Source organism: Salinibacter pepae (genome assembly GCF_947077775.1).
GTDB classification, from domain to species: domain Bacteria; phylum Bacteroidota; class Rhodothermia; order Rhodothermales; family Salinibacteraceae; genus Salinibacter; species Salinibacter pepae.
On sequence record NZ_CAMTTE010000001.1, the window covers coordinates 230319 to 287000 of the forward strand.

The window sequence follows — 56682 nt, forward strand, 5'->3', positions numbered from 1 at the left end:
GACCCACCGCCTGCAGGAGGCCACGGCGGTCGCCTACGACCACCAACAGGACGACTTTCACGAGTACCTCGACGGCGTCATCGAGGATGCCGTGCAACGGAACCGCGAGATTGGCACCCTCGCCGCCCTGCCCGGGGTCGGGCGGCCTGTGGCCTCCCTCCTCGAAAATGCCATTAGCGACATCGTGTTCAACGTGGTGGACCGGATGGTGACCGACGTGTGCTCGTTCGACAACGACCAGGCCATCACGCAGGTCACCTCCATCTCGGCGGACGCGCTGATGAGCCCGAAGTACGACCGCCGCCTGAACCAACTCGCCCAGTCCGTCGTGCTTCAGTCCCTGGACGTCATCAAGGACCACGTGCAAATCCGACGCTGGAAAGACGTGGAGCCGCTCGCCAACTCCCCCGAATGACCCGTCCGCCGTGGCTGGCCTCTACGTTCACGTGCCGTTCCGGGCAGCCCCCCGGCCCTACGACGACGCGTACACCGTCGTCAACCCGACACCCGACGCTTCTGTCCTGGCAGCTGCGCTCGCCCGCGAGATCGACCGGCGCGCCAACCCGGTCCTGGAAGACGTGCCGATCCGGAGTCTTTACGTGGGCGGGGGCCGCCCCTCGCTCTGCCCCCTCGGGGCCCTACGCCCCCTTGTTCGTGCACTCGGTCGAGTCGTGGAGCCGACAACGCTCGACGAGGTGACCGTGGAGCTGCACCCGGCCGACGCCTCCCCGGGGTATCTGTCTCACCTTCGCCGCCTGGGCGTTACGCGGCTGAGCATCGAAGGGCTGTCGTTCGTCGAGAAGGACTTGACCGCCGTTGGGGCCCCGCATGGCCCGGACGACCTCGTCCGCAGCATTCGGCAGGTGCGTCGGGCCGGATTCCCGCAGTTTTCCGTGGATCTCGTATTTGGCGGCGCGGGCCAGTCCCGAGCCGGCTGGAAGGCAAGCCTGCACCGGGCCGTCTCGCTGGGGGTCCCGCACCTCACGCTCCATGAGCTGGACACGGGCAACGCGGAGAAGCGCGCCGACCAGTTGGCCTTCGCCCTTACCTTTCTCCGGGCCAAGGGCTACGTCCCGTACGAACTGACCCACTTCGCCCGGCCGGGTCACCGGTCCCTCCATCAGGAGCACGTCTACGCCCACGGGTCCATCCTGGGGCTCGGCCCCGGCGCGGAGAGCTTCTGGGCGCCCGATCTCCCCCCGTCTCCGTCAGCACGGCGGTGGTCGAACGTCGCGGACCTGACGGCGTACGTGGAGGGACTTCAGGCCGACGCCCTCCCTGTGGCCCCTGACGAGACGCCGTCGGCATCGGCCCTCGCCCGCGAGTACATGCTCCTCCGTCTCCGCACCCAGGCGGGGCTGGACCTGGACGTCCTGGCCGACCGGTACGACCTTCGGCTCCGGGACCGGAAGGCCGATGCGCTTCGCCGCCTCCGGCGACGCGGGCTCATCCACGAGGATCCGGACCGCGTGGCCCTGACGGACCGCGGCCGCCTTCTCACCGACGCCATCACGCGCCGGCTGCTTCGCGACCTGGGGCGGGCGTAGTGTGACATACACACGGCCGACAGGCCAAGGATGCCCCAAGGACGCCCCCCTGTAACGCCGTCGCACAATTGTAGAATTCCCCTTTCAAGAATTCCCCTTTCAGTCGTCCCAATGCCCGAAGTTCGCCCCGCGAGGACGGACGCCGATCTGGACGCCGCCCGTCGCTTGTTTCGGGCATACGTCGACGGGCTGGACTTCGCCCTCGACTTTCAGGATTTTGAGGCGGAGATGAAGGCCCTTCCCGGGCCGTACGCCCCGCCGGACGGCGCCATTCTGCTGGCGGACGGGGGCGGGGAGCCCGTGGGGGTTGTGGCCGTCCGGCCGCTGGGTGAGGAGGACGTCTGCGAGATGAAACGCCTGTACGTGACGCCGGCACACCGGGGGCGGGGACTCGGGCGGGCGCTGGCGTCGGCAGTCATTGAAAAGGCCCGGACACTGGGCTACGACGCGATGCGACTCGACACGGTGGCCTCAATGACCGCCGCACGGCGCCTCTACCGGTCCCTTGCGTTCGAGGAACGAGACGCGTACTATCACAACCCGCTCCCGAATGCCGTCTACATGGAACGCGCCCTCTGATTCCCATTTTGCCGCTTCTGGACATGCGACCCGCGCCCCTCTTCGTTCTCCTCGCCCTCGGTCCATTTGTTCTCGCCGGTTGTGCGAGCGACAGTGCCACCCCCTCCACGGAAGAGGGGTTCGAGGTGGAGGGGGCCCTGGCCTTTCTCACCCCCGGCGGCGACACCCTTCGGACCATCGACGTGGACATTGCCGACACCGACGCCGAACGCAGGCGCGGGCTGATGCGACAGCGCTCGCTCGGGTACGACCGGGGCATGCTGTTCATCTTCGACTCGGTGGACGAGGGGGGAATGTGGATGAAGAACACCCCCCTTCCCCTCGACATCGTCTTCGTGGCCCCCGACTCGCAGGTCATCAACATCGCCCGCCGCACCACGCCCTTCTCGGAGAAATCCATCGAGCCGGCCGCCCCTCGGAACTTCGTGGTGGAGGTCCGCGCCGGCTTTGCCGACCGCTTCGACCTCACCGACAGCACCCGCGTCCGGTGGACCCGATCCGAATGACCGTTCAGTTCTCGTCCCACGCGCTACTTCCCGCCTCCATGACCCGCGCACTCGGATGCACCCTTCTGGTTCTCCCCCTACTCCTGGTTGGGCTCGCCTGCCAGAGCCCCGACGATGCCGGCTCGGCGGCGAGCGACACGACCGACACCATCCCCTTCACGAAAGAAGGTCGTCTCACTTTTCTGCAGGACGGGGACTCGACGGTGACGATCGACCTCGAGATTGCCGACACGGACTCGGCGCGGGAGCGGGGCATGATGCAGCGCACGGGCTTTCCCAACGACCGGAGTGGGATGCTCTTCCCCTTCGACGAGGAGCAGCCCCAAAGCTTCTGGATGGCGAACACGCCCGTCGCGCTCGACATTGTCTTCGCCGACGCGGACTCGCAGATCGTCAGCATCGCCAAATACACCACGCCGTTCTCCAACGAGCGCTACGGGTCCGACGCCCCGGCCCAGTACGTCGTGGAGGTTCCGGCCGGGTTTGCCGACTCCCACGGCCTGTTGGAAGGGGACCGAATTCGGTGGCGACGAGTGGAGTAGGGCCGGACGACGTGCTGCCCGGATCGGTGAGAGCGTCACAGGCCTTCTGGACGTGGTGAATCAATCCGGACGCACGTACAGCGATTCGGCCCCGTCCCGGTACACGCGGCTGATCGCGAAGGTGTCTGCCCTGACGCCCCACTGCGCACCGTTCAGGTACTCGCCGTAGGTCGCCTCCCGCTTGAGCCTCCCATTGCGGTACACCTCTACGGTGTCGCGGGCCGTGAAGATGACCGTCTCGGTCTCCCCCGTCGAACTCGGGGTCGATACGCTACGGTCCCCGTAACAGCAGACCGTGCGCCTCCACGCCCATTCCCCGCGTAGGGCCGTGGTGTCCGGCGTAAACCGGGAGAAGTCTACCCACTCGGGGCCTTGTGCCGACCCGTCAGTCCCAGTGACCGAACAGCTCAGCGCTAGGAGACATGCACACACCACCACGCAGAAAACAGGAACGCGTCGCATATCAATCAGGGCACCTTCGACTCGAAGACACGGGCGTTGGGCGCGGATTCTCCGCACATCCGCACACTGCACGTACACGTGCGCTACGCCGTACAACCACCCCGACTCGTTCAGCTACAGTCCGGCCGTTCCCGCTACACCCCGAAGGACTCGCCACACGCGCACTCCCGGGAGGCCTGAGGGTTGGAGAAGTGGAAGCCATCCCCGTTCAGTCCATGCGTAAAGTCGAGCTCCGACCCGTCAAGATAGAGCCGGGTTTTTTTGTCGAAGACCACCGGCACCCCGTCGTGCTCTTCCACCTCGTCGTCGTCTTTCACGGTCGTCTCCCACCCGAGGTCGTACGTTAGCCCGGAACAGCCGCCCGGCACGACCGCCACGCGAAGAAGCGTCTCGCCCAAATCCACCTCCTCGTTCGACGCGACCGACTCAATCTGATCGAGCGCCCGATCCGTAATCGAAATGGTCATATTGAGAGCAAAACGAGTCCAAAAACAGCGGGATCGTGCGTACTGCGGGCCCAAATTGAAAGTTTCTCTCGCCCCGGTTCCCCTCCAGGCCGCCCGTCGCATCGTGCCCGTGCTGCGGCCCGTCCCCGCCCCCAACGCCCGCCGAGCCAACTTCTCATAAAGATGTAACGGCCTACACGCCCGGAGGAACGACCCGGCAGCCCCCTTGTTGTAATCGCACGTTGACACGGTGATGACAGCGTAAACATCGGTTTACACTCGGGTCCGGCGCCCCGCCCGAGGGACCGGTGCCACCACCCGCATCGGATTATGCACGACACGCCAAGGGACAGCTTATGAGCACGTCTGAGACTGAGTATCTAGAGGGAAAGGCCAGTGAGGATTACAAGCACGGCTTCTACACCGACATCGACGCCGAGACGGCACCTGAGGGCTTCACGGAGGATGTCGTCCGCTACATTTCGCAGCGCAAGGACGAGCCGCAATGGCTTCGGGACTGGCGGCTGAAGGCCTTCCGCCACGCCCGTGATCGTCTCGACAGCGGCGAAACCATCGATTGGGCGCACCTCGACTACGAGGCGCCCAAGTTCGATGAGATCAGCTACTTCTCCGCCCCGAAGGAGACAGCCAGCTACGATAGCATCGACGAGGTGCCGGACGAGATCCTGGAGACGTTCGAGCGGCTCGGCATCCCGCTGGAGGAGCAGAAAGCCCTCACCGGCGTGGCCGTCGACGCCGTGATGGATAGCGTCTCCGTAGCCACCACCTTTAAGGAGAAGCTGGAGGAGAAGGGCGTCATCTTCAAGTCCTTCGGCGAGGCCGCGAAGGAGCACCCCGAGATCGTGCGGGAGTACATGGGCACGGTCATTCCGTACACCGACAATCTGTACGCCGCGATCAACTCGGCGGTCTTCAGCGACGGCTCGTTCGTGTACGTCCCGGAGGGCGTCACCTGCCCCATGGAGCTGTCCACCTACTTCCGCATCAACGAGGCCGGCACCGGCCAGTTCGAGCGCACGCTGATTGTCGCCGAGCCCGGTGCGTACGTGAGCTACCTGGAGGGGTGCACTGCCCCGATGCGCAAGGAGAATCAGCTCCACGCGGCGGTCGTCGAACTCGTCGCCCACGAGGACGCCGAGATCAAGTACTCCACGATCCAGAACTGGTACCCGGGCGACCCGGACACCGGGGAGGGCGGCGTCTACAACCTGGTCACGAAGCGAGGCCTCTGCAAGGGCGACAACTCCAAGATCAGCTGGACGCAGCTGGAGACCGGTTCGGCCGTGACACAGAAGTACCCGTCCGTCATCCTGGCCGGGGACGACTCGGTCGGCGAATTTTACTCGGTCGCCTTTACCAAGGGGCACCAGCAGGCCGACACGGGCACGAAGATGCAGCACATCGGCAAGGACACCAAGAGCACCATCATCTCGAAGGGCATCTCGGCCGACGTGGCGGACAACAGCTACCGCGGACAGGTGAAGGTGAGCAAGAACGCCGATAACGCCCGCAACTTCTCGCAGTGCGACTCGATGCTGCTCGGGCCGGACTGCGGTGCGCACACCTACCCGTACATCGAGAGCAACAACCCCTCGGCGCAGATTGAGCACGAGGCGACCACCTCGAAGGTCGGGGAGGACCAGATGTTCTACTGCCACCAGCGCGGCCTCGGCGAAGAGGAGGCGTTGAAGCTGATCGTCAACGGCTTCTGTCAGGAGGTCCTTCAGGAGCTTCCCATGGAGTTCGCCGTGGAGGCGAAGGAGCTTCTCGATATTGAACTGGAAGGCAGCGTCGGATAGCACATTGAGCAGAGGCCCACGGGGGCGTGCGACGGACAATTCCGTCCACGCTCCCGTTTGTCTTCTGCCCCGGCCTCGGGGATGAGGCCCTCCGCCCTGAAAACGATTCTCGTTTCGCACTACACCACTCACGTACGGATACGATATGGCACTTCTAGAAATTGAAAACCTGCACGTCAGCGTCGAAGACGAAGACATTGACATTCTAAAAGGCGTCGACTTGACCCTCGACACGGGCGACATGCACGCCATCATGGGCCCCAACGGCTCCGGCAAGAGCACGCTCGCCTCGGTTCTCGCCGGGCGCGAGGAGTACGAGGTGCTGGAGGGGAGCATTCGCTACGACGGCGACGACCTTCTGGAGCTGGAGCCCGAAGAGCGGGCCGAGGAGGGCATCTTCCTCGCCTTTCAGTACCCGGTGGAGCTCCCCGGCGTGAGCATGACCAACTTCTTGAAGGAGTCCGTCAATTCGGTCCGTGAAGCGCGCGGCGAAGACGAGCTTTCCTCCACCGAGTTTCTTCAGCAGATGCGCGAGCGGGCCGACATGCTCGGCCTCGACGCCGACCTCACGAAGCGCTCGGTCAACGAGGGCTTCTCGGGGGGCGAGAAGAAGCGAAACGAGATCTTCCAGCTCGCGATGCTGGAGCCGCGCCTCGCCATTCTCGACGAGACGGACTCGGGGCTCGACATTGACGCGCTTCAAAGCGTGGCCAACGGCGTCAACAAGCTCCGCGACGGGGACCGCGGCTTCCTGGTGATTACCCACTATGAGCGCATCCTGCAGTACATCGTGCCCGACCGCGTGCACGTCATGATGGACGGTCAGATTGCACGCTCCGGCGACAAAGACCTCGCCGAGACGCTGGAGGAGCACGGCTACGAGTGGATCCGCGAAGAGGTTGCCGCTGCCGCGTAGCGGCCCCGGCGCCCCGAGTGCAGCGACGCCCTCGGGGTTCCCCGGCCACTTGCCCCTCCCCAATTTTGCTCTCCAACCGACCGCTCCACCATGACCACTGCCCTTGACACCGACGTTCGTCCCGAAGACCGGTTCATCTCGGCCTTCGAGGTAAATCACGGCCAGGCCCTCAACGGAACGAACGCCTCGATCGCCCAGCAGCGCGAAGACGCCATCGAGCGCTTCGCCCAGCTCGGCATCCCGACCAACGACCTGGAGGCCTGGAAGTACACGAACATCTCCAAGACCATTGACCGGCCCTACACCCTCTCGCTGTCGCCGGAGGGCCCGTCGCTCGCCCCGAGCGACATCGCGCCGTTTACGATTGACGAGATGGACGCCCACCGCGTCGTACTCGTGAACGGCCACGTCGACGAGTCGCTCTCCGACATCGGCGACCTGCCGTCGGGCGTCGTGCTCAGCAGTCTCGCCCAGGCCGGCGAGGAGCACCCCGATCTCGTAGAGGAGCACTACGGCCAGTACGCCGACTTCGAAGACGAGGCGCTCACGGCCCTCAACACCGCGTTCGTCCAGGATGGGGCGTTCATCTACGTTCCCTCCGGCACGATCGTGGAGAAGCCCATCTTCTTCCTCCACGTCACGGCCGGCTCGGAGCCCCTCTTTTTGCAGCCCCGCCACCTGTTCGTAGTGGAGGACGGGGCCGTCGCCAAGGTCGTCGAGGCCCAACACTCCGTCACCGAGGCCCAGACGTTCACCAACACGGTGAGTGAGGCCTTCGTCGGCGAACGGGCCAACCTGGAGCACTACCTTGTGCAGGACGAAGGGGCGAACGCCTCACAGGTCCACACCCGCGCCGGACAGCAAGAGGACGACAGCGTGTATTCGACCAACACGATCACCTTCAGTGGTGAGGTGGTCCGCAACAACGCCACGATCGAGGTCGACGGCTCCTTCTGCGAATCCAACCTCTACGGCCTCTGCATCGGCAAGGACGAGATGCACGTGGACAACCACACGCAGATGAACCACGTGCAGCCGGACTGCAGCAGCAACGAGCTGTACAAGCACGTGCTCAACGACGAGTCCACCGCCGTCTTCAACGGCAAGGTGCTGGTAACCCGCGGCTCGCAGCGCATCGACGCCTACCAGCAGAACGACACGATCGTCCTGACCACCGACGCGAACATTTACACGAAGCCGGAGCTTGAAATCTACGCGGACGATGTGGTGTGCAGCCACGGCGCGACCACCGGCCAGGTCGACGAAGAGGGCGTCTTTTACCTCCGTTCGCGCGGCCTCTCCGAGCGCCGGGCCCACATCTTGATGCTGCAGGCCTTCACCGACGAGGTGCTGAGCGAATACAGGATCGACGGCCTGCGCAACTACATCACGGACAAGATCCGTCGCCGCTTCGGCAGCTACTTCGAGTAGCCCTGCAGAGGGAAAACGTGTGAGGGCATCCTTCATCACACGCCCACACGTTACTCCTACACCTTCCCCCAACCCATCATGCCCGCCACGACGCATCCGACTTCCAAGACGGCCTCGTTCGACGTAGAGGCGCTCCGTGCGGATTTCCCCGCGCTTGAGCAGGACGTGTACGAGGACACGCCCCTTGCCTACCTCGACAACGCGGCCTCCTCGCAGAAGCCGACCCCGGTCATCGAGCGGCTGGATACGTTCTACCGCGAGGAGAACAGCAACGTGCACCGGGGCGTCCATCGGCTCAGCCAGGACGCCACCGAGTCGTACGAGGCGGCCCGCACGTCGGTGGCGCGCTTCCTCAACGCGCCGGACCCCGACCAGATCGTCTTCACGCGGGGCACGACGGAGGGGCTCAATCTCGTCTCCTCCACCTTCGGCCGCATGGTCGCCGAGGAGGGCGACGAGATTCTGCTCACGGAGATGGAGCACCACTCCAACATTGTCCCCTGGCAGATGCTGGCCGAGCAGGTGGGGGCCTCGATCGAGGTGCTGCCCGTCACGGACCGCGGCGAACTCCGAATGGACTTGCTCCCGGAGATGCTCACCGACGACACGGCGCTCGTCGCCATCAGCCACGTCTCCAATACCCTCGGCACCATCAACCCGATGGAGGACGTCATCGACGTGGCCCACGCCGACGGGGTGCCCGTCGTCGTGGACGGGGCGCAGTCGGCCCCGCACATGCCGGTCGACGTGCAGGCGCTCGACGCCGACTTCTTCGTGTTCTCGGGGCACAAGGTGTTCGGCCCCACGGGCATCGGCGTTCTGTACGGGAAGCGGGAGCTCCTCGACGCGATGCCGCCCTACCAGGGCGGCGGGGACATGATCGATCAGGTTTCGTTTGAGGAGTCGACCTACGACGGACTGCCCCACAAGTTTGAGGCGGGCACCCCCAACATCGCCGACGCAGTGGGGCTGGGCACCGCCGTCGAGTACATCATGGACCTGGACTGGAACGCGGTGCGGGCCCACGAGGACGATGTGCTCCGCTACGCCACCGAGCAGGTGAGCGGCATCGAAGGCACACAGATTGTAGGCACTGCGCCCGACAAGACGAGCGTCCTCTCGTTCGTCTTCGACGACATCCACCCGTACGACGCCGGAACGGTCCTCGACCGTGAGGGGGTCGCCGTCCGTACGGGCCACCACTGTACCCAACCGCTCCTCAAGCGGTACGGCCTCCCCGGCACCATCCGCGCCTCGTTCGCGGCCTACAACACCCACGAGGACGTGGATCGGCTGGTCGACGGCCTCCACAAGGTGCGCCACATGTTCGGGTAGGCCGCCCGGCAACTCCATTGCCGGACCCAACGTACGCACACACGACGCAGCACGTCTTCCACCAACCCTGCTCGCCCTCATGCCCGCTACCGACACAGTTTCGGACCGCGCGCAGCAGATCGTCGACGAGTTTTCGCTTTTCGACGACTGGATGAGCCGGTACGAGTACCTCATCGAGCTTGGCGACGACATTCCGCTGCTCGAAGAGGAAAAAAAGACCGACGAGAACTACGTGCACGGCTGCCAGTCGGACGTCTGGATCGAGACGGATCTCGACGAGGAGGAACGGGCCCTGTGCGTGCAGGGGGACAGCAACGCGAAGATCACCAAGGGGTTGGCCGCGCTCATCATCCGCGTGATTGACGAACAGCCCCCTGAGGCCGTCGCGAACGCCGACTTCGACTTTCTCGACGACATTGGTCTCCACGAGCACTTGAGCTCGCAGCGCAATAACGGCCTCAAGGCCATGATAGAGACCGTGCAGGAGCGCGCCCGTGAGACGTAGTTCCGGCACCGGAGCCGCTCACGTTCTCGCTCTCTGTCCTGTGCTTTGCGAACGTAGACACGTCACCGACTCTTTCCAACATCCCATAGAACCATGAGTCCTTCAGGTGCAATGCCCGGCGGGATGGGCGGCATGGGCGGTGTGCCCGGCGGCGGGGGCGGCGGGGCCGCCGACATTCCCGAGGAAAAAGAGCAGTCCGAAATCGAACTTCCGGAAACCATCCCGGATCACGTCCAGGACACCCCCGACGACGACCTGTACCAGCGGGTCGTGGAATCACTCCGTGAGATTTACGACCCAGAGATTCCGGTGAACATCTACGACCTTGGGCTCATCTACCACCTGGATGTGGGTGAGGACAGCCACGTGGACGTGCTGATGACCCTTACGGCGCCGAACTGCCCGGCCGCGGGCGTTCTGCCCGGCCAGGCCGAGGACGCCGTGCGCGAGACGGAAGGCGTCGAGAGCGTCAACCTCGAGATGACCTTCGAACCCCCCTTCTCTCCGCAGATGATGTCCGAAGAGGCCCGCCTCGAACTCGGCTTCATGTAATTCCTGCTGAGCGTCGGCCGTCCATCCCCGGATCCAAACCGGTCTTCGACTCGACGCTCCCAACTCGCCCCGACCGATGAATCACGCACGCACCATTGCAATGGCCACCACCCTCCTCGCCGACGGGCGGGTGGAAGACGTGGCCGCGATGGTGGAGCCGCTGCTCGATCCGGTCACGGCCCCGGCCGCCAGCACGGGTCAGATTCTGCTCCGCGGGCTGTTGGCCCGTGTCGAGGTGACCCACCGTGACCGCTCGGGCCGCGCCCTTGATCTGTTGCCGACGGCCGAAGCCGTGTCGGACTCATGCACGTGTGTGCGGGCCGATGTGGCGCTCTGGCGCGGCTGGGCCCATGTGCGCCGCTCCGAATCGGTGAACGAGGTCACCCGGGGCCTGCACCTGCTGAAGGAGGGCCGCGAGCTGTTCGCATCGATCTGTGACCCTGTCGGTCGGTGCTGGGCGCTTCTGGGGCAGGCCACGGCCTACAGTGCCCTCGACGAGCACGGCCTCCGACACCGCGTGCTCGATGACGCCTCGGGCCTCCTGGACCGCCTGCAGGATGCCCAGGCGGAGCGGTGGCTCCAGAAGCTTCGTCGCCGGTCTCCGTCGGCGAGCCCCGGGCACGGCGAGCCGCCGTCGGGGCCGTCGGCAGACCCGACCACGACGGTGGACGGGTTCGTCGCGGAAAGCCGCGAGATGCAGGCCGTGGCCGCAACGATCCGAAAAATCCAACCAAGCCGGAGTCCGGTCCTCATTACGGGAGAGGGCGGCGCCGGGAAGCGCCTCGTGGCGCGCACGATCCACGCCACGAGCCCCCGAGCCGACGGGCCCCTGAAGCACGTCTCGTGTGCCCCGACGCAGGCCGGTGCGTCCCTTGAGGCGCAGCTGTTCGGGGCCCAGACGGACGAGTCGTCCCACACCGGCGCCGTGCAGGCCGCCGACGGAGGGACGCTCGTCCTTGAGGACGTCGATGCCCTCCCCCCTCCCGTGCAGTCGTCACTGCTCGATCTCCTCAACGGGGCGGCCCCTCCCGCGACGAAGGCCGCGGACGACGCGTCGTTGGACGTTCGCGTCCTCGCCACGACGACTGCCGACCTCGACGCCCGTGTGGAGGAGGGGCGCTTCCGGCCGGCGCTGCGGAATCGGCTGCGCGTGATCTCACTCCACGTCCCGCCCCTCCGTGAGCGACGCCCCGACATCCCCCTGCTCGCCCGTCACTTCCTAGACCGGATGCGCCCGGAGGGCTCGGCCCTCGTCTCCATTACGCAACCGGCGATGGAAGCCCTGCTCCGCTACAACTGGCCGGGCAACGTCCGGCAGCTCCGCAACGAGATCGAGCGCGCGCTGGTGCACGTGCAGAGCGAACCGGCCCCCACGATTACGCTCGACATGCTCCTCGATGCCATCGTCGAAAACGCGCGGGAGCGAACGTCGCCGGACACGTCGCCGGATGCCTCAGACGCAATTCTAGAGCCCGATCAGACCCTCAACGACGTGCTCTCCCGCACCGAGAAATCCGTTATCGAACGGGTGCTCCAGGCCTGTGATGGGCAGGTGACCGCCTCGGCGGACGTGCTGGGCCTAACCCGGCAGGGGCTCTACAAGAAGATGAAGCGGCTCGGCATCGACGCCTCCGCCTTCCAGCCGACCTCGGAGCCAACCCCCGCGTCCTGATCGCCTCCTCCCTCTCGCAACTTCCCTCGCGCCATGCCTGCCGACTCTCCTTCTTCCGACATGGACGCCCCGACCGCAGTGGACGTCCAGCTCGATCACGCTTCGGTCATGACGACGGACCTCGACGCGGCCGTCTCGTTCTACGTCGACCTGATCGGGCTCTCGCTGCGAACCGTAGAGGACGACCCCGTGCGGGACGGCCGGCGCCGTGCCCTGCTCACCGACGACCACGGACAAGACGTTGTGGAGCTGATCGAGATGGAAGAGATGAAGCACCCATCGGTGCCGGGCCGGGGCGGCATTCACCACCTCGGCTTCTCCCTCCCATCCCGCGAGTGGCACTCGCTTCGCTCGCGCCTCGACGCGGCCGACCATGCCTACGAGGAAGTAAAGGGCCGGCTCTTCGTGCGGGACGCCGACGGATTGGTGCTCGAAGTCGAGGAGGCATAACGCAGCCCTCAGGGCCTTTGCTTCACTCGTCTGCTTCACTCGTCGTCCGCCTCTCGTCCCGGCGTCCGGACGCTGTCTGTAAGTTCATTCTCGTCGTCCGGCCGGACGTCCACGCCCTTTCGTTCCAGGAGGCCTCCGCACATCTCTACGGCCTCCACGAGCCCGTCTGTTAGGTTGTTGTTCTGAATCCCACGCTGGATGCGGGCGACCACATTCGCCCAGTCGTCGGGCTCCACCTGACGGTTGATGCCCGCGTCGCCGAGCACCTCGATCCGGTGTTCCCGGAGGGAGACGAAGAGCAAAATGCCGGTTCGGTCCCGCGTATCGAACACCTCTTCCTCCACGAAGGCCTGCAGGGCCCGACGATGCACGATCTCGTCGAGGCGGTCGCTCCCCACCAACAGTCGCTGCAGGGGATAGACGTATCGCGAGAGGACGCCTCCCACCGTTCCGGCCACGAGGACCGACAACGCCACGCCCCACGGGGCGAAAAGCCACCCCAGGCCCCACCCGTCGTAGAACTGAAGCGTAAGCAGCACCCCCGTGAGGACGACCAGCGTGGCCGCGCCAATCCCCCGCCACACGGCCACTTCGTAATCGTCACTCCGGGGCACCACCACCGGCACGATCTCACCGGCCGTCCGCTCCTCCGCGCGCCCCACGGCGTCCCGAATGCGGTCCTGATCGAGGCCGTCAATCATCGTGTCCATGGTCCACCACGAAGCTTAGAAAGGGCTAAACGGAAGTCAGGGCGCGGGACGCGAAGGGCAGGCCCTTCAGCCCCCATCGCGTTCCGGAGCCTCCCCATCCTACGGCCCGGCGTCCGAACCGGACGCCCCCCCAGACGAAGACTGTCGCCGCTGTTTCTCGATGATCTTGAGGGCCTGATCGGCCTGACGCGTGAAGGGGGACCCCTCCTCGGCAAACTCTTGGACCTGCTCGAACTCCGTCGTCGCCTGGTCCAGGCGGTTGATCTGCAGGAGCGCGAGTCCCTTCTGGAACCGGGCCGGAACGAACGTCGAGTCGTCGTCGAGCACCGCGTTGATGGCTTTGATGCCCCGCATCGGGCGGTTCGTCAGCAGGTACGCCTCCCCCATTCGTGTTCGGGCGTCGAGGTCGTCGGGCCGCTGGTCCACGACCGTCCGGTAGGCCCGCGCCGCGTGCCGGGCCACTTTCAGGACCTGCTGCCGCTGCCCCTCTCCCTGGAGCTGCTGCATCCAGCGGTACAGGAGATCGGCGGCGCGGCGCTGGGCATCGGCGGCCCCGGTGGCGTCCGCGATGTCGTTCTGAACCACGGCCGCCCGGCCCGGCTGCCCCACCCCGATCAGGAGATTGACCAGCTCCGCCTGGGCCGCTCGCCTGTCCGACCCGGAAGCCTGTTCGATCGCGGTCTCCAGTGAGTCGATCTGTCCCGCCATCGCCCCCCCGACCGACGACGCGCCCGCCTCTTCGAGAAGGGTCTGGAGGTCCGTCAGCTCGTCTCCCCCAGTCGTCCCGCCGGACTGCATGGGCCGGGTCCCGCCGGTCGCGCCGGACGCAGCCGCCTCGTTCCCGGCGGAGCTCGACGGTGCCCCGCCGGCCTCTCCCCCGCCGCCCCACTCGTACTGCGCGCTCCACTGCGTCGCAAAGAAAAGCCCAACCACGAGCACGAGGGCCCCCCCGACGAGCATCGCAATTTGCCGCCCCATCGCCCGCTCTTCCTCATCCGGAGAGGAGGACGCGTCCGGCTCGGAAGGTTCGTCGCTCGTCTCGGCGGAGGCGCTGGTGGGGAGGTCCGCCGTGACCGGCCGCGTTCCGTCAGGGGCGGAGGCCCCGGAAAGGTCTTGAAGCGCCTCGCCACACTGGCTGCAGTACCGGGCCCCCGGTGGATTTTCCCACCCGCACTGGTTGCAGAAAACAGACGGTTCGTCTTGCCCATCGGCCGCTTGGGGCCCCGACGGGGCCTCTTCGGGGGGACTGGCCTCGGGCTCAGACGACTCTGCCTCCGTGTCTTCCGCGGTGCCCGCCGGGTCCGGGCCGTCGTCGACGACAGTCCCGCACAGGTCGCAGCGATCGGACGAGGCCGGCACGCGCGCACCGCACGACGGACAGGGTCGAGTGGATTCGGACATAATCGACAAAAGCAATGGAACAGGACAAGCGGTGTCGCAACTACTCCTCGTCGGCCTTGTGCGCCGCGTCCACCGCCTCGCTCAACTTGTCCGACGGGCGAAACACCGGCTTGTACCGGTCTTCGATCTCGACCGGCTCATTGGTTTGGGGATTGCGCCCGGTCCGGGGCGCTCGATGCTGCACCTCAAACACCCCAAACTCACGGAGTTCGATGCGCCGGAGCTCCTTCATCGCCCCGCGCACCGCCGTCATGAATCCCTCCACGACCGCCCGCGTCTCGATTTTTGTGAGGCCGGTCCCGTCGGCGATCTGGTCGATGAGGTCTGCTTTGGTCATGGACATGGGAAAGCCAAAGGCGGATTAACAGAGGACGTGCGTGTGGGCCCACCCGAACGCCCCCGCCGAATTCGTGATTCGGAAAGCCCCGAGAATCTCAAGGGCCTGGAGGGGTTCCATCTCGCCCCGAGAAACATTCAGCAGGTTGGGGCGAACGATAGTGCCGACGCCCAAAGTCTTCATCTTCTTCGGACCGACGTCCTCCCCCGATGCGCGCCCGCCTCTCTGCTCTGCTCCTGCTTCTTCTGTGCAGCCCCGCCCTGGCCGTCGCCCAGTCCCCGAGCCAGTGGCAGCAGCACGTCGACTACGAGATGGACATTCGTTTAAATCCCGAGACCCATCAGGTCGACGGCCACCAACGGCTGACCTATACCAACAACTCGCCGGACACACTCCGCACGGTCTACTACCACCTATACTTCAATGCCTTTCAGCCGCAGTCGATGATGGCGGAGCGCAACCGCCACCTCCCCGACCCGGACGGGCGTACGGTGCCGCGCATTTTCAACCTGACACCGGGCGAGCAGGGCCGGCAGACGGTGACCTCGCTCACACAGGACGGCACACCCGTCTCCTATGAGGTATACGATACGGTTCTGCGGGTGGATCTTGCCGAGCCCATACCGCCCGGCACCTCCACCACCTTCGTCATGGACTACCGCTCACAGGTGCCCCTCCAGACCCGCCGCAGCGGGCGGGACAGCCGCGGGGACGACATCGACTACACCATGACCCAGTGGTACCCCAAGATGGCGGAGTACGACGAGCGGGGCTGGCACGCCAACTACTACGTCAACCGCGAATACTACGCGCCGTACGGCGAGTTCGACGTGGAGATCACCCTTCCCGCCGAATACACAATTGGCGCCACCGGCGTTTTACAGAACCCCGACGAGGTGGGGCACGGCTACGACATTGACGGCAGCGGCACGTGGCGCCCGTCGGACGGCCTGCCAGACGCGGACACGCTCACCTGGCACTTTCGGGCCGAGGACGTGCACAACTTCGCCTGGTCGGCCGACCCCGACTACATTCACGACAAGGTGACCGCAGACGGCACCGCCCACCACATCCTCTACAAGCCCGCGGTCGCCGAGCAGTGGCGCCCGCTGCGAAACAACATGCCCGACCTCACGGCGTACTTCAGCGACGAGTACGGCGACTACCCGTACCCACAGATGACCGTGGCGCAGGGCGGAGATGGCGGCATGGAGTACCCGATGTTCACGGTCGTGAGCAGCTACGACGGCCCCGAATTTGAAGAGAAAAGCAGCTACCGGTCGGTCCTCGGCACCACGGTCCACGAGTTTGCACACATGTGGTTCTACTCCGCCCTCGGCAGCAACGAGGCCGACTACGCCTGGATGGACGAGGGCTTTACGAGCTACGCCACGACGGAGGGGATGGCCCACCTTGCCGGGCAGCCCGCGAACCACACCGGCGCCCGCCAGAGCGTCGTGACGATGCACAAGCTCGGAATTGCCGAGCCGTTTAGCACCCCGGCCGACTGGTTCTCTACCAATGCCGCCTACGGCATCACCTCGTACCCGGGGGGGCAAATGCTCGTGGACATGCTGGGCTACGTCATGGGCGACGCGCAGCGCGACCAGTGGCTGCAGCGCTACTTCCGCGAGCGGGCAGGCATGCACCCCGACCCGTTCGACCTGGAGCTGTTCGCGGAGCAGGAGAGCGGGCTCATGCTCGACTGGTATTTCCAGCAGGTGACCGAGTCGGCCCGCACCGTTGACGACGCGATCGCGGACCTCGACCAGGAGCGAACGGGCGACGGCGTGGCGGTGGACCTCACCCTGAAGCGAAAGGGCACCCTGCGCCTGCCGCAAGACGTGAGGCTCACGCTGGCCGACGGCTCCACGCAGTGGCTCAACGTGCCCCTCGCGTCGATGCACGGGCACAAGCCGGTCCCCGACGACTGGATCGTCACCGAGCCGTGGCCCTGGGTCGCGCCGGAGAAAACGGTATCGGTGACGGTGGACCGGCGGGTCGAGAAGGCGGTGATCGACCCGAACGGCGAGACGCCGGACGTGAACCGCCTCAACAACTCCACGACCCTGCCGCTGCGCACGCGCGTGCTCCGCGCCCCGCAGCCGAGCTGGTCGCACTACGAACTGGGCGTACGGCCGCTGGCCGGGTACGCCGACGACTTCGGGTTTGGGGGCGGCCTGCAGGTCCGCGGGCAGTACTTTCGGGGCGAGCGGCAACTCCGCGGCACGGTCACCCTCTGGCCCGAGGTGCTGGTTTCCGGGGGCGACGACCCGACGCTGCTGGATGCCTCCAGCCCCGGACGCGGTTTCGATACGGGATCGTGGTTTAGCGGGCTTGACTACGAGCTTCGCTACGAGCACCCATTCCCTCCGTTCGGGGCTCGCGCCACAGTTGAGCTCTCGGCCGCGAAACGCCTCGGTGTGCTCGAAAATCAACTGTCTCTCCAACTCCCTCTGTCCTCCCCCCTTGCCGACCGGTCAGAACGGCTCCGACTCTCGGCAGTGCATCAACTGAATTCGAGCGACCGGGCCTTCGGGGCAACCCGCCCGACACGGAACCGGACCAATCCCTGGGGCCAATCGCATGCCGTCTCCGCCCGGCTCAACTACACAAAAGCACGTGGAGGGGATCGGGTGTCGGCCGTTGCAGAGCTCGGGGGCACCCTTCGCTCCTTCGATAGCGCCGCGTTTCCAGGGGAATCCTTCGACCAGGCCTCCCGCGTTTCGCTGACGGCCCAGCAGACGGCGGACCTCGGTGCCCTGACGGGCCGGGCGAACCTTCAGTTCGGCCTCGGGGCCGACGGCCTGCTTCCCCACAAGCGCTTCGTCCTGGGCGGACGCTCGCTGGAGGCACAATGGCACAACGACACGTACCGGCAGGCGAGTGCGGCCTTTGAGCAGCCTGTGTCGGACGCCCATCTCGTCGGCTTCGGGCCAGCGGGGCCGGTTGCGTACCTTCGGGCCGCCAACGGGCGTCTCGGGCGCAGTGGCGAAAACATTACGGCCGGTCGCCTCTCGCTCGGCGGCGCCCCGTTCCCCAGCGTGAACGCCCTCTCGCCCCTGCGCCTGTCCGCCTTCTCGGGCATCGGCACGACATGGAGCGAGGGCGCGTTTCTCTCCGGGTTTGCCGCGGAAAATCTGAAGGCCGACGCCGGCATCGGCGTCCGCTACAGCATCTCCGAGATTCCGCACCTCGAGCGCTGGACGGCCCAGTCAGATTTCCTGCAGGGGCTCGACGTGGTGGCCAAGTTTCCGCTCTGGGCCAGCGACCCGGGCCGCATTGAGGACAGCACCGACGAATTCGACTTCCGCTGGCGGATTGGAATCGAGCTGTAGGCGCTACTCGCCCCCGCCGTCCTGCTCCCGCATCTCGCGCTGGCGCATCGGCATCGCGTCGATCGTGTCGAAGAGGGAGCGCGCGGCGACCGGCTCTGCGTCACGGCGCTTCTCGGTGCCGTCCTTCCCCACCAGCACGACCCGGAACGCGTCTGGCGCCACGTCGAACCGGTCGCGCAGCCGCCGGGCCGCTGCCGCCGTGAAGCGCTGCGGCTCGGCTCCGGGGGCGGCCCGCTGCGTGCCTTCACTCTGGCCCACCACAGTCAGCACCAGAAGGTCCCGCTCCCGAAATCCCGGGTCGCGGCCTTCAAACGCAGTTTCCTGCTCGGCCCGCATCGCATTGGAGTCGGTCGGCGCAAACACGAACAGCAGCCGGTGCTCCCACTGATGGTGCTCGGGCCGGAAGTCGACGGAGTCGGCAGGGGTGCCCATGACCGTGAGGGGCAGTGCTAGGACGATGCAGGCGACGAGGAGGGTTCGCATGGGTCGAAGGGGCCGTCGTGGGGGGGCGCTGCTTCCTCTCGTCCCACGGCTCGAACGTCGGCATGGGGCATGAGGGGGTCCGGTCAGGAATCAGTAGAACGGGATCGGTCCGGGGCCGCTCCTGCCTGTTTTGCGTCCGGGGCCTCGAAGCGGGAGGCGGCAAACAGATCAAGGGCTTTCGGCGTCTCGTTCGCCGACACCAAGTCTGCCAGCAGGCGCCCCATCCGGAAGCCGTACCCCATGCCGTGCCCCGTAAACCCGGTGGCATAGACGCCTTCCGGATGCTCTGGCACCCGCCCCACCACGGGCCGTCCGTCCGGCGAAAAGCCCATGGTCCCGCTCCAGCGGTGCTCGATGGCGAGTGACTGGCTCCACGGAAAGTGGGTGTGGAGGTAGCGCTCGATGGTGGCCTGCACCGCCGGGGTCGTCGCGTCGGTGCTCGTCTCCTCGGCCGCACGATGCGCGTGCCGGCCGCCCCCGACGAGCAGGCGCCGATCCTCTCGCTGCCGCACGTAGAACCCGCCGCGGTGGGAGTAGACCGGCACCGGAATCCGCACCGCATCGGCGGGGGCCGTCGCCAGCATCTGCGCCCGCACCGACCGGACGACGGACGACACGGCGGGAACCAGCTCTGGCAGCGCAGGGCCGAGGGCGAAGACCACCCTGGGCGCCCGAAAGTGCCGATCAGGGGTCCCCAGCACGGCTCCGGTTTCCCCCCAGCGCACGTGTTCGACCGGGTGCTGCGTGTGCACGTCGGCGCCGCTCTTCGCGGCCACGTGCTGGACGAGGTGCAGCGGGTTCACGGCGGCGCCCGTGGTGACGAAGAGGCTGCCGTGGAAGCTCGAGGCCCCAATCCGGTCGTTGGTCTCCTCCGCGTCGAGGTGGACGGCCGGGGCGCCCGCGGCGCGGAGGTGGGGCAGGCTGGTCCGCAACCGCTCGTCCTCCTCCGCAGTACCGGCCGCGACGAGGGCGCCGTCGGCCCGCCACGAAAACGCGCTTCCCCGCAACTCCGCCGCGAGAAGGTCGCGGTTTTCCCGCGTGAACTGCCACAGGCGACGGGCCGTCCGCTTGCCGTAGCGCTCCACATCGGTCCGGTAGTCGGCGTGCGTGCCCTGCAGGACAAAGCCCGCGTTTCGGCCGCTCGCCTCGGCCCCGAGTGTCCGGGCCTCCAGCAGGGCGACGTCGAGCGATGGGGCACGGCGGCCGAGCCAATAGGCCGTCGAACACCCGACGATGCCCCCGCCCACCACGATCACGTCGTAGGCCGCTTCCCGCTTCTGGTGCGCCTGCTGCCAGATGGAGACCGTCATGCAGATGGGTATTGGGCTGCTACCGAAGGGGAGAATCTACGACGCCGTACTTTTTCAGGACTTGCTCTTGCGTACAGGAAAAACGCCCACTCGATTCAGACCGCCCTTCATGCCGCCCCGTTCCCCTGCACGTCGACGAGAATTCGCCCCTGCACCTCGCCCGCCAGGAGGGCCCGGCTGGCCTCCGGAATGTCCCCCAGTGAAATCGTCCGGGCGTGAATGCGGTCGAAGTGCGCGTCGGTGAGCAGCTGCGCGAGCCGGCCCCAGGCCGTGCGACGACGGTCGTTCGGGCAGGTGTTCGAGTCGATGCCGAGCAGGTTCACCCCCCGCAGGATAAACGGGAGGACCGTCGTGTGCAGTTCGTGCCCCCCCGCATTCCCGAATGAGGCCACGCTGCCGTGCCGTTTTAACTGCGCGATGAGCGTCGCGAGGGTATCGCCCCCCACTGCATCGATCGCCCCCCCCCACCGGCCCGACTCCATGGGGCGATCCGGGCCCTCCCCCAACGTGCGACGGTGCACAATCCGGTCGGCCCCCAGGGACCGAAGGTACGCGTGCGCGGTCTCGCTCCCCGTGGAGGCGACCACCTCGTGCCCGAGGGCGTCCAGCAGCGCGACGGCAATGCTCCCCGCCCCCCCCGACGGCGAGCCGGACGAGGCCCGCCCCGCTGCCTCGTCCCTTGCCGGCGCCTCTCCCGACGACCAGCGGGGCGATGCGGACGAGTAGCGGCCCGGCCGCCCCTCTGCTTTTCGCAAAATATTGCTGGCAGTCCGGCACTGCAGTCTGTTGGTTAAAGGCGTATCACGTCATAACCCTTTCCTCAAATCCCTCATTCTCCCATGAAAGTGACAGTTATCGGTGCCGGCAACGTGGGCGCCACCGTCGCCGAGTGTGTGGCCCGACAGGACGTGGCGAAAGAGGTCGTCATGGTCGACATCAAAGACGGCATGCCGCAGGGCAAGGCCCTCGACATGCGCGAATCGAGCCCCATCCACGGCTTCGACACCCGTGTGACGGGCACCAACGACTACGGCCCTACCGAAGACTCGGACGTATGTATCATCACGGCCGGCCTGCCCCGCAGCCCCGGCATGAGCCGCGACGACCTGCTGGCCAAGAACACGGAGATCGTGGGCGGGGTCACGGAACAGTTCGTGGAGGGCAGCCCGGACAGCACGATCATTGTGGTGGCGAACCCGCTCGACGTGATGACCTACGTCGCCTACGAGGCGAGCGGCTTCCCCACGAACCGCGTGATGGGCATGGCCGGCGTGCTCGACACCGGCCGCTTCCGCTCGTTCATCGCCGAGGAGCTGGACGTGTCGGTCCGCGACGTGCAGGCGCTTCTGATGGGCGGCCACGGCGACACGATGGTGCCCCTGCCCCGCTACACGACGGTCGGCGGCATTCCGGTCCCGCAGCTGATTGACGACGCCCGGATCGAGGAGATCGTGGAGCGCACGAAGGGGGCCGGCGGGGAGATTGTGGACCTGATGGGCACCTCCGCCTGGTACGCCCCGGGCGCCGCGGCGGCCGAGATGACGGAGGCCATCCTCAAGGACAACAAGCGCATCCTCCCCTGCGCGGCCTACTGCGACGGCGAGTACGGCCTAGAAGACCTCTTCATCGGCGTGCCCGTAAAGCTCGGGGCCGGCGGCGTGGAAGAGGTGATTGAGGTCGACCTCGACGCCGACGAAAAGGCCCAGCTCAAAACCTCGGCCGGGCACGTGCACAGCAACCTGGACGACCTCCAGCGCCTTCGCGACGAGGGCAAGATTGGGTAGACCGGCGCGGAATGGACGGGGGGGATGCCCATCCGCCTCGTCCTATCTCAGCACTTCGCGGAGCGGGTCCGTCGGCTCGCGGTGCTCGTCCGGATGGGCCTCGTCGTGCTGACGCGGCTCAAGATGGGCGGTGACGTGCACGTCCTCGTCCGGAAAGAGGGCGTCGACCCGGTCTTCGACCTCATGGGACCGGGCGTGCGCCTCGTGGATCGGCATATCGCCCGGAAACATGAGGTGGTATTCGATCCACACCTGGTCGCCGGACGTGCGGTGGCGCACCTGGTGGAAGCTGGCGATGAGCCCCTCCTCCACCGCGGTGCCCAGCTCGTCGAGCAGGGCGGAGGAGGCCTCCCAGTCCGCCTCGTCCATCAGGCCGTAGACGGACCGGCGGAGCAGCCCGGTGGCCGTCCACACGATGTTGGCCGCCACCAGCAGCCCCACCGCGGGGTCGAGCCAACGGATGCCGGTGACCCACACGAGCCCAACCCCGACGATGACGCCCAGGCTCGTCCACATGTCGGTCAACACGTGCTCCCCGTTCGACACGAGGACGAGGCTGTTGGTGCGCCGCCCCACGCGGACGAGGTATTTTCCAAGCGCGAAGTTGACGGCCGTAAGCCCGCCGATGAGGTAGAGGCCCACGTCGAGCTGCCGAAGGTCGGCGCCCGTCACGAGGTCCTGCACGGCCATCCACCCGATGCCGACGGCGGCGGCAAGAATAAGGGCGCCCTCCACAGCCGACGCAAAGTACGCCACCTTGCCGTGCCCGTACGGGTGCTCCACGTCCGGCGGCGTGGACGCGTACCACAGGCTGAAGCCCGCGAACCCGGTCGCGAAGAGGTGGATGACGGACTCCGCGGCGTCGGAGAGGATCGCGGTGCTGCCGGTGAGGGACGCCGCCGTGAGCTTCCCCACGAGCATCAGGAACGACACCAGGAGGCTCGCCGTCATGGCCCGCCGCCGTGCGCGCTCCGCCTCGTCGCGGGGCTCATCGTGTGAGGACTGGGATTCGAACATCACATTGCCCGTACCTGAACGGGCACTCTCAGGTTCATCGTTTCCCTTCTTTTCGCACCGAGACGGGTTCCCACGCTCGTCCCCAGCACCCGCCCCCCGCTATGGCTCACCTCGACCACATCGGCATCGCCGTCGACGACACCGCGGCCGTCGTCGAACGGTTCCGGGAGCTGCTCGGCATTGCCCCCTACAAGACAGAGGCGGTGCGCGACCAGCAGGTGCGGACCCACTTCCTGGATGCCGGCTCGGCCAACCTCGAACTGCTGGAGGCGCTCGCCGACGAGTCTCCGGTTCGGCGCTTTCTGGACCGCCGCGGGGAGGGGCTCCACCACATCGCATTCGAGGTCGACGCCCTGTCGGCCACGATGGCGCGCCTCCAGGAGGCCGGGTTTGAGCTGCTAAGCGAGACGCCCCAGGCCGGGGCGGACGACAAGCAAATTGTGTTTGTGCACCCGAGCCAAACCCACGGGGTCCTGGTGGAGTTTTGTGAATCCACCACACCCGACTGGACGGCCCGAACCGTGCCCCGCCACGACGGGCACCTCGCCGTCTTCGAACGGGGGGCACGGGACCGGCCCTCCCTCCTCGTCCTGCACGGCGCCGCGGGGACGACGCAGCACGACGCGGCCCCCCTCATTCGGCGGTTGGAGTCGTCCTTCCACGTCGTCGGCGTTGACCTGAGCGGACACGGCACGTCGGCCCTGCCTGGGGACGCGCCCCTTTCGCTCGACCTGTTTGCGGAGGACGTACGCACCGTCCTAAACGCGCTCGACCTGCCCTCGGCGCACGTCGTTGGCTTCTCGCTCGGGGGCGGCGCGGCCCTCCGCCTCGCCCAGCTGCACCCCGGGCGGGTCGACCGCCTGGCGGTTTTTCAGACAAACGCCCACTGGACGGACGACCACGCCCGTCGCATGCAGGCGCGGCTCGACCTCGATGGCCTCGCGGACCGGGCCCCGCGCCGCGCAGCGCGCCTCCGGGCCCGCCACGACGCCCCCGACCGCCTCGTGCCGGCCCTCCAGACATTCGTCACCACCCTGCCGGACGCGTCGGACACGCTTGTCCAAACGCTGCCGGACCTCGACGCCCCGACCCTCGTCGCAGGGCTCGACCGGGATCCCCTCTTCGAACTGGCCTCCACCCGGGCCCTCCACGACGCCCTCCCCAACGCGCGACTGGCCGTCCTCCCCGGCGACACCCACAGCCTGTCGCGCGCGCCTGTGAGCCGCCTTGCCTCCCTCCTGGCGAATCATTTCTTGGAGGCATAGGCCGCCCCTCTCATCCCTCCTCCCCGAAGTCGCACCCTCACCATGTCCCTTCCCTCCTACCGCTACCTCGGCGACACCGGCGTGAAGGTGTCCCCCCTCTGCTTGGGCACCATGTCCTTCGGCGGCGCCGCGGACCGCGACACGTCTGCCGCGATGTTTCGGCGCTGCCGCGAGGCCGGGATCAACGTGTTCGACTGCGCCAACGTGTACGAGGACGGCCGCTCCGAGGAGATCCTGGGCGACCTCGTGGCCGACTGCCGGGACGAGGTCGTCCTCACGACCAAGGCCTACTTTCCGACCGCGGAGGACCCCAATGCCCGCGGGGCAAGCCGGTACCATCTCGTCCGTGCGGTGGAGAACAGCCTGCGGCGGCTCGGCACGGATCGGATCGACGTGTTCTTCGTGCACCGTTTCGACGAGCAGACGCGTCTCGACGAGACCCTCCGCGCCCTCGAGACGCTAGTGCAGCAGGGCAAGGTGCTCTACCTCGGCGCCTCGAATTTCGCCGCCTGGCAGGTGATGAAGGCGCTCGGGCGGCAGCGCGCCGAAGGCTGGACGCCCTTCCACGTCCTCCAGCCGATGTACAACCTCACGAAACGCCAGGCGGAGGTGGAACTCTTGCCGATGGCCCGGAGCGAGGGCCTCGGCGTGCTGTCGTACAGCCCGCTCGGCGGGGGCCTGCTGACCGGCAAGTACGGGGTCGACCAGCGCCCCGACGACGGGCGGCTGGTCGACAACCCGATGTACCAGACCCGATACGGGGCCGACGTGCACTACCAGGTGGCGGAACGGTTTACGACCTTCGCCGCGGAGCAGGGCTACGACCCCGTCTCGCTAGCCGTCGCCTGGGTGGCGCACCATCCCGCGATTACGGCGCCCATCATCGGTGCCCGCACCCTGGCCCAGCTGGAGGGCTCGCTTGGCGCGCTCGACATTGACATGACCGATGACCTGCGGGCCGAAATCAGCGCCCTCGCCCCCACCCCACCGCCGGCCACCGACCGCGTCGAGGAGCGCTCAGAGCACACCTACGGCGACCGCTAACCCAGATCCTCCTACGATGAGCTATTACGTTCCCCAGAAAGACGCGTGGACGGAGACCTCGTCTCTGCCCAACCCTCCATACCTCGCCGTGGACGCGGAGGCCGCGGCCCTGGACTTCGTGGGCGGCCCCGATGCGTCCGTTGAGGTCACGGGCGCCCCCGTCGACCCCGCGGCCGATACCGTCCACACGGTGGCGACGGTGGACCCGTCTCTTCGGAAGGGCTCCCCGCTTGGTGCCCTCTACGTGCGGGACACCGATCTCGACGTGGAGGACCGACGCTCCCCGGACGCCCCCCCGGCCCATGCGGACGCCCTAGACCAACTGCGGTCGGCGCTCGACGAGATCATGATTCCCGTGTACATCGACGATGCAATCGAGGAACTCGGAGAGCCCCTCGACGGACTCCTCGTGCTCCACACCGTGCAGCACGAGGACGGGCGCGACGCCCCACCCACCTATTTTCGAGCAGCGATCTTCGAAGACGGGAATCTCGTCCTGGAGACCGAGCACGGGGCCCTTTGACACCCGGGATTCATTGCTCTCTCCGCCGCTCAGGTGCAACCCAGGAGGGCACCGATCGTCCCGACCGTCGAGTCCCTGCGTTTGCGGAGCACGCGGCCCTCGACATGAACGATTCCATTCTCGGCGTCCAGGTTCGTCTGTCGGACGGTCGCGTCGCCAATCCGCACCTGCTCCCCCTCGGCTTGGATGCGGGAGCTCCTTCCGCCCATCGACGATCGGGACGAACGGTCCGCGACGTTCTAGGCCCCCGGCCCCCTGGACAACGTGGTTGTTGAGGGGGCCTGGAGGCGTGTCCTGGTTTCCGGCTTCACGCAGGCCCCCGGCGGTGGAGCCCCCTACGGACCTTCGGGAGCCCCGCACCTGTGTTTGTGGGCACGCCCCTAGCGACAAGAGGTCGTAACCGTCAGTGGAGCGGCGGAACGCAGCGACGCCCAGCGTCTTAACCGTTTCGAAGACAGGACTTTGTTCCGTCCCTCGTCAATTCCAAAACTCTCATCATGGCCTTCTCATCCCGCTCCCTCTGGCTGATCGGGGGACTGTTTCTGCTCACGCTCATTGGTGGATTTTACCTCTCGGCCCCGGCGTCCGACGTGGAGAGTTCTTCGGCCTCGGCCGCCCCGGCGATCTCGCCGGTCGTGGCGGACACCGCGACCTTTGCCGGGGGGTGCTTCTGGTGCATGGAGCCGCCCTACGACAAGATCGACGGCGTCGCGTCCACCACCTCCGGGTTTGCGGGCGGCGAGATGGTCGATCCCTCCTACCAGCAGGTGGCCAGCGGCGCCACGGAGCACACCGAGGTGGTGCAGGTGGTCTACGACTCCACGGCGGTCTCGTACGACCGGCTGCTGCGGGTCTACTGGCACAATGTCGACCCGTTCGACGGCACCGGACAGTTCTGCGACCGCGGGTCCCAGTACCGCCCCGCCATCTTTGCCCACGACGCCCAGCAGCAGCGAAGCGCCGAGCGGTCGAAGGACACCGTTGCGGCCCGGTTCGACCGGGACATTGCCGTCCAGGTGCAGTCGCTGGATGCCTTCTACGCCGCGGAGCAGTACCACCAGAACTACTACCAGAAAAACCCCGCGGACTACAAGCGCTACCGGCAGGGCTGTGGGCGCGACGCGCGGCTCCGGGAGGTCTGGGGCGAGGCGGCCCTGTCGGACGCACCGCTCGACGGAACGACCTGATCTCTCACTCCCCTTCATTTCACGAGTAGAGAAGGACTCGGAGGCGTACTGGCCGTGTGCAGTCGGGGAATTCCGTTCGTCGGTGCCAGGTCGGCCTGTACTGATGAACGCTGCGGCATGCCTCGGTTCTCGCCTACCGCCACTCTCAGCCTTGTTTTTCCCCGCTAAAATCAAATCGCTTCCTTTTTCTCCTTCCCGGACCATCTCTGTTTGGCGTCGGTCCCGGGGACGGCCGGCCAACCTTCCCGGACGGGTGGTGCCGGGCGGCCCGCCAGAGGGGCGAACCACCCGCAGCATTGGGGCGATCAGGAGGACTCGTTGTCCCACTGAAAGTTCTACTCAACCACCGGATGGGAGGGGGGGCGCCCGTTTCAGTCCGACGCCGAATCAGTGCGGTCCCCTGATACCGCAGAGGAAGACGTTGCGTCCGCCGACTGTCGTTTGTAGTATCAGGGGCGGAGCCGCATCCTCCGTGCGTTTTGTCGCAACGATACCGCCTCCATGTCTTCCGATCCCGCCCCCACCGACGACGCCCCTCCGAGCTGGTCCGACCGCTGGCTGAACCGCATCGAGCGCACCGGCAACGCCCTCCCCGACCCGGTCACGCTCTTCTTCATCTTCATCGCGGTCGTGATGGTGGCGTCGTGGATCACGCACACCGCCGACGTGAGCGTGGTGCACCCGGGCACCGACGAGACGATCACCGCCGACAACCTCTTCTCCGACGAAAACATCCGCCGCCTCTTCACGGACATGGCGGAGACGTTCGCCGACTTTCCGCCGCTGGGCCTGGTGCTGGTGGTGATGCTCGGCATCGGGGTGGCGGACAAGACCGGGCTCATCAGCGCGGCGCTCAAGTCGTTCGTCGCCAGCGTGCCGAACGCACTGCTGACGGCGGCGCTCGTCTTTGCCGGCATCATGTCGAGCCTCGCGGTCGACGCCGGGTACGTCGTCGTCATTCCGCTGGGGGCCGTGCTCTTCTACGGCGTGGGGCGCCATCCCCTCGCCGGCCTCGGGGCCGCGTTTGCGGGGGTGTCGGCGGGCTTTAGTGCCAACCTGCTGCTCACCTCCCTCGATCCCCTGCTGGCCAGCTTCACCGAGCCGGCCGCCCAGCTCATCGCGGAGGACTACAGCGTGCCGGTGACGGGCAACTGGTACCTCATGATTGGCCTCACCCCCGTCTTCGTGGTCCTCGGCGCGTACATAACCGATAACATTGTGGAACCCTACCTCGGCGACTACGAGCCGCCGGAGGACTTCGACACCGAGGGGACCGAGTCGGGCGAGCTGACCGACGAGGAGCGGCGCGGGCTGCGCTGGGCCGGGGGCGTCACCGTCGCGTCCATCCTCGGGGTCGTCCTGCTCGCCGTGCCGGAGGGCGCGCCGCTGGCCGAGTTCGAGGCGCTGATCGAGAGCATCGTCGCCCTCATGGTGTTTCTGTTTTTCCTGCCCGGCCTCACCTACGGCATCGTGGTGGGCGAGATCGAGGACGACTCCGACGTGGCCGACATGATGGCCGACTCCATGGCCGACATGGGCGCGTACATCGTTCTGGCCTTCGCCGCGGCCCACTTCATCGCCATGTTCGAGTGGTCCAACCTCGGCTCCATCATCGCCATCAGCGGCGCCGACGCCCTGCAGAGCATCGGCTTTACGGGGCTGCCGCTCCTGTTTTCGTTCATCTTTGTGTCGGCGCTCATCAACCTGTTCGTGGGCAGCGCCTCCGCAAAGTGGGCCATCATGGCGCCTGTCTTCGTGCCGATGCTCATGCTGGCGGGCGATCCCGGCTACTCCCCCGAAACGGTCCAGGCGGCCTACCGCATCGGGGATTCGTTCACGAACATTCTCACCCCGCTCCTCCCCTACTTCCCTCTCGTCATCATCTTCGCCCAGCGGTACGACGAGGACGCCGGGATCGGGAGCATCATCGCCCTCATGCTCCCCTACTCCGTCGGCTTCGGAGTCGTGAGCACGATCGTCTTCCTCCTGTGGGTGCTGCTGGGCGTGCCGCTCGGGCCCGGCGCGGAGCTCTACTACGTGGGGTAGCGAGACGCGCCGTCGTCAGTCCCGTCGGTGGTCGAGAATCGTGAGCAGCTCCGTCGGGGTGTGTACCGACAGTGAGGCGGCGCTGAAGTCCGCCGTGTTGCGGGTTACGATACCGTCCGCGCCTGCCATCCGGGCCGCGCCGTGGAGGACCGCGTCCTCGTAGTCGGCGAATTCGGACTCGGCCGCCTGGGCCAGAACCCGACGATTCACCGCCGCGACGTCGAAGAGACGAAGAAGCGCCTCCACCTTTTCGTGGGCAACCGTGTTTCCGCGATCGCTGGCGAGAAGATAGTAGATCGTTGTGACGGTAGTCGCCCCCAGCATGCCCTCTATATCCCCGCGAGCATTCGCATCAAAAAGGTGCGCGGCGGCCTCGACGAACGGGTCCCGATCCAGAAAAACATCGAGGACCACATTGGTATCAAACAGGATTCTCATGTCGACTCGTCGAGGTATTTCTCTTCGAGGTGCTGTTTGTAGTCAGCCTCGTCGGCCTCGTCCAAGACCCCGATAAACTGACGGGTGGTGCCGGAGAACGATGTCTGCTTGCGGTCCCCATTTGTCTCCGTCACGGCGGCAAAATACGCCTCCACGAGCCGCGACACCGACGTGTCTCGGTCCGCCGCGTAGGCCTTGGCCCGCTCAATCACGTCCTCGTCGAGCCGCAGCGTGAGTTTTTTGGACATGGCGGAGAGTGGTTTGTGACAGGCACACGTACAGTGTTCCAATTTCTGTACGTCCTGCAATCCCACGGGTTCGGCCGAATCACGCCCCCACCCCTTGGCGTTTCGTTCCCGCGTGATTTCGGATTCCAACCCCCCCGTCCATGAGCGAGATTCTCGACGACAAGCCCGAGGTCCTCGTCCAGAAGCTCGACGCCCTCCCCACCGACCCGGGCGTCTACAAATTTCTGGACGACGAGGGGTCGGTCCTCTACGTGGGCAAGGCCAAGACCCTGCGCAATCGGGTGCGCACCTACTTCCAGAGCAGCCGCCAGCGCGACGGGCGGATCGAGGTGATGGTGCAGAAGGCCGTCGACGTGGACATCATCGTGACGGACACGGAGGCGGAGGCGCTCATTCTGGAGAACAACCAGATCAAGGAGCTGCAGCCCCGCTACAACGTCAACCTGCGGGACGACAAGACCTACCCCTACATCTGCATCAAAAATGAGCGCTTCCCCCGCGTCTTCAAGACGCGAAATGTGAAGCAGGACGGGTCCGAGTACTTCGGCCCGTACGCGGACGTGTCCAAGATGAACGCGATGATGGACGCGATCCGGTCGGTCTTTCAGCTGCGCACCTGCTCGCTCGACCTCACCGAGGAGAAAATTGAGGCCGGCACGTACGACGTGTGCTTGCAGCACCACATCGACAACTGCAAGGGCCCGTGCGAGGGGCTGCAGTCCGAGGCGGACTACATGGAGACGATCGAGCAGGTCAAGAAGCTGCTCAACGGCCAGACGCAGTCGCTCATCGACCTCCTCAAGGACGAAATGCAGGCGCAGTCCGACCGAAAAAACTTTGAGGAAGCCGCGCGCCTGCGCGACCAGGTGAAGGCGCTGAAGGACTACTCCCAGCAGCAAAAGGTCGTCAGCCAGGACTTTGCGGACCGCGACGTGTTTGCCCTCCACGTCGAGCGGGACGAGGACATCGGCTGCGGCGTGCTCTTTCAGGTGCGGGAGGGCAAGATGATCGGCAAGCGGCACAAGTTTCTCCGCTCGGTAGAGGAGCGGTCGAACGCGGAGCTGATCCTGTCCCTGGTGGAGAACTACTACGCCGAGGCGAACTTCTACCCGGAGGAGGTCCTCCTCTCCCACGACCCGAACGACCACCCGGCCCAGGACACCCACGCCCTCGAAGCACTGCTCCGGCGGGAGCAGGGGCACCAGGTGCCAATCAAGGTCCCTCAGCGCGGCGAGAAGGCCAGCCTCGTCCGCATGGCCGCGTCCAACGCGAAGCTGCAGGTCGGCGAGTGGAAGACCCAGCAGATGAAGCGGGAGCGCAACCGCATCCCAGAGAGCATCAAGGCGCTGGGCGAGGCGCTCGACATGGACGCCCCCCCGCGGCGCGTGGACGGCATCGACGTGTCCCACCACGGCGGCAAGGAGACGGTCGCCTCCTGCGTCGTCTTCACCGACGCGACGCCGCGCAAGAGCGACTACCGCACCTACAAGATCCGCTCGACTGAGGAGGGCACGCCCGACGACTACAAGGCGATGCGCGAGGTGGTGCGGCGCCGCTACCGGCGCATGGTGGAGGAGGACGGCCCCTGGCCCGACCTGGTCGTTATCGACGGCGGGAAGGGCCAGCTGTCCAGCGCCGTGGAGATGCTCAAAGAGGTGGGTGCCTTCGACCGGTTCCCCGTCATCGGCCTCGCGAAGCGTCTCGAAGAGGTCTACCGCCCCGGCGACTCCGACCCGGTCTTCCTCGCAAAGGACAGCCCCGCGCTGCAGCTGCTCCAGAAGGTGCGGGACGAGGCCCACCGGTTCGCCGTCACCTACCAGCGCAAGCGCCGCAAGAAGAAGACGCTCCAGTCCGAGCTGCTCGACATCCACGGCATCGGCCCCAAGACCGCGAAGACGCTGCTCGGGGAATTGGGGTCCGTGGCGAAGGTCAAGGAGGCCGACGAAGAGGCCCTGGCCGAGGTCGTGGGCCCGGCCAAAGCCGAGACCATCACGGACTACTACGACGAGACCGAGGCCCCGGCGCCCGCGGAGACGGAGTAGCTCCCCTTACAGCCCCGAACTTTGACGGCGGGCTTTTCTTGCAATAACGGTCATAGACAGGATCGAAGAAGCGTCGATCCCGTCCAGTCTACACTCGACGTCTGTTTTCTCTGTCACTTCCCCACCCCCCTACATGCCTCCCCCCGACCCCGGATCGCTGCTCACCCGGCTCGTCGACGAACACTGGGACACCGCAGCCCGGCACGCCTGGCGCCAGTACGACCAACGGGGGCGTGGGGCGATCGTCTTTACCGTCCAGGCCGACGCCGCCCCCGAGGAGCGCACGCCCCTCAAGTACCTCACCTTCAACGACCCGTCCGCGGCCGAGGACGGGGCCTTCTCGAAGCTCCACGAACTGGTGCGGGCGTACAACCCCGAGGAGCAGGTCGTGGCCGCCGCCGTGTTGCCCGACGAGCGCACCGTCTTTGAGGTGTACGAGCAGGAGCCGCATCCCCCTCAGGCCTGACCGGACAAGAGGCAAGCAGGAGCCACAGGCGCCGAACCGGCGGAACGGCCCGTTCGCCCCGGTACAGCACGGAGTCATTCCGCCGTCCGGGTGACGGAGGGACGTCGGTCTCTGCGACGATCGGCACGTGCTTCTACTTTGTACCCCTTCACCCCTCGTTTGCGTAGGGGCACATCGGCGGACCTATCCATCCACAACGGGGGAAGACGCCCCGACGACGGGCCGAAGCCGTTCCGCAAGCTCCGTGTCGGTGTCCTCCCAGCCGCCCGCCTCGTAGTGCTCAAGAAACTCGCCGACGAGCTCCATCTTGTCGTCGTACTTCTCCGCCAGCTCTTCAAAGCGGCGGGCCGCCGCGTCCGGCCGCGGGCCCCACGTGAAAAGCTCCGTCCCCTCGCTGGAAAACGCCACGAGCTTCGGGATGCTGCGGCTTCCGTCCGTGAGGTACTGGTCCATCACGTCCAGATTCTCGTCTCGGGGCAGGATGCGGAGCGACACCTGATCGGACAAGGCCGCCGCCTCCGCAATCACCGGGAGCAGGAACGCCGAGTCGCCACACCACGGCTCGGTGAGCACCGTCCAGAGCTGGGGCTCCTCGATGGCCGCCACGGCCTCACGGAGCGGCTCCGACGGGGCGTAGCTTTCGTGGACCTGCGCCTGCCGGTCCCAATTGTATTCGAGGTAGTGGTGCAGGCGCCGCGCCTCCGGATCGGCGTCGTCGGCGGGCGGCGTGTCCAGTCGCTTGGCCCAGGCTTCTCGGTATTCCTCGTAGCGCAATCCGTCGTGCAGACGGCCTTCGTCGAACAAATCGGGCATCGGTCGGGAGACGAAGATTCGAGATCGTAGCGAATGGGGCCCTTCCGGGACCCGGGGTCGTCCAGGGGCGCGGATCGTCGCTACAGCCAGCGACGCACCTTCGCCGCGAGATAGCCGCCCGCCGCCAGGCCGGCCACCGTGAAGATCGACTGGCGGAGCGCCGAAGACTCGTCCTCGCCCGCGAGGGTTTCCTGTGCGGACTCCACCTGTTCTTCGATGGTGTCCTCCGCCTCGTCCGCGAGCCGCGCCCCGAGCTCTCGGGCCTCGTCGGAGGCCTCGGCCGTCGCCTGCCGCACCGTTTCGCCGGCCTCGGTCCCTGCACGTCGGGCCTGCTCGGAAGCGCGCCGGGCCAGGTCTTCGGCCTGCTTGCGGAGGCCCGCCCCTTGTTTCTGGGCCTGATCGGCGAGGCGCCGACCGGTCTCTTCGGCACGGTTGCGGACGCCTTCACCGGAACGGGCGGCCCGTTCAGACAGGTCCTTCCCCACGCCGGTCGCCACGCGCTGGGCCTCGTCGGCCAGGCGGCGCAGGCGGCCACGGGCTCGCTCTGATAGGCTGGGCGGCTGCGGCCGCGTGGCCCGGGCGGCCCCGTATCCGGCGGCCGCCCCCGCGAGTGAAGAGATCGTCAGTGCAAGGAACGGATGGCGCTGCACCCAGCTTTCGGCCTGCTTCTTGGCCTGCTGGGCCCGCAGGCGCGTCACCTCGGCCCGCAGTTCTTCGAGCAAGTCGTTCATTTCTTGTGCCGTCTTGTCCGCAGTCGACTCGTCCGCAGTCGACTCGTCGGAGGGGGCGGCCGAGGACGTCTCCGAGGCATCGGTGCGGTCAATATCGGAATTGTCTGGGCTCATGGGCTGAAAGGGGTCGGAAGAGGGAAGTGAAGTTGAACGGGAGCCGGGGACCAAGGTCTCTTGGACGCACGCCCCGGCTGGGCTCCTTCAGTCTCGGAGCATCACCCCGACGAACACGCCGACGCCGAACGCCCCGATCATCGTGGCCTTTTGGTGTTGCCGCACCCACGAACGGGCCATGTCCGTCGCGAGGGAGGACGACAGGCCGCCGGGCATCTCCATCTCATCCGCCTGATCCCAAGATGAGGGATCGGGGTCCTCGAAGGGAGCCCCCGAAGACGTCGGGGAATCACCGGGCGCAGGATCAGTCGAAGGATTAGGCATGGGCGTCTAATCGCTTGGGAGAAAAGGGGTTGAGACGGAGTGGATTTAGAAGTTTCTGAGTAACCGGGTGGGAACGAAGGCGCCGGCGGCGACTTTCGTCTAGGGCGCTCGTTCCGGGTCGAACCGCCCTCGGTTCGTGTCGTAGGAGAGAGTCATGCCGAGGACCCGGCCTCAAACTTTCGTTTCGGCGTCGTCATTCGGATTTGACTCGCACACCTCAAAAATGATTCCCCACTGGCGTCGATTTCTTCTCCTCTGCGTGCTGGCGGGGACGGCCCTGTCCCCGGCCCGGGCCCAACGGGAGGCCCCTCGGCCGGCGAACGCATTTGGGGGGGCGGTGGAGTTGTACGAGCAGCAGCTCTATCCGGACGCGGCTACGGCGTTCGCTACGTTTCGACAGGCCCATGCGTCCCACGTCGCGGCCCCGCAGGCCCTTTACCTGGAAGCGCGGGCCGCCCTGGCGCAGGGAGACGACGCCGGCACCCGACGCCTGCTCAGCCGGCTTCAGCGCGAGTACCCGTCGCACCCGCGGGCCCGAACCGCCCGGCTCGGGCTGGCGCAGTACTACCTGGATCAGGGGAATCCCGACCGGGCCAAGTCGCAACTCCAAACCATCGCGACGGCCCCCGATCGCCCGGACGAGGGCGCGCGGGCCCTCTACCTCCTGGGCCGGACGGAGCAGAATCAGGGCAACCCCGACGCCGCCCTCCCCTACTTCAAACAGGTCTACTCGCGCTACCCCGACGCCGAGTTGGCCCCAGCGGCCCTGTACGCCCGGGGCGTCACCCAGGTGCAACTGGAGCGCTACGACCGGGCCACGGCCTCGTTCGAGCGGCTCGGCGAGCAATTTCCGGACGCCCCGTTTTCGGAAAACCTGGGCACCATTCTGGGCGAAGTGTACTACCGGGTCGGCCAGTACGAGAATGCCGCCACGGAGCTGCAGCGACGCCTTCCCGACCTCACCGGCCCCGCCCGCGCCCGCACCCTGTTCCTGCTCGGCGAGACGTACAGTGCCCTCGGGCGCCGAGAGGACGCCACAACGCAGTACCGGTTGATTCTGGAGGAGCTGCCAAACAGCTCGTACACGACTCCTGCCCGCTACGGGCTCGCATGGCAGCACTACAACGCGGGGCGGCACGCGGCGGCCGCCGAGGCCTTCGCGGCGGTGCGCGCAGCGGACCATCCGCTCGCCGACAGGGCGACGTACTACGAGGCCGCGAGTCGAGCCCTCACCGGTGCCCGGGCGGATGCCCTGGAGCGATACCGCACCTTCCTCGATCGGGCCGAGGCGGGTCCGCTGGCAACCGCGGCCCGGTACGAGGTCGGCCTGCTTCACTACCGACAGGAGCGATACGACCGAGCGGCCTCGGCCTTCCGCGCCGCCACCCAACAGGCCTCGTCGGCGGGGCCGCGCGGCGAGGCATTCTACTGGCTCGGCAACGCCTACCTGGCGACCGACAATCTGGACTCGGCCCTAGATGCGTATACTGAGGCGATCGATCGGGGGGCCGCTCCCGAATCGGTAACCGCCACGGTGCGGTTTCAAAAGGCATGGTCCCTGTACCGCAACGGGCGCTACGGCGAGGCGGGGACGGAATTCCGGGCCCTCGCCGACGCACACTCCGAAACGGCCCGGGGCCAGGAGGCGCTCTTCTGGGGGGGCGATACGTTCTATCAGCGGGAGCGATACGGAGCGGCCCGACGACAATTCCAGAAATACCTCGACACCAGCCCGGACGCACCGCAGCGAGCGGGCGCGCGGTACGCCCTTGCCTGGACGTATTTCAAGCAACGTCGCTTCGAGCCCGCCGCCCGGTCGTTTCGCCGGTTTCTGGACGTGTACGACGGGGACTCCACATCCGACGTCCCGTACCGGCAGGACGCCCGCCTTCGATTGGCGGACTGCTACTTTGCCCTCAAGCGGTACGACGACGCCCGGGCGGCGTACGACCGCGTCGACGGGGAAGGCGTCGAGTACGCGCTCTACCAGGGAGGACGGGCCCTGTACTACGCGGGCCAGCCGGGCGCCGCCCGCGATCGCCTCCGTCGCTTCGTCGAGGACTTTCCCGACAGTCCCCTCCGCCCCGATGCGCTGTACCGCCTCGGGGACATTCACTTCCAGGAACAGCGCTACGAGGCCGCCCGGGACGCCTTCACTCAACTGCTCGAAGATTACCCCGAGACGGCCCGTGCCGCCGAGGCCCAGTACGCGATCGGGGACACCCACTACAACGCGGGCGAGATGAAGGACGCTGTGCAGGCCTACCGCGCCGTCCTCGAAACCTATCCCGAAAGCCCCTCCGCCAGTGAGGCGGCCTCCAGCCTCTTCTTTGCCCTCAACGCCGCGGGCCAACAGGATCGCGCCGACACGCTCATCGCGGCGATTGCGAACCGCGTGCCGGACGCCAACATGGAGGACCGCCTGCGCTACCACCGGGCCCGGGCCGCGTACCAGCGCGGCGACTCGAAGCGGGCCCTCCGCCTCTTCCGCACGTTTGTGCGCACCACCTCCACCCCGGCGCGCGTGCCGGACGCGTACTACTATCTCGGGCTCTTGTACGCCGACACCGACCAGTACGAGGAGGCCAAAAACTACCTCCGGCAACTCACGGACCAGTACCCCGACAGCGAATACCTCTCGGATGCCAGCCTTCGTCTCGGGGAAATTTACCTCGAGGAGGGGGCCAACGAGCAGGCCGCGGCGGCCTACCGCACCGCCGCCGAGCAGGACGACACCCGGGACGAGCTGCGTGCCCAGGCCCGGTACGGCCAGGGTCAGGCCCTCCTGCGGCTCGGCCGCACCAGCGCGGCCGACACCCTCCTGTCCCAGATTCTGGAGGCCGAGCCCCAGGGCCCCCTCCGAAATGCCGCGCGGCTCGGCCTCGGGCGGGTTCGAGAGGAGCAGGGACGCACCGACGAGGCGCTCGACCTCTACCGGCGTGTCATTCGGGCGTCGGACGGGGAAACCGGCGCCGAGGCGCTGTACCGCCTCGGGCGGCAGCTCCGGCGGCAGGGGAATCCCCAGACCGCCATCCGTGAACTGGAGCGCATGCCGTCCCTCTTCGCCGGACACCCCGAGTGGGAGGCCCGGGCGCTGCTCGAACAGGCCCGGGCCTACCGCGCCCAGGGCGAGACCGGCCAGGCCGTTCAGCTGTACGACGAGGTGCAACAGACCTACGGCGGCACTCCGTTTGCCGAAACGGCCCGGGACGAACAACAGGCAATTGAATCGTAGCGGGCCGTCGCCTCCCGCCTCTCACTCTCGCTGTAATCTCTTCTTGGCTCTCCCGTATGCGCACCCTTCGTCTCGGACCCGTGCCCATGCGTTCCCGTCTCATCGGCCTCTGCCTCACCGGGATGGTCCTCCTCTTGATCGCCTCGCCCGTGCAGGCCCAGCAGACCGACACGACACAGCTTCCCGAGATTGCTCCGCGGGAGATCGAAATTCGGGGCGAGCGCCAGATCGCCCTTCCTTCCCTGGAGCGCCAGCCCCTGACCGGCTTCGCGACGCCCCCTGCAGTCCCGACCGTGCCGCCGGACCATCGGCCGTATACCGGCCCCTACGACCAGCCCCTGGACGGCCTTCCCGAGCGCCTGCCGGTTCCCGAAACGGTCGCGTCGTCGATGGCCCCCACCGCCGAACCGGCTCAGGGCTACCTGGAGGGCGGCAGCGGCCGGTACTTCAGCCGCTTCTTCGAAGGCCGGGTCGGGGTGCCGGTGTCGCCCCGGAGCCGCCTCTCCCTGCGCGGCGCGTACACGGGCACCGAGGCGGACCCGAACGATGACGTCGCCGAGGCCCGCGTGCGTCTTCAACATACGCAGGACGCTGTTCGGGTCGACGCGACGGCGCACGGCAATGTGCAGCGGTACGCCCTCCACGGCGCCGCCCCCACCCGGCCCTCCGTCGCCGAGGTCCCCGACCGGGAGAGCCACTCGGCCGGCGGCGCGGTGCAGGTCCGCCGCACATCCCCGAATGCCCCGGCCCGGGCGGCGGTGCGCTACGACCACACCGAATACACCTCTCACTTCGATCCTGCCACCTCGGAGCAGACCTACAGCCAACAACAGGTGGGCCTCCGTGGATCGGCGACGGCCCCGGTTCGCTACCGGCCCCGCGTGCAGGCCCAGTACCGACGATCGTGGTTGGGGGAGGACCCGCAGACCCAAACCGCCTACGACGCGGACGTCAGCGGCACGGTCTCACACTCCCCGATCGAGTCGGTGTCTGTCGAGGCCGGCGCCGCCGTCCTCGCCTTCGATACGCCCGCCCAGCCGACTCAGCCAAACGCAGGCTCCGTTGAAGCGACCTTCGTCGCGCCGGTCGTGGATGCCGAGTGGCGACTCGGCACGAGGACTCGCCTCTTCCTTCGCAATCAGCCTCGCCTCGGCGATACGGCCCTGGATGCGCTCTACGCCACAAATCCGTACGCCCAGCACGCCCCCTCTCTCCGCCCCACCCTCGAAACGACCCACGCGGAGGGGGGCCTCACCCTCACGCGCGGCCCGGTGCGGATGAAGGCCGCCGCGGGGTACCGGTATGCCCCAACCTACCGGTACTTCGACCGCGCCGGCCAGGGCGCCTACCAGGAGCTGTATCGGGTTCGGTACGATGCCGCCCGCATTTTGGAAGGACGGGGCGAGGTGGCCCTGCAGGGCGTCGACGGCGTGCAGGCCTCCCTGGGCCTGTCGGTGCGGGACGGGACGCTTCCCGACGTGGACGGCCCCATTCCGAACTTTGCCGCCGTCACGGCGGACGCCCTCGTCGCGGTCTCATTCGCAGGGGGCGACGGCTTTTTGAAGGCCCACGGGGAGTTTCACGGACCGCGCGACGCCGGCCTCGCCCGCACCGTTCGGCTTGACCCATACGTCTCCGTCGACCTCGAAGGTACCTACGCCGTGGGGGCGGACCTCGAGCTCGTGGCCCGCGCCGAGCAGCTCTCGCCGGACGCACCAACCCTGTGGGCGAACTATCCGCAGCCCGTCGCCGAGCTCTCGGTGGGCCTGCGGCTGCAATGGTGACCCAGTCCGGACGCGTCGGGGACCGGCGTCCTCAGGCCCCGGATTTTATGTTGCGCCCCACGAACGTATTTTTAGGGTGACCTTTGGACCACTCCCGCTCATTCATTCTCCCACGTTCGTCATGGAGTCCCCTTCCGCCGAAGAGGTCATCGAGGCGTTCACCGACGCGGTCCAGGATCAACTGGACACCGGAAACGCCGTAGAGGTGCCGGGCCTCGGCACGTTTTCCGTTGAGCACCGCCCGAGCGGGGTGCAGGAGGAGGACGGCGTTCGTCGTCTCGCCCCGCCCCGCAACGAGGTCGTCTTCACCCCAGAACCGGGCGCGTGACTCCTTCATCACTTGCAGACCCCCATGCCCACATCCATCATCCCCCTCCTCGCGGAGCGGCTCGACATTCCGGAGGACCAGGTCCGCCCCCTGCTGAGCACCATGGTGGAGGAGCTCCGCCAGCGCGCCGCGTCCGATGGCGTTCAGCTGTCCGGACTCGGCACGTTTCGGAAGGACGGCGACGCCCTCACCTTCGCCCCCAGCCCGGCACTGCAACGGCGCGTCAATCGGCCGTACGAGGGCCTCTCCGCGGAGGCCCTCTCTCCTGAAGCCGAGTCCGACGCATCCGCCGCCCCGGATCCTTCCGAGGAGGCCGCGCCGTCCCCGGCGTCGGACGCCGATCAGGACGAGGACCTCGCGCAGGACCGCCCCCCGGCACAGCCCGACGCCGCCCCCCGCTCCCCGGACTCTTTCACGATCCTCAGTGGCGTGCTCACGGCTCTTTTCCTTGCTGGAGCCGGATGGTTCGTGGTCACCCAGACAAACGTGTTGGGCCCGACCCAGAACTCGCCGCCCTCCACGGCCACCGAGACGCCGGCCGACCCGACCGGGCGTAACACCACCACGGATTCCGCCTCTGACGCCCAGTCTGCCGACTCGACGGTCCCCGAGAACGAGGCCTCAGACGCTCGGGACTGGACCATCGTCGTGGCCTCCAGCTCCTCCCGCGACGGCGCACAGGAGGCCGCGGACCGGTATGCCTCCCGGTTCGATTCCGTCGCCGTCGTGTCCGGAACGGTGGACAATACGACGTGGTACCGCGTGACGATTGGGCGGTATGCCTCCGAGTCGACCGCCGAACGCGTCCTCACCGAGCGGGCCGATGCCCTCCCGTCGGACGCGTGGACCCACCGCCTCGAATAGCATTTCTCGAACCGACCCCATCTCGCCCCTGTGCCTTCTGCTCTGCTGACCGCCGCGACCGTCCTCCCTCAACAGGTGGACACCACGGCCCTCGACACCACCCAAACCGCATCGGGGCAGGCCTCCTCCCTCCTCGATATTCTGGTGCTGGGGGGATGGGTGATGGTGCCACTGGTGTTGCTTTCCCTGCTCACCATCTACCTGCTGGTGGAGCGGCTCATCACGATCCGACAGGCCGCCTCCGACCCCGAGGCCATTACCGATCGGGTGCGCGAGTTCGTGCGCAGCGGCAACGTCGAGGCCGCCATCCAGTACTGTGAGGAGAAGAACGTGCCCATTACCCGCATTCTGCAGCAGGGCCTCGAGCGCCTGGGGCGGCCGATCTCCGAGATTCAAGACGCCGTGCAGGCCGCGGGCAAGCACGAAACCTTTGACCTGGAGAAGCGGACGAACCTGCTCGCCAGCATCGCCGGCATTGCGCCCATGCTCGGCTTCTTCGGGACGGTGGTCGGCATGATCCGGGCGTTTCAGCAGATTCAAAACCTGCAGGGGAACGTGAACCCCTCCGTACTGGCAGGGGGGATTTGGGAGGCCCTCATCACGACCGCGGCGGGCCTGCTGGTCGGCATCCTGGCGCTCTTCTCGTACAACTACCTCATGGGGCGCATCCGGCGCCTGTCGAACGACATGGAGCGCTCCGCCACGGACTTCATCGACCTACTGCAGGAGCCCGTCTCGCCGGAGCGGTCCGAGGAGCTGCCGTCGTGAACCTGCGCCTGCGCCGCCCCGCTCGTTGACCAACCGCCCGCACCGCCATGCCGCTCGACTTCTCCCCGTCCCGCGAGCCGATGACAACCTTCAGCCTCGCGGGCATGACGGACGTCGTCCTGCTGCTCCTGATTTTCTTCCTGCTCACTTCGAGCTTCATCCCGCAGATGGGCATCCAGGTGAACCTGCCGCAGGTCGACAGCGCCTCGCCCGTGTCGGAGCAGTCAATCACCGTGTCCCTCACGAAGGACGGCAACTACTACGTGGCCGGCTCGCCGGTGCCGCAGGGGCGCCTCGTGAGCGAGCTGCGCGCCCGCCGGACCGACCAGCAGTTCCTCATCATGCGGGCCGACCAGGCGGCCCGCATCGGCCAGTTCGCCACGGTTGCGTCCGCGGCGCAGGCCCTGAACATGCGCGTACTCGTGGCGACGGAACGGGCCGGGCAGTCGCGGTAGCTGTGGCGCTTGTTCTTGACCCGTACTCTCGCCGATCCACGCCCCGAACGTGTGATCACGCCGCGGTCGAGGGGACTGACGGCAGTCGTGGTCGGTTTCGGGACGTCAGCCGAGGGGCCGTATGGGTCTGGTGCCCACGTCTGTGCCAAACACCGAAGTGGCACTTGATCACCGGTTGGCGACGAGAAGATGGCTCCCTTCGGACACTCGGCGTCTCATCCGTGCCACCACTCCCGATCCAGGGAGCGGTACTGAATGGCCTCGGAAACGTGGGCGGGCCGAATGGACGCACTCGCCTCCAGGTCCGCGACGGTCCGGGCCACCTTCAGGATGCGCGTGTAGCCCCGCGCGCTCAGGCCGAGGCGATCGGACGCCGTGCGGAGTAGGTTCTGCCCCGCATCGTTGAGCGAGCAGTGCTCCTGCACCCGCTGGGCATCCATCTGGGCATTGTTGTAGAGGGCCTCCACCGCCCCGAACCGCTCCGACTGCCGCTCTCGGGCCTGCACCACCCGCTTTCGCACGGCAGTGGACGACTCACCGGTCCGCTCGGCGCTCATCGCATCGAAGTCCACCGGCGCCACCTCCACGTGCAGGTCGATCCGGTCCATGAGGGGCCCGCTTATCTTGCCGAGGTACCGTTGCACCTGGGCGGGCGTGCAGACGCACTCCTGATTCGGGTCGTTGAGGTGCCCGCACGGGCACGGGTTCATCGAAGCGATGAGCATGAAACGGGCCGGGTAGGTGACGGTCGTCTCCGCCCGACTAATCGTGATGCGCCCCTCCTCCATCGGCTGGCGGAGCACCTCCAGGACCCGCCGCTGAAACTCGGGCAGCTCGTCGAGGAACAGGACGCCGTTGTGGGCGAGGGAGATTTCGCCGGGGGTCGGATGGGCACCGCCCCCACAGAGGCCCGCGTCGGAAATGGTGTGGTGCGGGGCCCGAAACGGACGCGTGGCCAGGATCCCGTGGTCGGACGCGAGTTCGCCGCTGACGGAGTGAATCTTGGTCGTTTCGAGCGCCTCGTCGGTGCTGAGCGGCGGCAGGATCGTGGGCATGCGGCGGGCGAGCATGGTTTTGCCCGAGCCGGGCGGGCCCACCATGAGGGCGTTGTGGCCCCCGGCCGCCGCCACTTCGAGGGCGCGCTTTACGTTTTCCTGGCCCCGCACGTCGCTGAGGTCGCGTCGGTACTGGCGTGCCTGGTCGAAGATCGCGTCCAGGTCGTTCGTGTAGGGCTCCGGCGCCGCCGGGCCGTGGGGATCGTGTAGAATGTCAAATGCGTCGGTGACCGTCTCCACCGGGTAGACCCTGAGGTCGTCCACCACGGCGGCCTCCGCGGCGTTCTCGGCGGGCACGAGCACGCCCTCGTATCCTTCTTCCCGCGCCTTCATCGCCATCGGCAGCACGCCGTTCACGGGACGCACGGTGCCGTCCAGGGCCAGCTCGCCCGTGAGCCAGTACCGGTCCAGCACGTCCGCAGTGACCGTGGTGCCGCTGGCGGCCACCCAGCCCACCGCCATGGGCAGGTCGAACGCCGCGCTTTCCTTCGGCACGTCCGCCGGCGCGAGGTTGATGGTAATGCGTCCCCACTCTACGGGGACGTCGTTGTTCTCGAGGGCGGCGCGCACCCGGTCGAAGCTCTCCCGCACCGCCGCCCGCGGGAGGCCCACGACCGAAAGGCCCCGCATGCCGGAGGCGACGTTCGTTTCGAGCTCGACCGGCAGGGCCTCGACACCGTGCGTCGTGCTACTCCAGACCTGGCTCAACATGGGACGCCGGGGGCGTCGGTTCGGGGACGGCGGGCAGGGTCCACAGACACATCGGCATCACGGGGCATAACGTTCGCCCGTCACGGCCTGCGCCGTCGCGTTTCTGGGCCGCAGCCAGACGGGTGCCCTCGGTGTCCGCCCCACCGCCGTCCGCATGAATTTCCCCTCACCCCGATTCATGCCCCGCTGCCATCCGGAAAGGGGCCGCCCGGGCCGACCGTTCAATCTGGATCCAGTGGGGAGATCGTGGTTCCCTTCCCGAGCCCCCAACGTGCGACGGGCCCAGTGGGATTTGATCGACCCCCAGTCTTACTCGTGGGGGGTCCAAGTTGCGGCACCATGACAAGAGTGCCCGTCCGGGCGCTCCCGTACGGAGATTGACGGAACAACCGGGTCTCGCCAAGTCATGGCTGGCGGGGCTCAACGCGTTGTCGCCCAGCCGCCTATGCAGGGGGAATCGCTGGGCCTACTGCATGAACCAGAGGCGCCGTGGCACGGGGCGCGGGGATGCGCCCCGTGCCGGCGTCCTCAGAGGGGACATCGACAACTGCAGGAGTGTGTCCCCCCGGAGAGTTGAATCTTCGAGGCAGGCCCGCATCCACGGACCTGCGGGGCCGGTCTTAGGTCACGATCATTGTGCCCTGCATGGTCGCCCAGTGGCCCGGATACGTGCATACGTAGCCGTACTCGCCCGACTCCGACGGCGTCGTGAACGTCACCGATACCGTTTCGCCCGGCTTCGAGATGTCCGTGGCCGCCAATACCGCAGGGTGGTCGGGGACATATTCGTTCGATGCGCCCGCCTGCACGCCGGCCTGTCCCACCTCCTTAAAGGTGCCCTGCTCCGGGGGCTTGTTCATCACGAGCACATTATGCTGCATCGACGGGCTCGATGCGGTGTTCTCGAACACCAGCTCAATCTCCGTGTCCGCCGGCACCTCGAACTCGGTTTCCTTGTACTTCATCTGATTGCCCTGCGGGTGGATCGTCACCGTCTGGGCGCCGCCCCCGCTCGACTGCCCGGACGCCTGGCTCGTGGACCCAGAGGGGGAGCCGCCTTCCTCGCCGCCCCCGCCCCCGCAGGCCGATACCAGCGATCCGGCGCCAAGGCCCGCAATGCCGACCACACTCAGGCGCTGTAAGAAATCACGTCGCGAAACGTCCTGTTCATTTGCCATAGTGATGCAAAAACTTAGTTTAGGGTCTAGCCGAAGGATGTCAGGTCTCTACGCCTTGAAAGCCCGCTGCAGTCACGGGGTCCTACCCGTGATTAAGACACCACGAAAAGTAGTTTACTCGACCACGAAGACCGATTGGGGCCAGACGCGCTTCGGCCCTTTTTCTTCACGACAGTAAGGTGAATTGGTAGATTAAGGTTTCACACGCGCAAGGGCATCGAGACAGGGACTCAACGTCGCCGTAGTCTTTGTTCAACACTTCCCATTTGCAGGGGAAGTGCACGTGCGCCCAGTCGGATTAACATTGCGTGGTGGGTGTCCCCACACAAGCAAATCGTCCACAGTCGTCCGCACCTCGCCCCCACACCTGTGAGGTTGATGATCTCAGTCCTACGTTCGCCCGCTTGCTGGTCGCTCGTCCTCTGCGCCATTGGCCTGATGGTCGGCTTCGCCACGCACGCCCCCCCGCAGCAGTACATCGGGCGCTTTTCGACTGCCGAGGCCACCCCCGACGGGCATCCATCCGGGTGGCAGACTGTCCGCTTCGGGGACGTAGAGACGGAGACCCGGTACCGGCTTGTTGAACGACCGGTCGGGGGCGACTCCACCGCGGTCGTTCGGGCCGTCAGCGACGGCGGGGCCGCGGGCCTGGGGCGCACGCTAACCCTCGACCCGAAGCGGTACCCGGTGTTGTCCTGGCGGTGGAAGGTGACCAACGTGCTCGACGAGGGCGACGCCCGAACCAAAGACGGGGACGACTATCCGGCTCGGCTCTACGTTACCTTCGACTACGACCCGAGCAACTTTGGCCTGGTCGATCGCGCCAAGTACGAAGCCCTCCAGGCCCTCGGGTACGACCAGGTCCCGACTCGGGCCCTGAACTACGTCTGGGCAAGCCGGGTCGCCCCGGACACCATTCTCCCGAACGCGTTCACGGACTGGGTGCAGATGATTCCCGTCGAGAGCGGCTCGACGAAGGTGGGGACGTGGGTTCGGGAGCAGCGGGACATTCGTGTGGACTACCGCCGGGCGTTTGGAGAATCCCCGCCGCCCATCGACGGCGTCGCCATCATGACCGACACCGACAACACCGGCGAGGCCGCCACGGCCTACTACGGCGACATCGTCGCCCGGCAGCCCCGCTCCGTTCAGGACATCGAGATCGACGGATTGAGCCTGCCCGACTGATCTACGCCCGGCCGGTGTGGAGCCCCCGCCCCGGCGGTCCAGAGCCGGCCAGGGGCCATCTCTCAGTCGAGCGTAAGGTACCGGGCGTTGACGGCGACAACCACGGGACTCAGGCTCATCAGGACGGCCCCGACCGCCGGACTCAGGAGAATGCCCACCGTGGCCAGTGCCCCCGCGGCCAACGGGAGGGCGACGACGCTATAGCCGGTGGCCACCACAGGTTTTGGATCATCTCGCGGCGGGCGGCCTGCGCGAGCCGGATCACGTCCACCGCCTCGCGCCGGTCGTTCTCCACGAGGACGATGTCGGCGGTCTCGACTGCCACATCGGCCGGGGCGAGGGCCGGGGCGTCGTTTACGCCGCCGCCCATTATGGCCACGAGCTTGCCTTCCGCCTGCAGCTGCGCGATCACGGCGCTCTTTTCGTCGGGCGGTACCTCCGCAATCACGGTGTCCAGGCTCAGCTCCTCCGCCACCCAGTGCGCACCGTTTCGACGTGGTGGGCGTGATGCCCCTCTCCGTCATGACCATGGCCGTGACCAGACCCCGAATGGGCGTAATCCGCGTGCGGACGCTCTTCGTCCGTGGCCGCTCGTCCGTAGCCGCTTTGCTTTGCGTCTCCATCGAACGTGCTGAGGTGTGTGCAACAAAACACGGACGCTCTCCTCAGGAGTGATTCGGGACCGCCTCCACGACCATCATACCCCAAATGAGGTCGAACCGGTAACGGAACTGGCGGTGTGTCGAAAAGTCGGCCTCGGCGAGCAGGGCCCGCATCTCGTCGAGCGTGTAGCAGTACTGGTAGGCCGGGTCGAGGTGAGGGAGCACGGCGTCCATGACGCGGCACGTCCAGACGTCGCGGCACCAGTCGAGCACAACCAGCCGCCCGCCGGGCCGGAGCACGCGGCGGGCCTCCGTCAGCACCTGCTCCGGGTGCGTAAAGTAGTGAAACGTATTGGCGCACACGGCCACGTCGAAGGCGTTGTCGCCGAAGGGGAGGTCGTGCACGTCGGCCTGCTCGAACCGAACGCCCGGCCGCCCGTCGAGCTTGGCCCGGGCCCGCTCCACCATCGCCGGGCTGAGGTCGACCCCCACGAGGGTCGCGTCCGGCTCTTCGTCCAGCACCCGCCACTCAAACGGCCCGGTGCCGCAGGCCAGGTCGAGCCCCCGCTCGCCCGCCGTCACGTCCGCCACCCGCTGCAGCACGGGGATCGTCTTGTTCACGTAGCGGGCCCAAAAGAGGTCGTAGACCGTCGCCCAGGCGTCGTACTGCGCGGGCACGGCCGGGTCCTGGCGAGGTGTGCGGTCGTGACTGTGGCTCACTGAAACACTGGGATTGGTTCAAGGAGTCGAAGGCTCGTTGTCATGCGGGGGGCGTTCGGGGGCAGCCCTATCTCGTCGTTTCGGCCCCGACAGGGTCCGCCGCTTCGTCGGTCCCCTCGGGCGTTTCCGCCCACCCGTTCCCAAACCATGCCCGGTTCACGAACACGTACGCCGCCGGCAGCACCACCAGCGTGAGGAGCGCGGCGCTGAAGAGCCCCCCCACCATTGGCGTCGCCAGCCGCTGCATCACCTGCGCCCCCGTCCCGGTCGAAGACATGAGCGGCAAGAGGCCGAAGAACGTCGTGAAGACCGTCATCAGGAGTGGGCGCACGCGCATGACGGCCCCCTCCTCCAGCGCCGCCCGCAGGGCATCGCGCGACGTGAGCCGGCCTTCCTCCCGGTACCGCGCAATCGCCTCGTCGAGGTAGACGAGCATCACCACGCCCGTCTCCGCCGCGAGGCCCGCCACGGCAATTACGCCCACCCCCACGGCGATGCTCATGTTGAACGCCAGCGCCCACATGAGCCACGCCGCCCCCACCAGGCAGAACGGCAGCAGCCCCAACAGGAGCGCCGACTTCGTGGCACTCCGAAAGTGCAGCAGGAGCAGCAGGAAAATGATGGCGAGCGTCACCGGCACCAGCAGTTGCAGGCGCTCGTTGGCCCGTTCCATGTACTGGTACTGCCCGCTCCACGTCAGCGAATAGCCCGCCGGGAGGTCCACGTTCTCCCGCACAACCTGCCGGGCCCGCTGCACGAACGAGCCGATGTCGGTGCCCTCCGACAGGTCCACGAACACCCACGCGTTGGGCCGCGCCTGCTCGCTCTTGATCATGGGCGGCCCCTCCACCCGCGCCAGCGTCGCCAGCTGCCCGAGGGGCACCTCGGCCCCCGTCGGCAGCGGCACGCGCACCTCGCGCAGGGCCGGCAGGTTGTCGCGCAGGCCGCGCGGGTAGCGCACGTTCACCGAGTAGCGCTCCAGCCCCTCCACGGTCGTCGTGACGGGCATGCCCCCTACCGCCGTCTGGATGATGTCCTGCACGTCGCCGGTCGTGAGCCCATAGCGCGCCGCCGCGGCCCGGTCCACGTCGATGTCCAGAAACGTGCCCCCCATCACCCGCTCGGCGTACACGGATTGCGTGCCGTCCAGCGGCGAGAGCGCCCCCTCCACCCGCTCGCCGATCCGCTCCAGCGTCCGCAGGTCCGCCCCGGCAATCTTGATGCCCACCGGCGTCTTGATGCCCGTCGCCAGCATGTCGGTGCGCGCCTCGATCGGCTGCGTCCACGCGTTCGTGAGGCCCGGGATCTGCAGCGACTGGTCCAGTGTGCTGATGAGTTTCTCCTTCGTCATCCCCTCGCGCCACTTGTGCTTCGGCTCCAGGATGATGGTCGTCTCCAGCATCGAGAGCGGCGCCGGGTCGGTGGCCGTCTCCGCACGGCCCGCCTTGCCGAAGACCGACTTCACCTCCGGAAAATCTGCGATGATCCGGTCGGTCTGCTGCAGCAGTTCCTTGGCCTTCTGCGGCGACACGCCCGGGAGCGTCGTCGGCATGTAGAGCACGTCGCCCTCGTTCAGCGGCGGCATAAACTCCGATCCGATCTGCGGAAACGGCACCACCGGCTCGCCAATCGTCATGCGCTGCAGGGGCAGGAACGTGATCCCCAGAATGAGCACGGCCCCCACCAGCACCGTCCCCGGCCACCGCAGCACGCGCCGAATCACCGGGCGGTAGACGCGAATGAAGAACCGGGCGATGGGATTCTCGTCCTCGCGCCGGATGCGGCCCTTCACGAACGTGACCATGAGCGCCGGCACCAGCGTCACCGCCAGGAGCGCGGCCGCCGCCATGGCAAACGTCTTTGTAAACGCCAGCGGCCGAAACAGCCGCCCCTCCACCTGCTGCAGCGTAAAGACCGGCAGGAAACTCACCGTCACGATCAACAGCGAAAAGAACAGACTCGGCCCCACCTCCTTCGCCGCCCGGATCACCGCCTCCACCCGCGTGGCATTATCGAGCTGCGAATTGCGAGTTTTGAATTCGGCGCCTCCGCCCATCCCTGGAATCCACTCCACAAAACGCCGCCACCCACCGCCCTCGTCGGCCCGCCCACCTTCAATCTGCCCACTTTCAACCTCTCCATCTTTACGCAACCGCTCGATGTGTTTGTGCGCATTCTCCACCATCACCAACGACGCGTCCACCATCACCCCGATCGCGATCGCAATCCCGCCCAGGCTCATCACGTTCGCGTTGATCCCGAGCAGATACATCACCAGCAGCGACACCACAATGCCCACCGGCACCGTCACCAGCGCCACGAATGCACTCCGCATGTGCAGCAGAAACAACATCACCACCACGGCCACCACCAGCATCTCCTCCGCCAGCTGCGTCGTGAGCGTACTGATGGCCCGTTCGATGAGCGGCCGCCGGTTGTACTCGGGCTCGATGTAAACGCCCTCCGGCAGACCCGGCTGTAGCTCCGCGATCCGCGCCTCCACCCGCTCGATCACCTCCATCGCGTTCTCGCCGGAGCGCATCACCACGATGCCGCCCACAACCTCGCCCTCCCCGTTCACGTCGGCAATGCCGCGCCGCAGCTCCGGCCCCGTCCGCACCCGCGCCACGTCGCCGATGGTGAGCGGCGTCCCCCGATCCGCCTGGAGGCCCACGCTCCGTATGTCGTCCATGCCCTCTAGGTACCCCTGCCCCCGCACCACGAACTCGCGCTCGCCCCTCTCCACGATCCGCCCGCCCACGTCCTGACTGGACCGCTTCAGCGCCCGCCGCACGTCCGCAATCGTCACGTCGTAGGCCGCCAGCTTCTGCGGATCGACCACCACCTGGTACTGCTTCTGAAAGCCGCCGACCGACGCAATCTCGGACACCCCCTGCACGCCCTGCAGCTCGTAGCGCAGGAAGAAGTCCTGAATCGACCGCAGTTCCGCCAGGTCGTGCCGCCCGGTGGTGTCGCGCACGGTGTACTGGTAGACCCAGCCCACCCCGCTTGCGTCCGGCCCCAGCGCCGGGGAGGCCGCGTCCGGCAGCTCCTCCTCGACCGTACTCAGCGACTCCAGCACCCGGCTCCGCGCCCAGTACAGATCCGTCCCGTCCTCAAAAATCACGTACACGAACGAGGTCCCGAACATCGAGTAGCCGCGCACGGTCTTCGCGTACGGCACCGACATGAGGGACGTCGTGAGCGGATACGTCACCTGCTCCTCCACCACCTTCGGCCCTTGGCCCGGGTACTCCGTCTTGATGATCACCTGCGTCGGCGAGAGGTCCGGAAACGCGTCCACCGGCATGTTGATGGTTGCCCACGTCCCCGCCGCCGCCACCAACAGCGCCATCAACGCCACCAGCAGCCGATTCCGGGCACTCCACTCAATGATTGATTTCAGCACAACGATGGACCAATTGAATCAATGAGCCAATGACCAATGAAGCGGCACTTAGTGCTGATGCCCGCCGCCCCCGCTGGACGTTGTGCTGTCTCCCATCGCCGCCAGTGCCCCGCTCAGCCGCGCCTCCGAATCGATCAGGAACTGCGCGCTCGTGACCACCCGCTCGGCCCCCTCCAGCCCGTGCAGCACCTGCGTCCGCCCGTTCGCCGAGAGGCCCGTCTGCACCGGCACCGGCCGGAAGCGCCCGTCCCCGAGCGCCGTGACCACAATCTCCCGCGTCCCACTGCTCACGATGGCGGATTCCGGCACCAGCGGCGTCGGCTCCGTCGTGCCCCCCGTTAACCGAACCGTCGCGTACATGCCCGGCTTCAGCGTCCGGTCCGGGTTCGGCACCGCAATGCGCGCCCGCACTGTACGGGTGTCGTCGTCCACCTCGTCGTAAATGTAGTCCACCCGCCCCGTCACCGTCCGCCCCGGATCGTACGGTAGCTCCACCTGCGCCCGACTGCCCACGTCAACCCACGACAGATCCTGCTCGTAGACGTCTACCGTGAGCCAGAGTGGATTTAGGCCAGTGATGTGGAGGAGCGTCTGTCCCGGCGAAAACTTCTCCCCCTCCGTGATCTGCTTCGTGGTGACGGTCCCGCTCGCGGGGGCGGTGACGGTCATCGTTCGCATCGGCGTGCGCGTCTCCCGCAACCGCTCAATCTGCTCCGCGGCGATGTCCCAGTAGTCGAGGCGCCGCCGGGCCGCGTCCACCAGCCGCTGGGCCCCCTCGTCGGCCTCCATCTTGTTGGCGGTCCGGAGCGCCGCCAGGTACTCCTCCTGCGTCGCCACCAGCTGCGGGCTGTAGAGCTCGAACAGCGGATCGCCCGCCTGCACCCGGGCGCCCTCGTAGCCCACGTGCAGCGTCTCCACCCAGCCGCCCACCTTCGGCGCCACCGCCGTCATCCGCCGCTCGCTCGCCTGAAACCGCCCGGTCGTGCGCACCGACCGCTCCAGAGACTCGACCGACACCGTCGCCGTCCGCACGCCGATGTTCTGCATCGTCACCGGCGAGATTTCGACCGTCCCCGCCTCCTGCCCGCCCACCGGCGTCCGCGTCAGGTCCATCCCGCAGATGGGACACGGCCCCGGCTCGTCACGCACAATGTCCGGATGCATCCCCCCCTGGTAGACGTAGCCGTCGCCGTCGGTGTCGTACGTCGCCAGCCCGGTCGCCAACCCGCCCCCGTCGCTGCGCGTGTCCATGCCGGTGGCCGAATCGCTCTCCATGTCCCTCTCGCCCGCCCCGGCGCTCTGCGCATGGGACGAGGGACGGGTCGGCGTCCCGACGAAATATGGCCCGCCGACCCACACCACGGCCCCGCCCCCGAGCGCAAGCCCCACAAGAAGGGCGTAGACGGCGATGGCTCCCTTGCTGGTGAACACAGATCGAACGTTCGACATAGCGACTCTCTGTTTTCGGAAAAACACGAAACCCCATTCTGGAATGAAGCCCCCCATCACTGCCCACCTCCGACCTTCCATTTTCTCACCTTCCCCCTTCACACCTTCTCACCTTGTCACTTTCAATTTTCCAACGTTCCCTCTTCCAATCTCCCATCTGCACATCTGCTCTCTCCAATGGAGGGTTACTCGCCCCCGTCAGCCAATCCCACCCGCCCCGCCGTCCGCTCCCATTCCGCCTGCGTGGTCAGCAGCCGCGCAAAGACCGACGCCCGCTGCAGCCGCAGTTGAAAGAGCGTCCGCTCCGCGTCGAGCAGGTCCAAAAAGTCGTTCTGCCCGGTGCGGTACCCGCTGAGCGACGTTTCGAGGGCCGTCTCGGCCTTGGGCAGCAGCGTCTCGTCCAGGAGCGTAAGCTGGCGCCGGTGCCGCTCGATCTGTTGCTGAAGGTCGGCCAGCCGGGTGCGTACCTCCAGGCGAAGGCCTTCAAGCTGCGTCTCCGCCCGCCGCCGCTCGATCCGGGCCTCCTGAATATTCGCCTCCTGCTTGCCGCGCCAGAGCGGCACTGTTACGCCCACGCTCAACGCCAGCGCGTCGCGCCCCGTCATGGTCGGGCCGAGGCCGCTGGCCCCGATGTCGAAATACTGCGCGCCGACGGTGAAGTCGGGCCACTGCTCCGTCTTCGCCAGCTCCGCCTCGCGCTCGGACTGCTGGATGCGGCGGCGGAGCTTCTCGGCCTCCGGCCGTCGGTCGAGGGCCTCGTCGGGGGCGGTGGACGGAAGATCGGGACGGGACGGAATCGCCACCTGCGTGTCGCGCTCCGCGAGGGCCGCCCGCCCCGTGAGGCGCGCCAGCGTCTGGAGGGCCGACTGCCGCTCGGCCGCCAGCCCTTCGAGGCGCGTTTGCAGGCGCTGCCGCTCAATCTGCGCCTTCAGAACGGCCGACTGCCCCTCCTCCCCGACCTCGTACTGCGCGATCGCCGCCCGCTCGAACTGCTCCAGGTCCGCCTGGAAACGGCGGATGGAATGCTCATGGGACTGCACGCGCACGAGGGTGTAGTAGGCCCGGCGGATGCGGAGGGCGAGGGTCTGTTCGAGGGCCTGGGCGTCGGCCCGCGCCACGTCCGCCCCGAGGTCGGCCACTTCGCGGCGTAGAGTCCTTTTGCCGGGAAACGGAATCGCCTGCTGCACGCGCCACTGCGTGCGCTGCTCCCCGCGGGCCGTCACGAGGGGAACCGGAAAGGCGGTGGCCCCCACGGTGGGGTCGGGGAGCGCCCCGGCCTGCGCCCCGCGCTGCGCCCGCGCCTCGGCCTTGAGGCGGGCGGCCTGCAGCGACGGGTTGCCGCGAGCCGCGGCGGCGAGCAACGAATCCAGACGAAGGGTTGGGGCCGCCGACGGGGCGGCAGACGTCGAATCAAGCAGGGCCGGGCGCACCGCATCGGGCTGCGGCTGCGCGGCGGCACACGGCCCCGCCAGCATCAGCATCGCGCCCACGGCGCTCGCCCAAAGCGAGCAACGAGACATAGATCGAGCACGGCATTGGGAATCGCGGACAGTGAGGACTCGCCCCGCCGGACGGCTGTTGTAGCCGCCAGAGGACGCCGATGCCGTGCTCAACTTAAGAAGGTGGCCGTCCAGACGTGCAGGCGGACGGGCAATGCAGGGTCGGGATCGAACTCTTGAGCCCAACCGGAATTGTCACGATCGGGGGCCGGGATCGATACGGACTCCTCACTGCGGAGCCGCGTGAGGTCGGCGGCCGCGCCGCGATCCGGCAGGCGCAGGTCCGGGGCGTCGGTCAACGACGCCACGGATACACAGCAGGCAATCCCGGCACAGTCGTCCTCACAGTCGGGGGACGATGACCGTGAATGGGTCTCGGCCTCGGTTTCCGCATGCATGGCAACGGCCTGTTGCAACGACGCTGTCATCTCCGCACACAGCCCCTGCAGGCCCGGGAGCACGCCGCCCAGCAGAAGCACCCCGCTCAGGAGCGCGGCCATCCAGCGATGTGTGGCGCGGTGTCGAGTCATATCGTGGGGCCGTAACCGACCGGCAGATAGGGGTTCCAGGTGAAGGGCCGGCCCGCCGCGTGCACCAATGGCAGAGGCCTCCAGAAAAAGGCCGCCAGACGTCAGTTGGTGGGGGCGGTGACCGTGAGGGCGCCTTCCATGCCGAGTTCGTAGTGCTTCTTCTCCCCGGTGGTCTCAAAGCAGGCGATGGTGTACGTTCCTGCCTTCTCGGGCGGAAGCGTGAACGTCATGGTGCCACTGCCCCCGGGCGGCAACTCGAAGACATTCTCGTGACTGCCTTCCTCTTCCTCGTGCTCTTCTTCACTCTCCTCGTGCCCCCCGGTCTGCTTGTTCTTCTCGATCGAGATGCCACTGAAAAGGTTCTGCTCGAAGCTGTCGTTGTCACTCGCAATCGTGTCGCCGACGACAAAGTAGTGCTCGACCGCTCCGGTGTTGGTGAACGCGAGCGTGACGTTCTGGCCAGCCGGGATGGTGAGGGTATCGGGCTGGTAGGCGAAGTCTTTCATCGCGACCTCGATCGTGTCGGTCAGCGTCGACGTCGTTGCACTGGGTGACGGGGGATCTGATGAGTGCCCGTCGCCGCCTCCGCAGCCAACGCCAACGGCGGTCATTCCCGCCAACAAGAGTGCGCCAACAAATCGCGTGACGGGAAGTCGAGTCATCGTAGGGGGGTGTTCGAATTGATTCTCGTTTGCGTGAGCGCAGTGGGACACACTGGGGTGGGGAAAATCTGGTTCCGAAAGCGGCGTCCGTCGGGAATGACTCGACCAGTCTTTTAGAAGTCGCGACGCTCGTCCCCACGACCCGGCAGGATGCCTTTCCGCATCGACCTACGCCGCGGCCGGGACGGTCGTCCCCGTGGCGGACGCATCCTCCCCCACAGCCGCCTCCAGGCGCCGCAGCCGCAGCGCATTGCCCACCACAAAGAGGTCGGAGAACACCATTGCGAGCGCCGCGAGGGCGGGCGACAGCAGGAGGCCGAATGCCGGGTAGAGCACACCCGCCGCCACCGGAATCAGGAGCACGTTGTACGCGAAGGCCCAGAACAGATTCTGCTTGATGTTGCGGAGCGTGTGCGTCGACAGGTGAACCGCGTTCGGCACGCCGCGCAGGTCGCCGGACATCAGCACGATGTCGCCGCTCTCGATGGCCACGTCGGTGCCGGTGCCGATGGCGATCCCCACATCGGCCTGGGCGAGGGCGGGCGCGTCGTTGATGCCATCGCCCACAAACGCGACCGTCTGGCCCTGCTCCTGAAAGGCCGTGATGGCCGCGGCCTTCTCGTCGGGCAGCACCTCGGCCTGCACGCGGTCGATGCCGAGCTCGCGAGCGATGGCCTGCGCCGTCCGCTCGTCGTCGCCCGTAATCATGGCGACCTCGATGCCGAGCGTGTGCAGCGCGTCGAGCGCGGCGGGCGTGGAGTCCTTGATGGGGTCGGCCACCGCGACGACCGCCGCCAGCGTGCCGTCTACGGCCACGTAGAGGGGCGTCTTGGCGGCGTCCGCCAGGTCGTTGGCCGTGGCCTGCTGCCCGTCGAGTGCCACGTCCAGTCGGTCCATCAGCCGCTCGGCCCCAATGGCGACGGTGCGGCCGTCGACGGTCGCCTGCACGCCGTGGCCGGGGATGGCGTCGAAGTCGGCGGCGTCCGGCCAATCGACCCCCTGCTCCTCCGCCCGTGTGACCAGCGCCTCCCCAATCGGGTGCTCCGATTGCGACTCGACAGCAGCGATCCAGCGGAGCAGGTCGTCTTCCTCGAAACCGTTTTGCGGCCGGAAATCCGTGACCTCGGGGGTTCCCTTCGTGAGGGTCCCCGTCTTGTCGAGCGCCACGAGGTCGGCGGTGTGGAGCGCCTGTAGCGCCTCGCCCTCGCGGACGTAGACACCCAGCTCGGCGGCCCGCCCCGTCCCCACCATCACCGAGATCGGCGTGGCGATGCCCATCGCGCAGGGACACGCAATGATAAGGACGGATACGGCGGACACCAGGGCGTATGTGAGCACCGGGTCCGGCCCCCATACCATCCAGACGCCAAAGGTGAGGGCGGCCGTCGCCAGGACGAACGGGACGAAGACCCGGACCACCCGGTCGGCAAGTGACTGAATCGGCGGGGCCGAGCCCTGCGCCTGCTCCACCATCTCCACGATCTGGGAGAGCACCGTCTCCTCCCCCACGCGGGTCGCCTTGAAGGTGAAGCTCCCGGTCTTGTTGAGCGTGCCGCCCACCACCTCGTCGCCCTCCGCCTTGCTCACCGGATCGGGCTCCCCGGTCACCATCGACTCGTCGACGTACGAAGAGCCATCAATCACCTCGCCGTCCACCGGCACCTTCGCGCCGGGCCGCACGCGGATCACGTCGCCCGGCCCCACCTCGCGCACGTCCACCTCTTCTTCCTCCCCGTCGCGCACCACGCGGGCGGTGGTGGCCTGCAGGTCGAGCAGCGCTCGAATCGCGTCACTCGCACGGCCCTTGGCCAACGCCTCCATGTAGTTGCCCGCCAGAATCAGCGTGATGATGACGGCCGCC

General features: G+C 67.2%; 55 protein-coding genes (2 of these 55 running past the window's edge). 30 read left to right on the forward strand and 25 right to left on the reverse strand.

Annotated features, from left to right (window positions below; all coding sequences use genetic code 11):
* From OJA40_RS00990 to OJA40_RS01010, 5 genes are all read left to right on the forward strand, one after another.
* Positions 1-415, forward strand: partial view of a hypothetical protein gene (locus tag OJA40_RS00990; RefSeq protein WP_263789525.1) — the 3' end only. It extends 596 nt beyond the left edge of the window; only the last 415 of its 1011 coding nucleotides appear in the window; its start codon lies beyond the left edge, outside the window; the stop codon is at positions 413-415.
* A gap of 10 nt (positions 416-425) precedes the next feature.
* Positions 426-1547: a coproporphyrinogen-III oxidase family protein gene (locus OJA40_RS00995; RefSeq protein WP_263809829.1), complete on the forward strand. Its 1122-nt coding sequence runs from the start codon at positions 426-428 to the stop codon at positions 1545-1547.
* A gap of 111 nt (positions 1548-1658) precedes the next feature.
* Positions 1659-2126 carry a GNAT family N-acetyltransferase gene (locus OJA40_RS01000; protein WP_263808344.1) on the forward strand — a complete coding sequence of 156 codons (468 nt, stop codon included), beginning with the start codon at positions 1659-1661 and terminating at the stop codon, positions 2124-2126.
* 23 nt (positions 2127-2149) lie between these two features.
* Entirely contained in the window at positions 2150-2632 is a 483-nt protein-coding gene (locus OJA40_RS01005) for a DUF192 domain-containing protein (RefSeq protein ID WP_263809830.1), read from the forward strand.
* A gap of 38 nt (positions 2633-2670) precedes the next feature.
* Positions 2671-3174 (forward strand): DUF192 domain-containing protein, encoded by a 504-nt coding sequence (locus OJA40_RS01010; protein WP_263808346.1) that lies wholly within the window; start codon positions 2671-2673, stop codon positions 3172-3174.
* Between the two features lie 60 nt (positions 3175-3234).
* On the opposite strand, the gene OJA40_RS01015 is transcribed toward OJA40_RS01010, so the two are convergent.
* A complete protein-coding gene (locus tag OJA40_RS01015) occupies positions 3235-3636 on the reverse strand; it encodes a hypothetical protein (protein WP_263789520.1) in 402 nt (133 codons plus the stop codon).
* Positions 3637-3770: 134 nt separating this feature from the next.
* Positions 3771-4103 carry a HesB/IscA family protein gene (locus tag OJA40_RS01020; protein ID WP_011404140.1) on the reverse strand — a complete coding sequence of 111 codons (333 nt, stop codon included), beginning with the start codon at positions 4101-4103 and terminating at the stop codon, positions 3771-3773.
* A 335-nt stretch (positions 4104-4438) separates the two neighbouring features.
* On the opposite strand from OJA40_RS01020, the gene sufB reads away from it, so the two are divergent.
* The 8 genes from sufB (at position 4439) to OJA40_RS01060 (ending at position 12763) form a co-directional block, all read left to right on the forward strand.
* The gene (gene sufB, locus OJA40_RS01025) at positions 4439-5902 is read left to right on the forward strand and encodes a Fe-S cluster assembly protein SufB (RefSeq protein ID WP_263789519.1); all 1464 of its coding nucleotides are present in this window, start codon (positions 4439-4441) and stop codon (positions 5900-5902) included.
* Positions 5903-6047: 145 nt separating this feature from the next.
* The gene (sufC, locus tag OJA40_RS01030; protein ID WP_263789518.1) at positions 6048-6818 is read left to right on the forward strand and encodes a Fe-S cluster assembly ATPase SufC; all 771 of its coding nucleotides are present in this window, start codon (positions 6048-6050) and stop codon (positions 6816-6818) included.
* 90 nt (positions 6819-6908) lie between these two features.
* Positions 6909-8249 (forward strand): Fe-S cluster assembly protein SufD, encoded by a 1341-nt coding sequence (gene sufD / locus OJA40_RS01035; protein ID WP_263809831.1) that lies wholly within the window; start codon positions 6909-6911, stop codon positions 8247-8249.
* A 78-nt stretch (positions 8250-8327) separates the two neighbouring features.
* Positions 8328-9584 carry a cysteine desulfurase gene (locus OJA40_RS01040; protein ID WP_208427017.1) on the forward strand — a complete coding sequence of 419 codons (1257 nt, stop codon included), beginning with the start codon at positions 8328-8330 and terminating at the stop codon, positions 9582-9584.
* Positions 9585-9663: 79 nt separating this feature from the next.
* Positions 9664-10089 carry a SufE family protein gene (locus tag OJA40_RS01045; RefSeq protein ID WP_011404135.1) on the forward strand — a complete coding sequence of 142 codons (426 nt, stop codon included), beginning with the start codon at positions 9664-9666 and terminating at the stop codon, positions 10087-10089.
* 141 nt (positions 10090-10230) lie between these two features.
* Entirely contained in the window at positions 10231-10641 is a 411-nt protein-coding gene (locus tag OJA40_RS01050) for an SUF system Fe-S cluster assembly protein (RefSeq protein WP_011404134.1), read from the forward strand.
* Positions 10642-10717: 76 nt separating this feature from the next.
* Positions 10718-12313 (forward strand): sigma 54-interacting transcriptional regulator, encoded by a 1596-nt coding sequence (locus tag OJA40_RS01055; RefSeq protein ID WP_208427015.1) that lies wholly within the window; start codon positions 10718-10720, stop codon positions 12311-12313.
* A gap of 33 nt (positions 12314-12346) precedes the next feature.
* Positions 12347-12763 (forward strand): VOC family protein, encoded by a 417-nt coding sequence (locus tag OJA40_RS01060; protein WP_208427014.1) that lies wholly within the window; start codon positions 12347-12349, stop codon positions 12761-12763.
* Positions 12764-12798: 35 nt separating this feature from the next.
* Here OJA40_RS01060 and OJA40_RS01065 read toward each other — a convergent pair whose 3' ends face one another.
* The 3 genes from OJA40_RS01065 to OJA40_RS01075 all read right to left on the reverse strand — a co-directional run bounded on the left by OJA40_RS01065 (position 12799) and on the right by OJA40_RS01075 (position 15217).
* Positions 12799-13473, reverse strand: a complete 675-nt coding sequence (locus OJA40_RS01065) for a TPM domain-containing protein (RefSeq protein WP_263809832.1) — start codon at positions 13471-13473, stop codon at positions 12799-12801.
* Positions 13474-13572: 99 nt separating this feature from the next.
* Positions 13573-14832: a zinc ribbon domain-containing protein gene (locus tag OJA40_RS01070; RefSeq protein WP_263809833.1), complete on the reverse strand. Its 1260-nt coding sequence runs from the start codon at positions 14830-14832 to the stop codon at positions 13573-13575.
* Positions 14833-14914: 82 nt separating this feature from the next.
* Positions 14915-15217: an HU family DNA-binding protein gene (locus OJA40_RS01075; protein ID WP_263809834.1), complete on the reverse strand. Its 303-nt coding sequence runs from the start codon at positions 15215-15217 to the stop codon at positions 14915-14917.
* A 203-nt stretch (positions 15218-15420) separates the two neighbouring features.
* Between OJA40_RS01075 and OJA40_RS01080 the strand changes: the two genes are divergently transcribed.
* Positions 15421-18549, forward strand: coding sequence for a M1 family metallopeptidase (locus OJA40_RS01080; RefSeq protein ID WP_208427011.1), 3129 nt, complete (start codon positions 15421-15423; stop codon positions 18547-18549).
* Between the two features lie 3 nt (positions 18550-18552).
* On the opposite strand, the gene OJA40_RS01085 is transcribed toward OJA40_RS01080, so the two are convergent.
* The 3 genes from OJA40_RS01085 to OJA40_RS01095 all read right to left on the reverse strand — a co-directional run bounded on the left by OJA40_RS01085 (position 18553) and on the right by OJA40_RS01095 (position 20929).
* Positions 18553-19032 (reverse strand): DUF4174 domain-containing protein, encoded by a 480-nt coding sequence (locus OJA40_RS01085; RefSeq protein ID WP_263808352.1) that lies wholly within the window; start codon positions 19030-19032, stop codon positions 18553-18555.
* Between the two features lie 83 nt (positions 19033-19115).
* Positions 19116-20342, reverse strand: a complete 1227-nt coding sequence (locus OJA40_RS01090; protein ID WP_208427010.1) for an NAD(P)/FAD-dependent oxidoreductase — start codon at positions 20340-20342, stop codon at positions 19116-19118.
* Positions 20343-20449: 107 nt separating this feature from the next.
* Positions 20450-20929, reverse strand: coding sequence for a zinc-binding dehydrogenase (locus tag OJA40_RS01095; protein ID WP_263809835.1), 480 nt, complete (start codon positions 20927-20929; stop codon positions 20450-20452).
* Positions 20930-21181: 252 nt separating this feature from the next.
* Between OJA40_RS01095 and mdh the strand changes: the two genes are divergently transcribed.
* Positions 21182-22126: a malate dehydrogenase gene (mdh, locus tag OJA40_RS01100; protein ID WP_103015512.1), complete on the forward strand. Its 945-nt coding sequence runs from the start codon at positions 21182-21184 to the stop codon at positions 22124-22126.
* Between the two features lie 42 nt (positions 22127-22168).
* Here mdh and OJA40_RS01105 read toward each other — a convergent pair whose 3' ends face one another.
* Positions 22169-23143: a cation diffusion facilitator family transporter gene (locus OJA40_RS01105; protein ID WP_208427206.1), complete on the reverse strand. Its 975-nt coding sequence runs from the start codon at positions 23141-23143 to the stop codon at positions 22169-22171.
* A gap of 101 nt (positions 23144-23244) precedes the next feature.
* On the opposite strand from OJA40_RS01105, the gene mce reads away from it, so the two are divergent.
* Genes mce through OJA40_RS01120 form a run of 3 tightly spaced genes read left to right on the forward strand, consistent with a single transcriptional unit; the run spans position 23245 to position 25975 of the window.
* The gene (mce, locus tag OJA40_RS01110; RefSeq protein ID WP_263808055.1) at positions 23245-24408 is read left to right on the forward strand and encodes a methylmalonyl-CoA epimerase; all 1164 of its coding nucleotides are present in this window, start codon (positions 23245-23247) and stop codon (positions 24406-24408) included.
* Between the two features lie 42 nt (positions 24409-24450).
* On the forward strand, positions 24451-25452 hold the full coding sequence (locus OJA40_RS01115) for an aldo/keto reductase (RefSeq protein WP_208427204.1): 1002 nt from the start codon (positions 24451-24453) through the stop codon (positions 25450-25452).
* Positions 25453-25468: 16 nt separating this feature from the next.
* On the forward strand, positions 25469-25975 hold the full coding sequence (locus tag OJA40_RS01120) for a hypothetical protein (protein WP_208427203.1): 507 nt from the start codon (positions 25469-25471) through the stop codon (positions 25973-25975).
* Positions 25976-26004: 29 nt separating this feature from the next.
* Here OJA40_RS01120 and OJA40_RS15550 read toward each other — a convergent pair whose 3' ends face one another.
* A complete protein-coding gene (locus OJA40_RS15550; protein ID WP_423816489.1) occupies positions 26005-26184 on the reverse strand; it encodes a hypothetical protein in 180 nt (59 codons plus the stop codon).
* Between the two features lie 288 nt (positions 26185-26472).
* Between OJA40_RS15550 and msrA the strand changes: the two genes are divergently transcribed.
* Together msrA and OJA40_RS01130 are read left to right on the forward strand one after the other, a co-directional pair.
* A complete protein-coding gene (gene msrA, locus OJA40_RS01125) occupies positions 26473-27162 on the forward strand; it encodes a peptide-methionine (S)-S-oxide reductase MsrA (protein WP_208427202.1) in 690 nt (229 codons plus the stop codon).
* 501 nt (positions 27163-27663) lie between these two features.
* Positions 27664-29208, forward strand: coding sequence for an AbgT family transporter (locus OJA40_RS01130; protein ID WP_208427201.1), 1545 nt, complete (start codon positions 27664-27666; stop codon positions 29206-29208).
* A gap of 15 nt (positions 29209-29223) precedes the next feature.
* Here OJA40_RS01130 and OJA40_RS01135 read toward each other — a convergent pair whose 3' ends face one another.
* Both OJA40_RS01135 and OJA40_RS01140 read right to left on the reverse strand, forming a co-directional pair.
* Complete coding sequence (locus tag OJA40_RS01135) at positions 29224-29646, reverse strand: PIN domain-containing protein (RefSeq protein WP_208427200.1); 423 nt, start codon at positions 29644-29646, stop codon at positions 29224-29226.
* Complete coding sequence (locus OJA40_RS01140) at positions 29643-29894, reverse strand: DUF6364 family protein (protein WP_208427199.1); 252 nt, start codon at positions 29892-29894, stop codon at positions 29643-29645. The genes OJA40_RS01135 and OJA40_RS01140 overlap by 4 nt, the downstream gene beginning before the upstream one ends.
* 140 nt (positions 29895-30034) lie before the next feature.
* On the opposite strand from OJA40_RS01140, the gene uvrC reads away from it, so the two are divergent.
* On the forward strand, positions 30035-31936 hold the full coding sequence (gene uvrC, locus OJA40_RS01145) for an excinuclease ABC subunit UvrC (RefSeq protein ID WP_208427198.1): 1902 nt from the start codon (positions 30035-30037) through the stop codon (positions 31934-31936).
* A gap of 133 nt (positions 31937-32069) precedes the next feature.
* The gene (locus tag OJA40_RS01150) at positions 32070-32402 is read left to right on the forward strand and encodes a hypothetical protein (protein ID WP_208426671.1); all 333 of its coding nucleotides are present in this window, start codon (positions 32070-32072) and stop codon (positions 32400-32402) included.
* Positions 32403-32585: 183 nt separating this feature from the next.
* Here OJA40_RS01150 and OJA40_RS01155 read toward each other — a convergent pair whose 3' ends face one another.
* The 3 genes from OJA40_RS01155 to OJA40_RS01165 all read right to left on the reverse strand — a co-directional run bounded on the left by OJA40_RS01155 (position 32586) and on the right by OJA40_RS01165 (position 34384).
* Positions 32586-33215 (reverse strand): thioredoxin family protein, encoded by a 630-nt coding sequence (locus OJA40_RS01155; protein WP_208426669.1) that lies wholly within the window; start codon positions 33213-33215, stop codon positions 32586-32588.
* 80 nt (positions 33216-33295) lie between these two features.
* The gene (locus tag OJA40_RS01160; RefSeq protein ID WP_208426668.1) at positions 33296-34060 is read right to left on the reverse strand and encodes a hypothetical protein; all 765 of its coding nucleotides are present in this window, start codon (positions 34058-34060) and stop codon (positions 33296-33298) included.
* Positions 34061-34147: 87 nt separating this feature from the next.
* The gene (locus OJA40_RS01165) at positions 34148-34384 is read right to left on the reverse strand and encodes a hypothetical protein (RefSeq protein ID WP_208426667.1); all 237 of its coding nucleotides are present in this window, start codon (positions 34382-34384) and stop codon (positions 34148-34150) included.
* Between the two features lie 223 nt (positions 34385-34607).
* Between OJA40_RS01165 and OJA40_RS01170 the strand changes: the two genes are divergently transcribed.
* The 6 genes from OJA40_RS01170 to OJA40_RS01195 all read left to right on the forward strand — a co-directional run bounded on the left by OJA40_RS01170 (position 34608) and on the right by OJA40_RS01195 (position 41818).
* On the forward strand, positions 34608-37619 hold the full coding sequence (locus OJA40_RS01170) for a tetratricopeptide repeat protein (RefSeq protein WP_263809836.1): 3012 nt from the start codon (positions 34608-34610) through the stop codon (positions 37617-37619).
* A gap of 86 nt (positions 37620-37705) precedes the next feature.
* Entirely contained in the window at positions 37706-39403 is a 1698-nt protein-coding gene (locus OJA40_RS01175; RefSeq protein WP_263809837.1) for a hypothetical protein, read from the forward strand.
* A gap of 121 nt (positions 39404-39524) precedes the next feature.
* The gene (locus OJA40_RS01180) at positions 39525-39731 is read left to right on the forward strand and encodes an HU family DNA-binding protein (RefSeq protein WP_208426665.1); all 207 of its coding nucleotides are present in this window, start codon (positions 39525-39527) and stop codon (positions 39729-39731) included.
* 24 nt (positions 39732-39755) lie between these two features.
* A complete protein-coding gene (locus OJA40_RS01185) occupies positions 39756-40595 on the forward strand; it encodes an SPOR domain-containing protein (RefSeq protein WP_208426664.1) in 840 nt (279 codons plus the stop codon).
* Between the two features lie 30 nt (positions 40596-40625).
* A complete protein-coding gene (locus tag OJA40_RS01190; RefSeq protein ID WP_208426663.1) occupies positions 40626-41363 on the forward strand; it encodes a MotA/TolQ/ExbB proton channel family protein in 738 nt (245 codons plus the stop codon).
* A gap of 47 nt (positions 41364-41410) precedes the next feature.
* On the forward strand, positions 41411-41818 hold the full coding sequence (locus tag OJA40_RS01195) for an ExbD/TolR family protein (RefSeq protein WP_208426662.1): 408 nt from the start codon (positions 41411-41413) through the stop codon (positions 41816-41818).
* A 215-nt stretch (positions 41819-42033) separates the two neighbouring features.
* Here OJA40_RS01195 and OJA40_RS01200 read toward each other — a convergent pair whose 3' ends face one another.
* Positions 42034-43584, reverse strand: coding sequence for a YifB family Mg chelatase-like AAA ATPase (locus tag OJA40_RS01200; protein ID WP_208426661.1), 1551 nt, complete (start codon positions 43582-43584; stop codon positions 42034-42036).
* A 620-nt stretch (positions 43585-44204) separates the two neighbouring features.
* On the reverse strand, positions 44205-44762 hold the full coding sequence (locus OJA40_RS01205) for a plastocyanin/azurin family copper-binding protein (RefSeq protein ID WP_208426660.1): 558 nt from the start codon (positions 44760-44762) through the stop codon (positions 44205-44207).
* A gap of 378 nt (positions 44763-45140) precedes the next feature.
* On the opposite strand from OJA40_RS01205, the gene OJA40_RS01210 reads away from it, so the two are divergent.
* Complete coding sequence (locus OJA40_RS01210) at positions 45141-45950, forward strand: DUF3047 domain-containing protein (RefSeq protein WP_208426659.1); 810 nt, start codon at positions 45141-45143, stop codon at positions 45948-45950.
* 62 nt (positions 45951-46012) lie between these two features.
* Here the strand turns inward: OJA40_RS01210 and OJA40_RS15345 are convergent, their stop codons facing one another.
* Complete coding sequence (locus OJA40_RS15345) at positions 46013-46165, reverse strand: hypothetical protein (RefSeq protein WP_208426672.1); 153 nt, start codon at positions 46163-46165, stop codon at positions 46013-46015.
* A gap of 8 nt (positions 46166-46173) precedes the next feature.
* Here OJA40_RS15345 and OJA40_RS15350 point away from each other — a divergent pair, with 8 nt between their 5' ends.
* Entirely contained in the window at positions 46174-46458 is a 285-nt protein-coding gene (locus tag OJA40_RS15350) for a hypothetical protein (protein WP_263809838.1), read from the forward strand.
* 157 nt (positions 46459-46615) lie between these two features.
* Here the strand turns inward: OJA40_RS15350 and OJA40_RS01225 are convergent, their stop codons facing one another.
* From OJA40_RS01225 to OJA40_RS01255, 7 genes are all read right to left on the reverse strand, one after another.
* Positions 46616-47272, reverse strand: coding sequence for a class I SAM-dependent methyltransferase (locus tag OJA40_RS01225; RefSeq protein WP_208426657.1), 657 nt, complete (start codon positions 47270-47272; stop codon positions 46616-46618).
* A 67-nt stretch (positions 47273-47339) separates the two neighbouring features.
* The gene (locus OJA40_RS01230) at positions 47340-50681 is read right to left on the reverse strand and encodes an efflux RND transporter permease subunit (protein WP_263809839.1); all 3342 of its coding nucleotides are present in this window, start codon (positions 50679-50681) and stop codon (positions 47340-47342) included.
* Positions 50682-50729: 48 nt separating this feature from the next.
* On the reverse strand, positions 50730-52130 hold the full coding sequence (locus tag OJA40_RS01235; RefSeq protein WP_208426656.1) for an efflux RND transporter periplasmic adaptor subunit: 1401 nt from the start codon (positions 52128-52130) through the stop codon (positions 50730-50732).
* Between the two features lie 185 nt (positions 52131-52315).
* Positions 52316-53650, reverse strand: coding sequence for a TolC family protein (locus OJA40_RS01240; RefSeq protein WP_263809840.1), 1335 nt, complete (start codon positions 53648-53650; stop codon positions 52316-52318).
* A gap of 89 nt (positions 53651-53739) precedes the next feature.
* Positions 53740-54159, reverse strand: a complete 420-nt coding sequence (locus OJA40_RS01245; RefSeq protein WP_208425514.1) for a hypothetical protein — start codon at positions 54157-54159, stop codon at positions 53740-53742.
* A gap of 101 nt (positions 54160-54260) precedes the next feature.
* On the reverse strand, positions 54261-54770 hold the full coding sequence (locus tag OJA40_RS01250) for a cupredoxin domain-containing protein (RefSeq protein WP_263809841.1): 510 nt from the start codon (positions 54768-54770) through the stop codon (positions 54261-54263).
* Between the two features lie 219 nt (positions 54771-54989).
* Positions 54990-56682, reverse strand: the 3' portion of a protein-coding gene (locus OJA40_RS01255; protein ID WP_263808081.1) for a heavy metal translocating P-type ATPase. Its footprint extends 944 nt past the window's final position; 1693 of the gene's 2637 nt are visible here — the last part of the coding sequence; its start codon lies beyond the right edge, outside the window; its stop codon occupies positions 54990-54992.

Excerpts from the sequence above, each read along its gene's own strand:
- OJA40_RS01130 (WP_208427201.1), top strand. The coding sequence starts at position 27,664 with ATGTCTTCCGATCCCGCCCCCACCGACGACGCCCCTCCGAGCTGGTCC.
- OJA40_RS01200 (WP_208426661.1), bottom strand. The coding sequence starts at position 43,584 with ATGTTGAGCCAGGTCTGGAGTAGCACGACGCACGGTGTCGAGGCCCTG.
- OJA40_RS01245 (WP_208425514.1), bottom strand. The coding sequence starts at position 54,159 with ATGACTCGACACCGCGCCACACATCGCTGGATGGCCGCGCTCCTGAGC.
- OJA40_RS01235 (WP_208426656.1), bottom strand. The coding sequence starts at position 52,130 with ATGTCGAACGTTCGATCTGTGTTCACCAGCAAGGGAGCCATCGCCGTC.
- sufB (WP_263789519.1), top strand. The coding sequence starts at position 4,439 with ATGAGCACGTCTGAGACTGAGTATCTAGAGGGAAAGGCCAGTGAGGAT.
- OJA40_RS01085 (WP_263808352.1), bottom strand. The coding sequence starts at position 19,032 with ATGCGAACCCTCCTCGTCGCCTGCATCGTCCTAGCACTGCCCCTCACG.
- sufC (WP_263789518.1), top strand. The coding sequence starts at position 6,048 with ATGGCACTTCTAGAAATTGAAAACCTGCACGTCAGCGTCGAAGACGAA.
- OJA40_RS01120 (WP_208427203.1), top strand. The coding sequence starts at position 25,469 with ATGAGCTATTACGTTCCCCAGAAAGACGCGTGGACGGAGACCTCGTCT.
- uvrC (WP_208427198.1), top strand. The coding sequence starts at position 30,035 with ATGAGCGAGATTCTCGACGACAAGCCCGAGGTCCTCGTCCAGAAGCTC.
- OJA40_RS01060 (WP_208427014.1), top strand. The coding sequence starts at position 12,347 with ATGCCTGCCGACTCTCCTTCTTCCGACATGGACGCCCCGACCGCAGTG.
- OJA40_RS01195 (WP_208426662.1), top strand. The coding sequence starts at position 41,411 with ATGCCGCTCGACTTCTCCCCGTCCCGCGAGCCGATGACAACCTTCAGC.
- OJA40_RS01140 (WP_208427199.1), bottom strand. The coding sequence starts at position 29,894 with ATGTCCAAAAAACTCACGCTGCGGCTCGACGAGGACGTGATTGAGCGG.
- OJA40_RS01150 (WP_208426671.1), top strand. The coding sequence starts at position 32,070 with ATGCCTCCCCCCGACCCCGGATCGCTGCTCACCCGGCTCGTCGACGAA.
- OJA40_RS01175 (WP_263809837.1), top strand. The coding sequence starts at position 37,706 with ATGCGTTCCCGTCTCATCGGCCTCTGCCTCACCGGGATGGTCCTCCTC.
- OJA40_RS01075 (WP_263809834.1), bottom strand. The coding sequence starts at position 15,217 with ATGTCCATGACCAAAGCAGACCTCATCGACCAGATCGCCGACGGGACC.
- OJA40_RS01055 (WP_208427015.1), top strand. The coding sequence starts at position 10,718 with ATGAATCACGCACGCACCATTGCAATGGCCACCACCCTCCTCGCCGAC.
- OJA40_RS01160 (WP_208426668.1), bottom strand. The coding sequence starts at position 34,060 with ATGAGCCCAGACAATTCCGATATTGACCGCACCGATGCCTCGGAGACG.
- mce (WP_263808055.1), top strand. The coding sequence starts at position 23,245 with ATGGCTCACCTCGACCACATCGGCATCGCCGTCGACGACACCGCGGCC.
- sufD (WP_263809831.1), top strand. The coding sequence starts at position 6,909 with ATGACCACTGCCCTTGACACCGACGTTCGTCCCGAAGACCGGTTCATC.
- OJA40_RS01210 (WP_208426659.1), top strand. The coding sequence starts at position 45,141 with ATGATCTCAGTCCTACGTTCGCCCGCTTGCTGGTCGCTCGTCCTCTGC.
- OJA40_RS01015 (WP_263789520.1), bottom strand. The coding sequence starts at position 3,636 with ATGCGACGCGTTCCTGTTTTCTGCGTGGTGGTGTGTGCATGTCTCCTA.
- OJA40_RS01205 (WP_208426660.1), bottom strand. The coding sequence starts at position 44,762 with ATGGCAAATGAACAGGACGTTTCGCGACGTGATTTCTTACAGCGCCTG.
- OJA40_RS01250 (WP_263809841.1), bottom strand. The coding sequence starts at position 54,770 with ATGACCGCCGTTGGCGTTGGCTGCGGAGGCGGCGACGGGCACTCATCA.
- OJA40_RS01105 (WP_208427206.1), bottom strand. The coding sequence starts at position 23,143 with ATGTTCGAATCCCAGTCCTCACACGATGAGCCCCGCGACGAGGCGGAG.
- OJA40_RS01000 (WP_263808344.1), top strand. The coding sequence starts at position 1,659 with ATGCCCGAAGTTCGCCCCGCGAGGACGGACGCCGATCTGGACGCCGCC.
- OJA40_RS01135 (WP_208427200.1), bottom strand. The coding sequence starts at position 29,646 with ATGAGAATCCTGTTTGATACCAATGTGGTCCTCGATGTTTTTCTGGAT.
- OJA40_RS01080 (WP_208427011.1), top strand. The coding sequence starts at position 15,421 with ATGCGCGCCCGCCTCTCTGCTCTGCTCCTGCTTCTTCTGTGCAGCCCC.
- OJA40_RS01040 (WP_208427017.1), top strand. The coding sequence starts at position 8,328 with ATGCCCGCCACGACGCATCCGACTTCCAAGACGGCCTCGTTCGACGTA.
- OJA40_RS01170 (WP_263809836.1), top strand. The coding sequence starts at position 34,608 with ATGATTCCCCACTGGCGTCGATTTCTTCTCCTCTGCGTGCTGGCGGGG.
- OJA40_RS15550 (WP_423816489.1), bottom strand. The coding sequence starts at position 26,184 with ATGGGCGGAAGGAGCTCCCGCATCCAAGCCGAGGGGGAGCAGGTGCGG.
- OJA40_RS01010 (WP_263808346.1), top strand. The coding sequence starts at position 2,671 with ATGACCCGCGCACTCGGATGCACCCTTCTGGTTCTCCCCCTACTCCTG.
- mdh (WP_103015512.1), top strand. The coding sequence starts at position 21,182 with ATGAAAGTGACAGTTATCGGTGCCGGCAACGTGGGCGCCACCGTCGCC.
- OJA40_RS01020 (WP_011404140.1), bottom strand. The coding sequence starts at position 4,103 with ATGACCATTTCGATTACGGATCGGGCGCTCGATCAGATTGAGTCGGTC.
- OJA40_RS01045 (WP_011404135.1), top strand. The coding sequence starts at position 9,664 with ATGCCCGCTACCGACACAGTTTCGGACCGCGCGCAGCAGATCGTCGAC.
- OJA40_RS01180 (WP_208426665.1), top strand. The coding sequence starts at position 39,525 with ATGGAGTCCCCTTCCGCCGAAGAGGTCATCGAGGCGTTCACCGACGCG.
- OJA40_RS01240 (WP_263809840.1), bottom strand. The coding sequence starts at position 53,650 with ATGTCTCGTTGCTCGCTTTGGGCGAGCGCCGTGGGCGCGATGCTGATG.
- OJA40_RS01115 (WP_208427204.1), top strand. The coding sequence starts at position 24,451 with ATGTCCCTTCCCTCCTACCGCTACCTCGGCGACACCGGCGTGAAGGTG.
- OJA40_RS01185 (WP_208426664.1), top strand. The coding sequence starts at position 39,756 with ATGCCCACATCCATCATCCCCCTCCTCGCGGAGCGGCTCGACATTCCG.
- msrA (WP_208427202.1), top strand. The coding sequence starts at position 26,473 with ATGGCCTTCTCATCCCGCTCCCTCTGGCTGATCGGGGGACTGTTTCTG.
- OJA40_RS01155 (WP_208426669.1), bottom strand. The coding sequence starts at position 33,215 with ATGCCCGATTTGTTCGACGAAGGCCGTCTGCACGACGGATTGCGCTAC.
- OJA40_RS01090 (WP_208427010.1), bottom strand. The coding sequence starts at position 20,342 with ATGACGGTCTCCATCTGGCAGCAGGCGCACCAGAAGCGGGAAGCGGCC.
- OJA40_RS01005 (WP_263809830.1), top strand. The coding sequence starts at position 2,150 with ATGCGACCCGCGCCCCTCTTCGTTCTCCTCGCCCTCGGTCCATTTGTT.
- OJA40_RS01165 (WP_208426667.1), bottom strand. The coding sequence starts at position 34,384 with ATGCCTAATCCTTCGACTGATCCTGCGCCCGGTGATTCCCCGACGTCT.
- OJA40_RS01065 (WP_263809832.1), bottom strand. The coding sequence starts at position 13,473 with ATGGACACGATGATTGACGGCCTCGATCAGGACCGCATTCGGGACGCC.